We start from the raw sequence: 47,154 nt of genomic DNA on the forward strand, positions 1-47,154 counted from the left end.
CGATCGGCCGCCAATCACGGACACCGAGGATATGGCCACCTTCGGGCCGGCCATGCCCTCACCGGCTTTTCGCATTCCACACGCTTTCTTTACCGCGCTGCGCATAAGGCCCAACGTGCAAACGCGCTTGCGCCGCAACACACAGCGAGGAACCTGTTACCTACATGCCGACACCGGCGATCAGCGTGGCCATGAGCGTCTTCAACGGCGAGCGCTTTCTTGCGTCCGCAATCGAAAGCGTGCTGGCGCAAGATTTCAGCGATTTCGAATTCCTCATCGTCGATGACGGGTCCAGCGACGGGTCGGCCACCATGCTGCGGGAATACGCCGGGAAAGATTCGCGCATCCGGCCGATCGTTCGGGAAAATCGCGGTCTCGTGACCAGCCTCAACGAGATGATCGAGACTGCCCGGGCGCCGATCATCGCCCGCATGGACGCCGACGACATTTGCAGGCCGGATCGCTTCGGCAGACAAATCGCCTTCCTGGCGAACCATCCGGACTATGGCGTCGTTGGCAGCTGGAGCGAAGACATCGGCGAGGATAGTGAGAAACTTGTCCGCTCCGGTGCCGATCATCCCGAAACCCATGAGGAACTGCTCGGCGCCATCGAGGTCGGAGGGCAACTGATTTGCCACCCGGCCGCGATGTATCGCCGCGACGTCGTGCGCTCGGTCGGCGGATATCACGCCGCATTCAGGCATTGCGAGGACCTAGACCTGTGGCTGCGGCTTTCGAGCGTGACCAGGCTGGGCAATATCCCCGAGCGCCTGCTTCGGTATCGGCGCTATCCCGGACAGGTTTCGTCCCGTCACGCCACCGAACAGCAGATAGGTACCGCCGTGGCGCAAGTCGCCTGGCGCGAACGCAGGGCCGGACGCCCGGACCCGACGGCCGCCCTCGACCGACTGCCGCCAATCGACGAACTGGACTCGCTGTTCGGCCGGCCGGGTATTTCCCGGCAGGTCCGCGAGCAGGTTGCGCTGGGCCTGCTCTATTCGGCAAGCGCGATGCGCGACGAAGGCTTCGATCTTCTGGTGAGCCATTTGCGCGATGGCGGACGCCGTGACGGCATGTGGCGTACCGTGGCCCGGCTGGTGCGTTTCGGGGAGCCGGTGCGTGCACTGCGCCTCGCCGCCACGCTGACCACCTCGACCTCGGCCTGATCGTCGCTCATGTCGATCGATATCGAAACGCAGCCCGCCGAAACCAGCGCGATTGACGCAGGCCGGGGAACTGGCAGCGTCAAGTCAGCGGCGCTCTGGGCGGCGGCAAGCCAGTACACGCAATTCGTGCTCCAGTTCGCAACCTCGGTCATCGTCTCGCGCTTCTTCCTGAAGCCCGAGGAGATCGGGCTGTTCTCGGTGGCGTTGGCAGCTGCGATGATCCTGTCGGTAATCCAGGACTTCGGCCTCACCCGCTATCTCGGTCGCCATCCCACTGCGGACGAGGATACCGTACGGCATTGCACCGTGATCGCGGCAGGCTTCTCGTTCCTGCTCGCCGCCCTGATCATGGCGATCGCATGGCCGGTTTCGCGCTTCTATGCAGAGCCGAAGCTGTTTCCCATACTTGGGCTGATCGCGGCGTCCTACCTGCTCAATCCCTGGAGCATCGTTCCGGTGGCACTGCTGTCGCGGCGGCTCGACTTCAGGGGCACGTTCATCGTCAACGCGACCGGATCGGTGACGAACAGCGCCTGCGCATTGACGTTGGCGGCGCTGGGATTTTCGGCGACCTCGCTGGCCTGGGCGATGATCGCACAGGCCGGCGCCCGAGCCGTCGCCGCTCAGTTCCTGCGCCCGACCCCGCCGAGCCTTCGCGTGCGGCGCGAGCGGGCGCGCGAGATCATCGGCTTCGGCTCCGGCAGCGCGCTGCTCTACCTCTCCGGAGGGATCGGCATGCGCACGCCCGACCTCATCGTCGGGCGGATGCAGGGGATGACGGCGGCGGGCCTGTTCAGCCGGGGTGTCGCGCTGGCCACGCAGCTCCATTACCTCGTCGCGGGAGCGGTAAGTTCGATCTATTATCCCACGTTCGCGCGGCTGCGGGACGAGGGCAAGGACCTTGGCCCCTACTACGAGCGCGTAGTCGCGGCACATGGCGCGATCGTCTGGCCCGCGATGGCGCTGCTCGCGGTCCTGAGTGAGCCGGTTATCCTTTTGCTCTATGGCCCGGGCTGGGCCGAGGCGGCGCCACTGCTCGCCCTGGTCGCGCTGGCCGAGTGCTGTTTCGTTGCCCTGCCGCTGCATATGGACCTGCCGATCCTGCTGGGACGCTTGAGGAGCCTGCTCTGGTTCAATCTGGCCGATACGGCGCTTTCGGTCGCCACCCTGGCGGCCGGTGCGGCGATCGGCGTGGAGGCCGCCGCCGCCTCGCGGCTCGTCTACGGGCTCGGGTGGTTCTTCCTCTACGCGTTCTGGCTGCAGAGGCTGATCGGCTTCCGGTGGCGCGCCACCCTGCGGGTCTATGTATCGAGCGCCCTCGTCGCGGTAGTGACGATGGCTCCAGCTATTTATGCCGTCACCGTGTGGAGATCGCCGGCAACGCTCGGCTTCGTCGGCCTGGTGATCGCGGGCACGGCGTCGGTGCTCGCGTGGGCCGCCGCCATCGCGCTGGTGCGGCACCCCGCACGCGACGATATCGCGGGCATGGTCGGCCACGTGCTCGGACCAATCCGCATGCGACTGCGACCAAGCCAAGGCTGAAACACATTACTGTTTCACATAGAGTTCCACGCAATATCATGATAGATTGATCGGCAAGCAAGGAAACGCGGAGCATGTACTCCGCGGGGAGGATGCGATGTCGGGAATGAGCATGGCGCTGGCGATGCTGATCGCCAATCCCGTTATCCTCGGGGCGACCCCTGCCCCGATCTCGCAGGCGGCGCAGCCCGGCGAGGCGCCGCAGGACGACGTGGTGCAAGGCGATGCAGACGCCCACTTGCGCATGACGGTGGCGGTCGCCGTCCACGGGGTCGGCCCCTATCGCTTCCTCATCGACACCGGATCTCAACGCACGGTCGTTTCCACCACGTTGGCGGGAGCGCTTGGGCTGGTGCAGGGACCGCAAGTGCGCGTGGTCGGAATAGCCGGGGCGCACGACGTCGCCACAGCCCGGGTCGAGTCGATCACGGTCGGCCCCCGGGCCTTCTACGACCTGACCGTACCTCTGCTCGAGCGTGCAAACATGGGCGCCGACGGCATTCTCGGCACTGACAGCCTGCAGCACCAGCGTGTCCTGCTCGATTTCGCGCGCAACACCATCGCCATCGGCGACATGGCGGAGACCGGCGGCGCGCGCGGCTTCGAGATTGTCGTGCGCGCCAAGCAACGGTCCGGCCGCCTTATCCTCACCGATGCACTGGTCGATGGCGTCCGCACCGACGTCATCATCGACACCGGTGCCAGCGGAACGATCGGCAACCGCGCCTTGCAGGACGCGCTGACGAAAAAGCGGCGACAGGCGATGCTCAAGGGATCGGTATCGAGTGTTACCGGCCAGGAACTTGCCGTCGATCTCGGCGTGGCTGACAAGCTGGAACTGGGCGGGATCGGCGTCACCAACGTCGTGATCGCCTATGCCGACGCCCCCGCTTTCGGCGAACTGAAGCTCGGGCGCAAGCCTGCGATGTTCCTCGGAATGCGCGAGTTGCGGGCCTTCAAGCGGGTCGCCATCGACTTCACGAAGCGCAAGGTGTCGTTCGATCTGGTCGGGACGCCCTGATCCGCTCCCGCACTTTCAGCCAAGCCGCAGCGCATTGCCGGATTGTTTCATGCCATCGAACCCCTAAATAGCGCCCATGCCTCCCGATACCGCCGTCCGCGATTCCAATGCCCGCCACGATGGCTGGCGCACCCTCCTGCGCTTCATGCCGTACCTGTGGCCACGCGACAATCCGGCACTGCGCTGGCGGATCGTCTGGGCCTGTGTATTCATCGTGCTGTCCACCGCGACGCAGCTGGCGCTGCCTTACATGATGAAGTGGGCGGTCGACCTGATGGGCACGACCGGGCCAAAGCTGGTCCAACTGACCATGCTTATGGTGCTTGGCTATTCGGCTGGACGGCTGGCGCAGACCGGCTTCGACAACTTGCGCAACATCGTGTTCGAGAAGGTCGGGCAGGACGCGACGCGCGAACTGGCGGAGAACGTGTTCGGCCAGCTTCACCGCCTGTCGCTGCGCTTCCACCTCGCCCGTCGCACCGGCGAGGTGACCAAGACCATCGAGCGCGGGACCAAGAGCATCGACACGATGCTCTATTTCATGCTGTTCAACATTGCCCCCACGATCCTGCAATTGCTGGTGGTGGGCGTGATCTTCTGGGTCAATTTCGGCCCCGGCCTGGTCGCTGCGACGGCGCTCGCCATCGCCGCCTACATCTGGGTCACGCGCGTCATCACCGAGTGGCGCACCACCCTGCGCGAGCAGATGAACCGGCTCGACGGACAGGCCCTCGCCCGCGCCGTCGATTCGCTGCTGAACTACGAGACGGTGAAGTACTTTTCCGCCGAGAAGCGCGAGGAGGAGCGCTACGCGCAGGCGACCCGGGCTTATGCCGTTGCTGCCGTGAAGAGCGAAAACTCGCTCGGCATGCTCAACATCGCGCAAGGCGTGGTGGTGAACCTGCTCATGGCGGGCGCTCTTGCGTGGACGGTCTACGGCTGGTGGCGCGGCAATTATACGGCGGGCCAGCTGGTCTTCGTGCAGACCTACCTTACGCAGCTGTTCCGGCCACTCGACATGCTCGGCATGGTCTATCGCACGATCCGGCAGGGCCTTATCGACATGGCGGAGATGTTTCGCCTGCTCGACACCCCGGTCGAAGTGCCCGACGCTCCCGGAGCGCCCGCGCTGGTCATTCGCCGGCCTTCCATCGTTTTCGACGACGTCGTCTTCGGCTACGAACCGGATCGCACCATCCTGCATGGCCTGTCGTTCGAGGTGCCTGCGGGACAGGCGTTCGCCATCGTCGGCCCTTCCGGCGCGGGCAAATCGACGATCGCGCGGCTGCTCTATCGCTTCTACGATCCGCTTTCGGGCCGTATCCTGATCGACGGCCAGGATATCCGGCAAGTCGCACAGACCAGCTTACGGGCCGCGATAGGCATCGTGCCGCAGGACTCGGTGCTGTTCAATGACACGATCGGCTACAACATCGGCTACGGCCGCGATGGCGCAGCGGCTGACGAAATCGAGACGGCAGCACGCGGCGCCGCGCTGATGGGCCTGATCGACCGGCTACCGCAGGGCTTCGAGACCGAAGTCGGCGAACGCGGCCTCAAGCTCTCGGGCGGCGAGAAGCAGCGCGTCGCAATCGCGCGAACACTGGTCAAGAACCCGCCGATCCTGATTCTCGACGAGGCCACGAGCGCGCTCGACACCCGGACCGAGCAGGATATCCTCGCAACCCTGCACCGCGTGGCCGAGCATCGCACTTCGCTATCGATCGCGCATCGTCTCTCGACCATCGCCGATGTCGATCGCATCCTCGTCCTGAACGAAGGGAAGCTCGCCGAGAGCGGCACCCATTCCGAACTGCTGCGCCGCGACGGCCTCTATGCCGAAATGTGGACACGTCAGGCCGCCGAAGCAGAGGCGATGATCGAAGCGGCGGAATAGCCCGGTAACCGGGGGCCTAGCACAGCGCCTTGCGTGTCCCGACCTGCGGATCTGTCGTCGCCATGCTGCCGACGACAGATCGGGCGGCGGTCGCAAGCCAGCTTCTGAAATTCGGGAAGCCCCGGCGCGGAGCGCCCGTCCAACGGCGCATCGCTGGATGGCGTCTGTTCTTCTATGCATGCCTTTCGGCGAGACGAAAGTCTGCGGACATCGCATCGATCACGGTGAACCCGTCGGGGAACCCTTTGAACCGTCAGCAGTTCGTCAGGGATCAGTTGTGCCGGAGACGTGATTCGATGAAGTTCAGCTTTGCGGGTATCGGTGCCATTGCCCTTGCGGCGACGCCGCTCTGCGCCATCCCGCTGGCCCTGCCCTCCACTGCAGCGCAGGCAAAGGTCGAGCGGGCGGCCGAGCGATCCCCGACAACGCAAAGGGCAAACCACAGCCTCGCAACGACCGGCGAAGCCGCGCGCTGAACGTTACTTTACGACGTCTGCTTCGTGCCAGACGACGGCCTGGGCCGCCTTCATGCAATTCTCCGCCGTATCCCACGACAATGACGGCGCGCCGTAGAGCCGCCAGCCCTGCGCCAGCGCTTCCGACACGCGCTCACAGAAAGCGCGGTCGTCCGCTCCCGTGAGCAGGCGGTATACAGGACGATCTTCCGGGGTCTGGTACATGCTGGGCACTCTTGTGATCCGATATCAGATGCCTAGCCACTCCAGACCGGACGGCAAAGCCCCGATCGCATAATCGACCTGCAAAACCCTCCTCCTGCGGCCCGGACGTGCGGCATTCGAGGCATGCAGGATAGGCGTCCGATAGAACCAGACGTCTCCAGCATCTGCCAGACAGACATGCTTCTGCAAACCCTGCGCAATCTGCTCCACGGCTGGCGCGGGTATCCGCCCAAGTCGATGTGAGCTCAGAGCGACAAGCAGAGGCGCGTTTTCATCGCCCACCGGGTCGATATGGATGCGCACAGTCAGCATTTCATCGATTACCGAAAACGGCGGTTCGACATGGACTATGCCTTGTTTGACGGTCCAGGGGCCGAAGCCGGACACATCCATCCTCTGCCGCACCGCGATAGTTCGATCCTGATGCCAGCCAAGTACCCACCCCGCCGCATCGTTCTTATCGAACAGCACTACACGAACCGGCTGGACGTCGGCCCCCAATATCGTCCTGGCCACCGCGCCGACCGGCCCGCCCTCACCGAGCATGAACCCAAGCTCCGGATCATCCGAAATGCGCAGCCCTGCCTGGCCGTCCGGCATTCGCGCGAGGATACGGTGCAAGTCCGCCAGCATCGGCGCAGCAAGCCCCGGATGGCACACCGCGCCATCGCGTTCCAGTTCGAGGTCCACGACAGCACAGGACGCGATCACCCCGGATAACGCTCGAACTCAGGCAGGCTTGCAGCATCCTTCATCCAACCGACGCGTTCGGCTACCTGAATCTGGGCATGCGGCTGCAATGCCCCGGGATCGTCCAGTGTGACCACCTGAATATCCACCAGTCCGGGCAGCACCGCTTTGTTGACGTAATAGAGCCCCGATCCGCACGTCGGGCAGAAGTGGCGGACTGCGTCACCGTTGGAGCTGTATGACGAAGGCTTTCCTGCAGTCACCGCGAACTCACCGGCTGCATAAGCCGCCCACGCGACGGTCGGCGCTCCGGAGGATTTCTGGCAATCGGCGCAGTGACACAGCGCGACATGCTGCGGCTGTCCCTCAACGCTGTAGCGCACGGCGCCGCACTGGCATCCACCTTCGAGCTTCATGGCGATTCTCCTTCGCCGAGCAAGCTACCCCTTTCGCTGGAACATTCAAGGAACAAAAAGGGCGCAGACATGCTGCCCGCGCCCTTTCAGGTCCGTTTCGGCGCTACCGTCAGAGAATGTACTTCGACAGATCCGCGTTGCCCGCGAGGCCGGACAGCTTGTCCTGCACGTAAGTGCGGTCGATCGTCACCGTCTCGCCCTTGCGGTCCTCGGCCTCGAAGCTGAGTTCCTCAAGCAGCTTTTCCATCACCGTCTGCAGGCGGCGGGCGCCGATGTTCTCGACGCTCTCGTTCACTTGCGCGGCGATCTTGGCGATCTCGTCGATGGCGTCGGCAGTGACCTCGACCGTGACCTGCTCGGTGCCGAGCAGCGCCTTGTACTGCGCGATGAGGTTGGCGCGCGTTTCCGACAGGATGCGCACGAAATCCGCCTCGGTCAGGGCCTTCAGTTCGACGCGGATCGGCAGGCGTCCCTGCAGTTCGGGCAGCATGTCGCTCGGCTTGGCGACGTGGAAGGCGCCGCTGGCGATGAACAGGACGTGGTCGGTCTTCATCGGGCCGTACTTGGTGGCGACCGTGGTGCCCTCGATCAGCGGCAGCAGATCGCGCTGCACGCCTTCTCGGCTGACCGAACCGCCGCGCACGTCCGAGACGGCGATCTTGTCGATCTCGTCGAGGAAGACGATGCCGTTGTGCTCGGCATTGGCGAGCGCCACGCGGGCGACGTCATCCTGATCGAGCCGCTTTTCCGATTCCTCGTCGACCAGCTTGTCCCAGGCGTCGGGCACCTTCATCTTGCGGCGCTTCATGCGCTGGCCGCCCAGCTTGCCCATGATGTCGCCGAGATTTATCATGCCGACCGAGCCGCCCATGCCGGGGATCTCCATCGGGCCGGAGGGCGCGTCCTCCACCTCGATCTCCACCTCGGTGTCGTTCATGGCGTTTTCGGTGATGCGCTGGTGGAAGGCGGCGCGCGTCGCCTCCGAGGCGCCATCGCCGACGAGGGCATTGAGCAGCCGGTCCATCGCCGCCTTGCTCGCCGCCTCGCGCACGGATTCGCGGCGGCGCTCCTTCTCGATGCGGATCGCTTCCTCGACGAGATCGCGGGCGATCTGCTCGACGTCGCGGCCGACGTAGCCGACCTCGGTGAACTTGGTGGCTTCCACCTTCACGAAGGGCGCTTCGGCCAGCTTGGCGAGACGGCGGCTGATCTCGGTCTTGCCGCAGCCCGTCGGGCCGATCATCAGGATGTTCTTGGGCGTCACCTCGTCCCGCAGGTCGGCGCCCAGACGCTGGCGGCGCCAGCGGTTGCGCAGCGCGACGGCGACAGCTTTCTTGGCTTCGGTCTGGCCGACGATGTGCGCGTCGAGCGCGGCGACGATCGCCTTGGGGGTCAGGTTGTCGTTCATTTTCTTTCTCCGCCCTTCCGTTTGCGGGAGGGCCAAAATCGTAAACCGGGTGGGTTCATCCGGCGGTGGCAGACGGCCCACCCCCGGCCCCTCCCGCAAGCGGGAGGGGAGAAACAGTCAGATGGCCTCGACCGTCACCCGGTCGTTGGTGAAGACGCAGATGTCGGCGGCGACCTGCATGGCCTTGCGCGCAATCGTCTCGGCGTCGCTTTCATAGGCATCGATCGCACGGGCGGCGGCAAGCGCATAGTTGCCACCCGAGCCGATCGCGGTGATCTGGCTGTCGCCCCCGGCCGCGCCCTCGGGCTCCAGCACGTCGCCATTGCCGGTGAGCACCAGCAGGGTGTCGGCATCGGCGACGATCATCAGCGCCTCGAGGTTGCGCAGGTACTTGTCGGTGCGCCAGTCCTTGGCGAGTTCGACGGCCGCGCGCATCAGCTGGCCGCGATACTGCTCCAGCTTGCGTTCGAGGCGCTCGAAGAGAGTGAATGCGTCGGCAGTGGCGCCCGCGAAGCCGGCGATGACCTTGCCGCCTTCTCCGATGCGCCGGACCTTGCGGGCGTTCGGCTTCATCACCGTGTTGCCCATGGAAACCTGACCATCGCCAGCGATGACGGTCTTGCCGCCCTTGCGTACGCCGATGATGGTCGTTCCGTGCCACTGAATGAGGCCGTGGCTCGCCCCGTCGTTGTTCATGAGCGCGGATATATGCCGCGCTCCGGATGGTTCAAGACGGTAGATTAACTGCCGTTCGGGCCGGGGCCTTGCGGCGTCTGGCCCATGCCGCCCGCACCGACCGCGCCGATGTTGCCGAACAGGTCCTCGAACAGGTTGCGATGACGGCCAAGCGTGGGCGTGACGTGACCGTCCGGATCGATCCGCGCAACCTGCTCCGCGCCGCGCTTGTCGACGCCGACGACGTTGTTCGCCGCATCGAAGCGCACCCGCAGCACCGTCTGGCTGTCGGTGCGCGGCTTGCGGAACGGCGGGGTCTTCACTTGCTGCGACACATAGTACCAGTCCTTGCTCCCGAACTGGCTCTCGAAGGTCGGGCGGCCGAGCGTCTTTTCCACCGACATGCGGTTGTCGATGCCGGGCTGCACCGAATCGAGCAGCGACTGGTCGATCATGTAACCGCGATGGTCGCGGATCGACGTGCAGCCGCCGACCAGAGTGGCGACCGCCAGCGCAATGCCTGCCGCTGCCACCTTGAGACCCACCTTGCGCATTTCAACACTCCAAACCGCAGGAACGGAAACCACAGGCATTGCCAGCAGCGTCCATACCCATATATCGCCAGACGGCCTTAAGGCCCCACAAGCGCCCGCGCAATGGGCGTTGGGGCAGACCGGTTGAATTGCCCCTTAACGGATATCCTCGAAGAAAGGCCCGTAGCCATCGTGTCCCTGATCTCCCGCCTCCTCGGCAAAGGCCCCGATTCGCGCGAAGCCGTGCGGCCGCTGTGGCATCGCGTGGTCGAAATCGCGCGCGAAAAGGCTTGGTATGCCGAGTGCGGCGTCGCCGACACCGTGCCCGGCCGTTTCGATGCGGTGACGCTGGTGATGGCGCTCGTCATGTTGCGTGCCGAGCGGGACAAGGAAACCGACGATACGCTGATCAACCCCTCGGTGCGGCTGACCGAGCTGTTCGTGGACGACATGGACGGCCAGCTGCGCCAGTCGGGCGTCGGCGATCTCGTCGTCGGCAAGCGCATGGGCAAGCTGATGAGCGTGCTGGGCGGCCGGATCGGTGCCCTGCGCGATGCGCTCCCACAGGACGACGCCGCGCTCGCCGCCGCGCTGGAGCGCAACGTCACGCTGGTGGAAGGCGCCGACACCGCGCGCCTCGCCGCCCGCGTTCGCGCGCTTCACGCGCAGATCGATGCCCTCTCCAACGAAGACCTGCTTGCTGCTAGGATCGCGCGATGACCCCTGAATTCTCCCGCCTGCTGGACGTGCGCCAGATCGAAGGCAAACACGTCCGCCTCTCGCCCAACGAAGCCGAGCGGGCCGCGCTCACCGAACGCTTTCTGCTTGTGCGGATCGACGAACTCGTCGCCGAACTCGACCTCTCGACTTCGGAGCGCGAAGGCGGCTTCCGCATCGAGGCGCGTGGCACCCTCAAGGCCGAGATCGTGCAGCCCTGCGCCGTCTCCGCCGAGGATATCCCCGTATCGATCGACGAGGCGCTGTTCTTCCGCTTCGTGCCGATGGCGACAGGTTATGCGCCCGACGAGGAAATCGAACTGACCGCCGACGAACTCGACGAAATCGAGTATGAAGGCGCCCACATCGACATCGGCGAGGCGGTTGCACAGAGCCTTGCCCTCGCCATAGATCCGTTCCTGACCGGACCGCAGGCCGACGCGGCACGCAAGGCGGCGGGCATCGGCACGCCCGAGGACAGCGGCCCTTTCGCAGCGCTCAAGGGCCTGAAGCTGGGCGGCGACTAGAACGCGACAGCCTCTGCTGCGGTCAATTCGTGATTACGATCGAGGGTCGCAGCGTCCCACTCTGAATCCCACCGTCACGCAGCCTTCACCGAACCGCAACGCCAGTTTCACACGGCGCGCCTAGTGGCGCCGTCAGGACCACGTTGCGAAAAGTTCGGGGGGAACGCGTCGCATGAAGAGCCTGACGAAGATGTCGCTTGCGACGGCCGCTGCGGTCGTCGTGCTCAACTTGTCTAAGCCGTCTCCGGCGGCGGCGCCCGAACGCCCATTCGCCAGCTCGGTGCGGGACGACGGAACGCTTTCGGTAATGACCTATAACGTGAAGGGCCTGCCCTTCCCGCTCGCCTATGGCCGGGCCGAGGCGCTCGGTGAAATCGGCAACCGGCTCCGCAAGCTGCGCCGCGAAGGACGCCAGCCGGACGTCATCCTGTTGCAGGAGGCCTTCATCCCGGAGGCCAAGGCCATCGCCCGGCGGGCGGGCTATGCCCATGTTCTGCTCGGCCCCGGCGTCAAGGATGCGCCCCGCGATGTCGCACAGCCCGATACCTTCGTGCAGAACGCTTCCTGGAGCCGGGGCGAGGCGGTCGGCCCGCAGGTCGATAGCGGGCTGGTCATCCTGTCCGACCATCCGATCGTGAAGGCCAGCCGCATGGTCTTCCCCGAGGCGATGTGCGCCGGGTTCGACTGCCTGGCCAGCAAAGGCGTCGTCATCGCGTGGATCGCGGTGCCAGGGCGCGCCGAGCCGGTCGCCGTCGCCGACACGCATCTCAATTCCCGCAAGGCATCCGGCGTGCCGGTCGCCCGCGCCAACGTTGCCTTCACGCGCCAGGTCGAAGCCATGCGCACCTTCCTGCGCAGGCAGGTGGACCCGCACGCGGACCTCATACTGGGCGGCGACTTCAACATCGGCGGCGATGCGGAGCGAATCGCCGCCACCCGCGAGCTGATCGCGGGCGGGCAGGACGCAGCGGAGACCGCCGACGGCCCGCCGGATCAGCAGCGCGACCTTGCCGCCATTCGCGAACGCAATAAGGACAAGCTCTATCATCGCGGACTGCTGCGCCTGCGCAGCCTGGAGGTCCCGCTGGGCGAGGGCACGGGCAAGGACGCGTTTTCCGACCACCTCGGCTACGTGGCGCACTACAAGCTCTCGTAAGCGCGTCACTGCGAAAGAAATGCATCCATACGCGTCATTTGCCGAGCAGGGTGACAGGTCCGATCAATCCCGAGCGTCGCAGCGGTGCATCGGGGCGGTACGTCGGCATTGCCGTCCAGGTGATCGGCTTCGCGCCGGGCTGCTGGTCGCCGATCAGGCGGTTGACCCACAAGTTCGCGACCTTGACCTCGATCGTGTTCGCACCTTTCCTGAGCGCACTGCCGACATCGATGCGGTAAGGCGCGTGCCACACCGACCCTACGTCGCGCCCATTGATGGTGACTTGCGCCAGATCGCCGACCTCCCCGAGGTCTAGTAGCAGCGGACGCCCCGGCCTGGCGCCCTTGGGCAGCACGAAGCTGCGCGTATAGGTCGCCTCGCCCGAGAAATACCGGATCGACGGATCGGCATTGCGGTCCAGCGGCGCGAGTGTCGCCAGTCGGATCGAGGCAGGTGCGCCGCGATCTTGCTGGAAGCGCACGGTCCATCCGTCGTCGAACGTGGCCAGCGTCGTCGCAGTAGTGGCCGGCACGTCCAGCGAGCGCGCGGTCGCATTCTCGTGAAACACCACGAAGACCGCATCGCCCGCCACCAACGAGAGCGGCACTACCGTCTCGCCGCCTTCGATGCGATAGCTGACGGCCTCGCTTTCGCCCGTTTCCGGGTGCCACAGGCGGGGGACCTTGCCGGTCACGCGGAAATGGGCCTCGACGGTTTGGGCGCTGTCCTGCGGGTTGCTGAGATAATAGATGTCACCGGTTCTATCCCGGCGGTGGACGAAGGGGATCTTCACGCCGGCTGCGGCTCCGGTGAACGTAAAGTCCGGCGCGGTGCCGATCGTCTGGAGCGCAGCTTCCACGTCGCTGCCGGGGATGACCCGCCCCTGCCCGACCCGCGCCGCGCCCGCGCCGGGCCACAACCTGGCGACGAGAGCGGACCACTCGGCATCGCTGCCCTGCCCCCGCCCGTCCATGCCCGGCGTCGCGACCGGTGCGTTGCCGATGACGGTTGCTCCGCCCTCGACGAGCGCCACCAGTTTGCGCAGCGCGGCGAGGCTCATGCGCTGCGAGGAGCCGCCGAGGTAGATCGCCTTGTAACGCGCACCGCTGGGCGCGACGAGGTCGGCACCGTCGTTCTTCAGCAGGGTGTCGAGCGCATCGAAGCTGAGGAAGTCATAGGCATGGGCGACCGGGGCGTCGGCCACCGGCTTGTCGCCGTAAAGCCCCGTCAGCGGCGCTTCTTCGCCGTAGAAGTAGGCGATATCGGCGACGTTTCGCCCGGTCTGCAGCAGCAGCGAGGACCGCGCGATGTAGTCGACCCAGGGCTTGGCCATCTCGCCCCAACTTTCCATGCGGTTGAAGTACTGGCCGAAGATGAACAGCGAGAGGCCCGGCTTCTTGTCGTCGACCGGGACATGGACCGAGGTATGGACCACCGGCCGGTTAACGCCATTGACGAATTCCATGTCGATGAAGCGCTTCAGGTCCTTGGGCGCGAAGGCCCAGGGCGCCATCGAGGCGGTCATCGATTCCGCCGCGACAAGGTTCTGCCCATAGAGATGCGCCACCGATGCCGCGCCCTTCATGTCGGCGATCAGCGTCTGGCGCGGGCCGTCGTCCTTGCCGAAAGTCCACATCGCCGCCATCGGCACGTCGGTCGCCTTGCGCATGGTCATGTCGTCGCCCAGCATCGGGCGCTTGTCCTCCAGCGCCTCGCCGTAGACGATCAGGCCGTTCTCGTGGGCGGCCTTGGCGACGGTGCCGTAATGCTCGCTGGCGAGGAGATCGGCCAGGGTGCGGCGATAGTCGTAGAGGAACTTGTCCGACTGCGCACGCGTGCCCACCAGCGTGCCGGTGAGCGCGGGCAGCCAGGGACGCGGATCGTAGCCGCGCAGGTTCTGGAACTGCTCGATCATCCGGGGCGTCCAGTTCGCCTCGCCGACTTCGATGGAGTCCGTCAGCAGCGCCCGTACCCCGCGCTTGCCGACCATGTCGGCACCGGCGGCGTCCTTGTACATGCCGAGGTAGTGGTCGAGATACCGGCGCACCGCCGCGCCGTCGAACTTGTCCACCTCCAGCCCGGTTGCTTCAGGCGGGGCGGGATGGTTGGTGGTGCCGAGCAGCGAATAGCCCATGCGCAGGACGCGCCAGTGCTGCCCCTTGGGGAGCGCCGGGGCCTGCCAGTCGAGGGAGCCGTCGGGCCGCAGCCTGCCGGTAAGGTCGACGATCCTGGCAGGCGCCACGCCGCTTGCCGCGTCGGCCGGTGCACCGAGCGCGTAGTAGTCGCGGCTCATTATGAAGCCGGACTTGGTCTCGAAGCGGTCGACCTTGCTCCCGGCGCCCAGTGCGAAAGTGCCGACGACGAGCGGCTTCTTTGCCATCATCGCGCCGACGCCGTCGAACAGGCCTGCCATCGCCGTGCCCGGAGCCGGTGAGCCAAGCCCGCCATCAGGCTTGCGCGGATTGAGCACCACGCGGAAATGCGCGGCGGTGACAGCCGGGAAGCTCGCCGTGGTCGGCACCGCGCCGAGCGTCAACGTGGTGATCGGGGTCCAGACGGCGCCGTCCGTGCTGGCCTCGAGCGCCGCCATGAAGGCCGCCCCGGCAAAGGGCACGACCACATCGGGGATATAGAGTGTCGCCGAACGCACTTCGGTCGGCCGGGCGTAGTCCAGCCGCAGTTCGGGCACCGTGCCCTCCTTGCGCACCAGCGTGACGCCTGTGGCGATGTCCGCATCACCAAGGACCGCAGCATCCAGCGCATTGCCGAGCCCATCCGAGGCGCGCGCCAGCGCAGGGGCAGCCGGCGTCGCCTCCGGGAATGCGAAGACGCCGACCTCACCGTAGAACTTCGGGCCGGGAGGCGCGGGATGGCCGGAGATCATCTCCTCGATCGACAGCGGCGGGGTCAGGTTCTGGTACGGCCCGGTCGTCTGCGGCGGCGCCGCCAGCTTGCCGGTGAAGCGCTTGCCCGGCGCTATGGACGTCTCCGACCAGACCAGCTTCTTCAGGCCATCGCGCGGCTGTACCCATGGCCCGCCGGTTTCCGACCAGCCGGGCGAGGAAGCGATGGCCAGTTCCAGCCCCTGCCGGTCCGCCTCATGCGCGGCGAAGCGGAAGGCGTCCTTCCATTCGGGCGTCATGTAGACGAGGCGATGGTCCACAACTTGCGGCGTCTGCAGGTTGGCGTCGAAAGTCTGGGCGCCGCCGATGCCGACGCGCTTCATCCATGCAAGGTCCTTGGCGATGCCGTCCTTGGTGATGTTGCCGTTCATCCAGTGCCACCAGACGCGCGGCCGGGCCGAGTTCGGCGGATCGCGGAACGCTTCGAGCAGAGGATCGCCTGCCTCGACCGGCGCGGCCGCCTGCACCGGCGCTTCCTCCTTCGCCACCGCATGCGGTGCGGCCAGAGCCGAAGCGAGCATCAGCATCACGCGAAAACGGCGACCCGGCATTCCATACTCCCCATCTCTATCCTGGCGGAGCCGCATCGGGGCCCAGCAGGATCTATATCTTGATTTCAATTTGTGACGGCCGCCTGCGTTACAAGGCATTTCGCCGCGCGATCGCGCCGAGCACCGAAGCACTTGGCTTGGGCGTGCGGGCAAAGGTGGCGGGATCGACGCTGCACAGGCCGAAGCGAGGCTTGTAGCCGAAGATCCACTCGAAGTTATCGAGCAGCGACCAGTGCATGTAGCCCAGCACCGGCACTCCGTCGTCGATCGCCTGCTTGAGCCCCTCCAGCGCGGCGGGGATGAAGCGCGCGCGCAAGGTGTCGTCCCCTGTGCCGACGCCGTGCTCGGACACCAGCACCGGCACCCGCGTCGCCTCATGGACGTAGCGCACCGCACCCGCGAGCGAGGGCGCCCATACCTCGGTGCCCGACCAGTTGACGTCCGCACCATCGGGATGCGGCAGCCGCCCCTTGTCGTTCCACACCGCGCGTTCGTAGTTCTGCACGCCGATGAAATCGTCGGCTTTAGCCACTTCCAGCCAGGCCCCGTAGGTTTCCGCGCGCACTTTGTCGCGGATCGAGTTGCGGCCCGCCGCCTGGTCGTCCAGCACCGAGAGAGTGAAGCCGACCGGCAGGTCCGAACGCACCGCCTTGATCGCCGCGCGCGCCGCCTTGTGTCCGGCCAGCAGCCCGGTCTGGATCGCGTCGAGGTCCTCGAGCGCGGCGACGTTGGCGCAGACGTACTTCTCCACGCCGAAGCGCTTGGCGGCGGCGGCAAGGGTCTGGCGCTGCATGTCCCATACCGGCGGGGGCAGCATCGGCTTGAGGATCAACAGCAGGTTGGGCTCGTTCAGTGTCATGGCCATGGCGATGTCGGCGCCGATCGCGCGGGCCACCTTGTCGCAGTAGCGCGCGAAGAGCTGCGCCGATTCCGGGTTGGTCCAGCCGCCCTGCGCACTGAACCAGCGCGGCGCGGTGAAGTGGTTGAAGGTCACCAGCGGCTTCAGTCCGCGCGCGTGGCAACCCGCGACGATCGCCTTGTAGTGATCGAGCATCGCCTGCGAGAACAGGCCCTTCTCCGGCTCGATCCGCGCCCACTCCACGCCGAAGCGATAGGACGTGAGGCCGAGCGACTTCACGATGTCGAGGTCGCTGGCCCACAGTTCCAGGCTGTTGCAGGCATCGCCCGAAGGCTGGGCGAAGATCGTCGGCTGCTGGTTCTCCAGCGGCCACAGGTCGGAGGCGACATTGTTGCCCTCGATCTGGTGCGGCGCGGTGGCCGCCCCCCACAGAAAGCCTGCGGGAAATGCCGGGCTCGGGCGCTTCGCGGCGGCGCGCGACACGGCGGGAGCAGCCGCGATCATGGCGGCGGCGGCGAGCATGCTGCGGCGGTCTATCTGGGTCATCAGGATTTCCTCACGAATGCGCGGAGATGAAGGTCAGAATTTCGTCGGAAAGCCGCCGGTCGGCGGTGCCGAGGTGCATGGCCATCGAGTAATGGTTGTGGCCGCTGGCATAGTGCGTGCGCGGCAGGCAGCCGTGGCGGTCCAGCCGGGCCTGCAGAAGCCCGGCCCACTCGGCTTGGAAGCGCGGCGGATCGAACTCGGCGCAAGCGAGCAGCAAGGGGAGCGCAGTCTCGACCACTGCCTTGCGCGGCATACGTCCGGCGTAGGCGTCCTGCGGCCCGTAGTAGAGCATGTCGCGCTCATCGAGCGGGGTGAAGCCGTAGAGGCCCGAGAGCAGGACGGCTGCGCGCACCATCCCGGCATGGTCGCTCCGCAGCTTCAGGAACCCGGCGATGTGAACCGAACCGGCGGAGGTGCCCAGTAGCACGATCCGCTCGGGATCGCCGCCATGCTCGGCCGCGTGCTCCTGCAGCCATGTGACGGCGGCGGCGACATCCTCGGCCCCGGCGGGCCAGGTCTCGCCGGGCGCGAGGCGGTAGTTCATCACCGCGCCCAGCATCCCGTTCACGGCGGCCCAGCGGCCCAGATGGGCGTTGACCCAGCCCCCGTTGCCGTTCCCGTCACCGCCCTTGTCGCCGACAAGGAAGCCCCCGCCGTGGACGAACAGCAGCACCGGGCGCGGCCCCCCGCCTTCCCCCTCACGATAGAGGTCCAACCGGTTGCGCGGATGCGGGCCATAGGCGCAGTCGATCGCCACCGACGCAAGCGCGGCGGCGCGGGGCTCCTGCTCGGGCGCATAGAGCGCCCTCACCGCGCCCACAACATCGGGGCCGAGGCGGGTTCCGAGTTCGGCGATCGTATCGGTCACGCAGCCTGCTCCTTCAGCGTCCGGTCGAACAGGAAGGACACCGCCAGCCGCGTACAGGCAAGTCCCAACAGCGCGCCGTACACGACCTTGAAAGCCAGTGCCGGATGGCTGGGCACTTCGTGGAGCGGCCCGAACAGTGCCAGCCCCGCGAGGACGAGCGCGGAGGCGACGCCGCAAGCCACGCCGCGCAGGACGATCCCCGCAACGCTTGCGGGCGTCGCCAGCCCTATCCCGCGCAGCTTCGCCCGCACCAGCAGGGTCGGCACCAGCGAAGCCATGAGTGAAACCATCACCCCTTGCGGCACGAAATCGAGCGCGAAGCGATCCGGCGACGCCATCGTCAACGGCCTTGCGGAAAGACCGAAGACAATGGCGAAGAACACCGCGCTCAGCACCGCGTTGATGACCGCGCTGAGCCCCTGTTCGCGGCGACGCAGCGCCCGAAAGTCCAGACCTGACGGCCCTGACGGCACAGCCATCGTCAGAACTTCGCGTCCAGGCTGATGCCGACGTTGCGGAACGACTGCGGCCCGTAGATCGCGCCGATGTTGCCTTCGCTCGCCCCCGCAGTCGTCGTGCTGGTGTAGGGGAAGTCGCTTTGCATCAGCGAGGGTTCGTGCACGTTGAACAGGTTGCGCACGAACAGCGCAACCGAATAGCGCTGGTCCTGCGTGCGCAGGCCGACCCGCCCGCCGACCATCCAGTGGGCGCGGAAGGTCGTGTCCGCCACCGAGTTCGCTTCGTACCGCACGCGCGACTTCCAAACGGTGTCCACCGCCAGGAACCCGGCCAGGGTATCGCCGAAGTCCTGCTCGTACTCGCCCGAGAGCGTGAACTTGTAGCGCGGCGAATTAGCCAGCTGCGTGCCGCCGATGTCAGTCCCGTCTGTGCCGACGAAGCCGCCGGGATAAGTCGCCTTGGCGTAGATGAAGCCGGTGTTGAGCGATAGGTTGGGCGTCACCTTGCCGAAGAAGTTCAGCTCGGCGCCGCGCGTCTTCACGCCGTTGATGTTGGTCTGGACGCACGAGATGATGCCGTTGCCATCGACCGTGCACTGCTGCGCCTGGAAGTTGCGGATCTTCATGTAGAACACGCTGAGGTCGGCCACCCAGCCGCCGAACAGCGTGGCCTTGAGGCCCGCTTCGTAGGAAGTCGGGATCTCGGGCTGGACAACGGAGGGATCGCCCACCGCCGGAACCGCGATCTGACCGCCCTTGAACCCGCGCGATACGGTGGCGTAGCTCATCATCGTCGGCGTCAGATCGTACTGCGCGCCCGCACGCCAGGACCACTTGGCAACGTCGAGGAAGGTTTCGGTCTCGGACGTCGCGGTGTTCAGCGAAAGGCGATCGGTCGTGTAGCGCACGCCGCCGATCAGGCGGAAGCTGTCCGAAACGTGGCCGGTCGCCTGCCCGAAGAAGGCCAGCGATTCGTCCCGGATAGTCAGCGCGGGCGTGGTCGATGTGACGATCGGGATCACGACGCCCGGAACCGGGACCAGCGTGACCCGAACGATCTCGGGAATGCGGGTCTGCTTCTGGCTCGAATAGAACGCGCCGGCCGTATACTCGATAGGCGAGCCCGCGGCCGAGCTGACGCGGAACTCCTGCGTGAACAGGCCGAGGTCGCGGTCAACCGGGTCGTTGGCCACCTGCAGTTCCAGCGGCGAGCCACGGAAGACGTCGGACGCCGCGCCGTACCCGGTCTCGGTCGCCTTGCGCCAGGCGGTGATCGAGGTCAGTGTGAACGGATCCGCCGCATAGTCCACCTGCAGCGAACCGCCATAGCTGGTCGCCTTGCCGACCTGGTCGTTGTTGCTGCAGTAGTCAAGGTTGCCCTCCCGCACGGTCACGCCGCAACTGGCGAGGCGATCGGTGATGCCCACCGCGTCAAAGCCCGCACCACCGAGGAAAGAGCCGGGACCGCTGGTCTTGACGAAAGTGAAGAAATCGCCGCCGTTCTCGTAGCGGGTCTGCGAATAGTCGCCGATGAGGTTGACGGTGAGGCGGTCGGTCGGTTCCCACAGCAAGCGGCCGCGCACGCCGTAGCGGTCGTTGTTGTTAAAATCACCGGTCGTCGCGTTGCGGTTGACGCCCTGGCGCAAGTTGGCGACGCCCGAGACGCGCATCGCGGCATTGGATGCGAGCGGCACGTTGATGACGCCTTGCACGACCTGGTTGCCGTATTTGGCGCCGGCCGTCCCGGCGTTCGACAGCTCGGTCCGCACGCGGCCGGAGAACTCGCCGAATTCGGGCGCATTGGTGGTGATGTTGATGACGCCCGCAGAGGTCGTCAGGCCGAACAGCGTGCCTTGCGGGCCCTTCAGCACCTCGACGCGGGAGATGTCGAACAGGTCCGAGATATTGGCGTTGCCCTGGCTCACCTGATCGACCACGACGCCCACCGAGGCGACCGCACCGGGAGAGAACGTCAGGGTGCCGATGCCGCGGATCGATCCGCCGCCGCCGGTGTTCTGGCCCGGTGCCGACTGGATTTCGAGGCTCGGCGCGATGCGGGCGAGGTCGTTGACGGTGTTCACCTGCTGACGCTCGAGCTGGGCCGCGCTGGCGACGGTGATCGAGATCGGCACCTCGGTCACCTTCTCCGCGCGGCGCTGGGCGGTGACGATGATGTCGTTGCCCGAGGCGTCGGCGGTCGAAGTGGCGGCGGGCGCACCGGCGTCCTGCGCAAGGGCAGGAGCGCCGATGGTGCTCAGAGCGATGCCCGAAAGCAGCGCAATCTTGCGAATGGTCATGTCTGTCTCTCCCTTGAACTTGTTATCTGGTTGGTCGAAGCGGCTCAGGCTTCATCTATGACGGGGTTGGAAAGGGTGCCAATCACGCCGACCGAGACTTCGACGGTGTCTCCAGCCTTGAGGTAGAGCGGGGGCTTGCGCTTGTCGCCGACGCCGCCCGGGGTGCCGCTGGCGATGACGTCGCCGGGGTGCAGTTCGGTGAAGGTCGAGCAATAAGCGATGACCGTGGGAATATCCCAGATCATGTCGGAGACCGGCTGGTCCTGTACCAGTTCGCCGTTCACGCGGGTCTGTACGCGCTGCGCGGCAAGGTCCTCGACTTCACCCGCCGGGACCATGTGCGGACCGAAGGCGCCGGTGCCGGGCCAGGTCTTGCCGGGGGTGAACTGGATGTTGTGACGCTGCCAGTCGCGGATCGAGCCATCGTTGAACGGCGCGTAACCGGCCACGTGGTCCCACGCATCATCGGGCGCGATGCGGCGTCCGCCCTTGCCGATGATCACCGCAAGCTCGCCCTCGTAGTCGAAGCGTTCGCTTTCGAGCGGGCGGACCATGGCGTCGCCGTCGGCGATCAGGCTGTCGGCCCAGCGGGTGAAGATCGCCGGGTGCTCCTTCTGCTCGCGCCCGGTCTCGGCGACGTGGGTGGCGTAATTGAGCCCAACGCACAGGATCTTGCCGGGGTTCGGCACCACCGGCAGCAGCCTGACGGCGGCGCGGGCAAACTCGCCGGTAACGACAAGCACCGAGAGATCGCCCGCGAGCGCGTCCTTCAGCCACGCATCACCGCCGGGTGCGCCGAGATCGAGCACCGTCTCGCCATCGAGACGGCCAAAGCTGCTGGTGCCGTCGGGGCGCTGGAAACTGATATACTGGGTCATGTCCGTTTTCTCCTGACCTGCCGGAACTGCGGCAGCGGTGTTCATTGTCCTTGCGCTTCGTCCTGCCAGTCGCGGCGGAAGCGGAAGCGTTCCTCGGCGCGGCGCAGTCCGGCGAAATCCTTGTCCGAGATGCCCCACTGGTCGATGCGGTTCTCCGGCCAGGTCCAGTCCTCCGGCGCGCCGACACGGTAGTCGTCGGGCACTTTCTCGACGGCGGTGGAGAACTCGATCACCGGCCCGAACGGCGCGATGTAGTAGGCGTAGACGTTGGCCCCTGGCCCATGCCGCCCCGGCCCCCAGGCAGGCGCCAGCGCATGGTCGCGCAGCCTCCCAATGCCGCGCATCACCGCATCGAGGTCCTCCATTTCGAAGGCGATGTGATTAAGCGAACTGATCCCCGCCCGCGCGAAAGCGGTCGAGTGGTGGCTGTCGTTGCAGCGCACGAAGACCATGCCCTTGGTCCGGTCGGAAACGCGAAAGCCCAGCACTTCCTCCACCGCCAGCCCGGACGCCTCGGCATCGGCCGAGTTGAACACGACGTGGGTGAGCTTGACCGGCAGGTCGCGGCCCGCGATCGGCTCTACTTCGCCTGCATCGACGAGGAAGCGCAGCAGTTCGCCTTCGGGCAGTTCGACGAGCAGGCCGTGCCCGCCGCCGGGGTCCTCGCTGACCGTGGCGCGGTGCGGCCAGCCTGCGGCGGCGGCGCGGCCCGAGATACCGTCAAGCTCCTCCGCCGAGCACAGGAAGGTCGTGGAGCGGACGAACTCGTCCGCCGATTGCTCGAAGGCGACGAGGTAGGGGTAGGAACCGGAACCGCGCAGGTAATGGGTCGTGCCGATCACGTCGGCGGGCGCCATGCCCCACACATCGGTCATGAAGGCGGCAGCAGCGGCCGGATCGGGCAGCGCCAGTTCGATGCTTCGCAGTTTCATGCCTCGGTCTCCTCGACAAGTCCGGCCGCCCTGATCCCTGCGAGCGCACAGTCGGCATCGCACTCGCCCGTATCGCCGCTGACACCCACCGCGCCGATCAGGGCGCCGTTCGCATCACGGATCACCACGCCCCCGGGAGAGAAGGCGATGCCTCCCCCCACGGCCGCGCTGACGCTATGGAAGAACACCGGATTGCCCTTTGCACGCTCGGCGAGGACGGCGGTGTCGGCGTCCATGCCCACGGCCCCTTCGGCCTTGGCGCGGGCGATGTCGAAGCGGTAGAGACTCGCCCCGTCCTCACGCGCGAAGGCGACCGGGTGGGCTCCGGCGTCGAGCACGATCACCGCCAAAGCCTTCGCGCCCTGCGAACGCGCTTCGGCCAGCGTGGCGGTCACGATGGTCTGCGCCTGCAAGAGCGTCAGGGTCATGCGGTCAGTTCCTTGTGATCGAAAAGCTGGGCCGCGCGGGCGGCCAGCAGGTCCTCAGCGCTGTCCGCGGCGGTTCCGAAGACGTAGTGGTCCGGGCGCACCAGCACGGCATCGACGCCGTGCTGGTCAAGCCACGACGCGATCGCCTCATTGTCCGCCAGCGCCGCCGCGACGACGCGGGTGACGCCCCCGGCCTCGCCCGGCACGGTGTCGTCGCGGACGAAAAGGCGCCAGCCGTCGCCGGTGCACTCGTCCAGCTTGCTGCCGTCGGCGAGTACCGGCTGGACGAAGCGCGCGCCTGCACCCGAAGTGCCGGAAAGCACCAGCCCTTCGCGGATCGCGGGGATCAGGTCATGCGCGGTCTCACCCTGCTTGCCGCGTGCTTCCTCACGGATACGGGTATCGCGGGTGGCGGCAAGGTGGGGGTCGAGTTCGCAGATGTAGCGCCCGGCCGCCACCGCCGCGCCGATCACCGCGCGCACGTGCGGGTCGCGCTCGGGCTGGTAGGTATCGAGAATCGCAGGCGAGGCGCCCGCATTGATCACCGCGTCCATCTTCCAGGCCAGATTGGCGACGTCGCGCAGGCCATGGCACATGCCCTGCCCGAAGAACGGCGGCGTCTGATGTGCGGCGTCCCCCGCGAGGAAGACATTGCCGACCTGCCAGCGATGGGCGACGAGGCCGTGAAAGCGATAGGTCGCGGCGCGCACGATCTCGTGCGGTACGTCGGCCATCCACGCGCCGACCAGTTCGGCGACCTTGTCCGGCGCAGACATCGCCTTGTCGTCCTCGCCGGGGAGCAGCATGAATTCCCAGCGGCGATGATCGCGGCGGCCGGGCACCACGGTCGCGGGGCGCACCGGATCGCACATCATCACCGACAGCCGCTGCAGGTCTGCCCCTTCGGGCACGCCCGCGATCGGCGGGAAGCTGACCGGCCCCTGCACTTCGGCATCGACGACCAGCCAGGGCTCCTCGAAATCGAGATCGTCGAGGTCCACGCCCAGCGCCTTGCGCACGGTGCTCCGCGCGCCGTCGCAGGCGATCACCCAGCGGGCCGAGGCGGTCTGCCGTTCACCGCCCTCGTCGTGGGATACGGTAACGCCGCCTGCGTCCTGCTCCAGACCGGTGAACGTCGCGCCCAGCTTCAGCGTGACGTTCGCCATGCCGGCGAAGCCTTCGCGCAAGTGGGCCTCCAACTCGGGCTGGTAGAAGAAGTAGTCGTTCGCCCAGCCGAACGGGCGCGGCTTGCCCACCGTGCCCATATAGCGGATGACGCCGTGATCCGCGCCGACATGGAGGTGCCCGTCAGTGGCGATCATGTCGCCCTCGACCCGGTCGATCACCCCGGCCGACTGGAACAGGCGCATCATCTCATGGTCGAGATGGACCGCACGCGGCAGGGGATAGTGTTCCAGTTCCCGTTCGAGAACGAGGACTTGCAGCCCTTTCAGGCCGAGAAGGTTCGCGGCCAACGCGCCCACAGGGCCGCAGCCTACGACAACGACGTCGTACGACATGATTTTCGTCCCTGTTAAAACTCAGTTCGCGGCGGCGGCGACCCCTGCCCCGGCCCCGGCCCCAGCCAAGATGTCACTTGGAGCCTTGTGCAGCTTGCCGCCCTTCATGATCATCTTCAGGCGATCCTTGTCCTGCAGGATCGCAACGTCCTGCGTCGGGTCGCCGTCTACCAGCAGCAGATCGGCCAGCCAGCCCTCGCGGATCACGCCGGTCTCGATGCCCATAAGTTCGCCGCCATGCTGGGTCGCCGCCTGCAGCGCCTCGGCGGGAGTGAAGCCGAAGTAATCGACGAAGTGCTGCAGGTCGCGCGCGTTGCGGCCATGCGGGTTGAACGGGAAGCCATAGTCGCCGCCGACCAGCACGCGCACGCCGCGCGCCTTCAGTTGCGGGATCAGCTTCGCCTCAAGGTCCATGCGAACCTTTGCGCTCGCCTTCATGTGCGTCATGTCGACGTGTGGCGGCGGGTTCGCCTCCAGCGCGGCGACCGAGACACCGGGACCGGGGGCATAGAAGAACCTGTCCTTCTCCGCCGCCATCCGCTCCACCGTCGCTTCGTCGGCGAAGGAGCAGTGGTAGACGATTCGCGCGCCCGCATCGAGCGCGAGGCCGATCGCCTCGGGCGAATAAGTATGGCAGGCGATCCACATCCCGGCCTCGCGGGTGGCCTCCCCCGCCGCCAGCATTTCCTCGCGGGTATAGAGCACGTCCATCGCGCTGCCGGGCTTGAGCGCATCTTCGCCCGAGACCACGAGCTTGATCGACTTGACTCCCTCGTCCGCGCAATAAGCCACGAAACGGCGCATCGCATCCGGACCACGGCCGTTGAACACGTCACCGGTATCGTCGCCTTCGGGGCTGCGCTCCAGCGTCGAGGGGACGAGGCGCGGCCCGGGCGTATCGCCCTCCTCGATGGCGCGGGCGAGATCCGGCTCGATCATGTCGCCCAGGGCACCGGCCGAGTAGAGGCTGGTGAAACCGTGGTCTAGCAGCACCCGTGCATTGCGCCAGGCTGCGACCTTCAACTCGTCATGCGGCAGGATGAACTGGTGGTAGACCTTCTCCAGCGAGGAAGCCCAGGTCAGGTGCGTATGCGCATCGACCATACCGGGCATGAGGGTCAGCCCGCGCCCGTCGATCACCAGATCGGCGGCCTCATCGGCAAGTGCGTCCTCACCCGGCGCGACGCGGGCGATACGCTCGCCCTCGACCAGAACAGAGCCTGTCCGGAGCGCCGAGCCGGTGCCGTCGAAAATGGAAACCTGGCGGATCAGTGCCCGCATCCTGCTCTCCTGCGATCATCGTTATCGCTGGATTGTTAAGCTGCGCAGACCCACAAAGTAAAATAATGATTTTTTGCGATGCCATAGCAACAGACTATGGATTTTGTAGCGCCTCCATCATCGCCTGCGCCGGACGAGACAGCGGACGCCCCGCCAGCCACAGCACGCCGACGCTGCGTTCACGCACGGCTTCCTCGATCATCACGGCCCGGATGCTGTCGTCGGTGACCCCGTCGAGCGCCACGGTTCGCGGCAGTACCGTCACCCGGTCGCTCTCCCTTACGATGGCCCTCGTGGTGAGGAGGGAGTCGCAGCGGATCGTCGTGCGCGGCACCGCCACCCCCGCGGCGATGAACAGCGCATCGACCTGCCGCCGGAACGCCCCGCGCGCCTCGGGCAGCACCCAGGGGTAGCTCTCGACCTCGCGCAGCGACACGCGGCCCGGCAGCTTCTCGTGCCGGGGGCCGACGATCAGGACGAATGGGTCGCTGGCGCACGTGACTTCCTTCATGTCCGCCGGAACGCTTTCGATGCCGGTCGTCACGAAGGCCAGTTCGATCGCCCCTTTGCGCACCATCTCCAGCAGTTCCTCGTCGGGCCGCTCGATGGCGCTGAGCGCGAAGTCGCCGATCGCCTCCTCCACCCGCATGATCGCGCCGGGCAGGAGAGTGAGCAGGGCGCCCGGCGTGCCGCCGATGCGCAAGGGTCCGGCGATGCCGTGCCGCGTGTGCTCGATCTCGGTCACGGCATCGCCCAGCAGCGTAGCCATGGCCTCGGCCCGGCGCTGGAGCACTTCGCCTTCCGCCGTCAGCACGATGCCGCCACGCCCGCGTTCGAACAGCACGACGCCCAGCTTGCGCTCCAGCAGCGAGATCGTGTTCGACACCGAGGGCTGCGAGAGGTTGAGCGCCCGGGCGGCGGCGCTGATCGATCCGGTATCGCAGACCGCGCGGAACGTCAGCAGGGCGCGCGGGTCGATCGCCGAACTGCGCCGATATTCGCCTGCTTCCACCATTCCGGTATGCCTTCGCCTGCCTGGGCCTACCCCTGACGGAGATCACCCGCCGACGCAATCCGCGCCGACGGGTGAGTGCCAGTCCATCAGACGATGCCTTAGACGATGCCGGCGCCAAGTCCCACGGCGGCGCGTTCCTGCGCCTTGCGGTCGCGCCAGCGGCTTTCGCGGTAGACGCCCAGCACGTCCGCCGCGCCGCCCGCATCGATGCGGGCCTTCGCCAGGATCGGCGAGACGTCAACGTTGTAGGCCCGGCGCAGGGCCTGGAAGGCCATCATCGTGTCGTTCGCTTCCTGCGCCAGATGCAGCGCCTCGCGGTCGACCAGCAGCGCCTTGGCGTAGCACGATCCGATCGCCTCGGCCGAAGACAACATGGATTCGATCGGGTCGGTGACGTTGTGCGACTGGTCGATCATGTAGCTGGGATTGAAGCCATCGCGCGGGGCCAGTTCGGCCTCGACCAGTTCGTTGAACACCAGGAACAGCTGGTGCGGATTGATCGAGCCGGAATCGAGGTCGTCGTCGCCGTACTTGCTGTCGTTGAAGTGGAAGCCGCCGAGCTTGCCGAACCGGTGCAGGCGCGCCACGATCTGCTCGATGTTGACGTTGGGCGCATGGTGGCCAAGATCGACGAGGCACTTGGCCTTGGGGCCAAGCTCCTGCGCGGCAAGGATCGAGGAACCCCAGTCGCTGATGACGGTGGAATAGAACGCGGGCTCGAACATCTTGTGCTCCAGCAACATCCGCCAGTCGTCCGGCAGCGCGGCGTAGACCTCGCTCGCAGCGTCGAGATAGCGGTCGAGGCTGCGGCCGAGGTCCTGCTGGCCGGGGAAGTTGGTGCCGTCGCCCACCCAGACCGTCAGGTCGGTGGAGCCGAGCTGGCGGCCGATCTCGATGCACTCGATGTTGTGCTCCACGGCCTGAGCCCGCGTCGCCTCGATGGTCGAGGAGAGCGAGCCGGTGGCATACGTCTGCGCCTGCCCCTTCTGGTCCTGAAAGGTGTTCGAGTTCACCGCATCGAAGCCGAGGCCGAGGCTCGCCGCCTCCTCGCGCAGACCCTTGTAGTCGCTGACCTTGTCCCACGGGAAATGCGGGCTGACGCGCGGGGTCAGGCGCGAGAGCTGGTTGATGACCGCGCAGTCCTCCAGCTTCTCGTGGATATTGGTGGGCTCGCCGGGGATGGGGAACTTGGCGAAACGGGTGCCGCCGCGCCCCGCGCCCCATGTCGGCACCGCCACGGAAAAGCCCGCAACCTTGTCCCTGATCGCATCGATGGCGATGCCGGAACGCTCCAGCTTGCGGCCCAGCGAGGCGTAGTCGTCTTCCAGCGCCTCGGCGGCCCGGGCATTGGCTTCCGCGATCAGTTCGGCGGAAATCGGCAGGTTCGTCATTGTCTCTTATCCTCTTCCCGTCGCGATCAGCGCGTGAACGCCTGGGCGTTGCCCGCATCGACGTTGATCATGTTGCCGGTGGACTTGGCGGACTGGTCGCCCGCCAGGAAGTACACCGCCTCGGCAATGTCGCCGGGCAGCACGTCGCGCTTGAGCATGGAGCGCTGGCGGTAATGTTCCTCCAGTTCCTTGCCGGTGTCGATACCATGGGCGCCCGCGCGCTCCTTGCGCCAGTCGCCGTCCCAGATACGGCTGCCCTTGATGACGGCATCGGGGTTGACGACGTTGACGCGGATGCCATGCGGCGCCCCCTCCAGCGCCAGACAGCGCGCAAGGTGGTTGGCCGCCGCCTTGGCCGAGGCATAGGCGCTGGCATTGGTGGCGGCGGCGACGCCGTTCTTCGAGCCGATGAACACGACGCTGGTGCCGCCCTGTTCCTTCATCGCCTTCAATAGCGGCCACGCGGCCCGGCTGGTCAGGAAATAGCCCTGCGCCAGAACGTCGTAGTTGCGGTTCCATAGCGCGATGGTGGTCTCCTCGATCGGCGCCGAGGAGGCGATGCCGGCATTGGCGACGAGGATGTCGAGGCCGCCGAACTCGCGCGCGGCGACGGCGAAGGCCTCGGCGACTTGCGCCTCATCCGTCACGTCGCACACCACCGAACGCACCACGTCCTTGCCGAACTGCCTGGCGAAACCGGCGCGCACGTCCTCGACGACGGCGCCGTCGCGGTCGGCGAGAACCACGCAGGCGCCCTCGGCCATCAGCCGCGCCGCGCTCGCCGCGCCGATGCCGCCCGCCCCGCCGGTCACCAGCGCGACGCGGCCGACCAAGGGCTTGGGCGCGGGCATGCGCTGCAGCTTGGCTTCCTCGAGCAGCCAGTACTCGATGTCGAAGGCTTCCTGTTCATCGAGCGCGATATAGTCGCCGATCGCCTCGGCCCCGCGCATGACATTGATGGCGTTGCCGTAGAACTCGCCGGCGAGGCGCGCGGTGGTCTTGTCGGTGGCGAACGTGATGCGCCCGATGCCCGGCACCAGCACCACGACCGGATTGGCATCGCGCATCGCGGGCGAGTTCGGACGCTTGCAGCGCTCGTAATAGGCAGCATAGAGGTCGCGGTAATCGGCGATCTTCTGCGCCAGGTAGGCGTCATCGTGCAACCGCGCCGGGTCGAGCGTCAATGGCGCGATCTTGGTACGCAGGAAGTGATCGGGGCACGAGGTGCCAAGGTCGGCGAGGCGCTGGAAGTCCGCCGAATTCACGAACTCGAGCGCTTCGGCATCGTCGGAATAGTGGCCGACCTTGCGCCGCGCTCCGGTCATCAGGCCGCGCAGGCGGGGCATGAGATCGGCCGCGATTGCCGCGCGGTCCCCGGCGGTTTCATAAGCCGCGCCGCCGAACGCGGGCTTCCCGGCAAGGCCCGCATTGAGGTAGGCGGCAGCGTCGGCGATCAGTTCGACGGTGTGTTCGTAGCAGGCCTTCGCGCTGTCCGCCCAGCAGATGATGCCGTGGCCCGCGAGCATTACGCCTTCGACGCCGGGGTTGGCCGCCACGAAGTCACGCAGTTGCACGCCCAGCGTATAGCCGGGGCGCTTCCACGCCAGCCAGCCGATCCGGCCGCCCCAGATCGCCTGCGTCGCCGCCTCCCCGCCGGAGCTGGCGGCAAGCGCGATGATCGCGTCCGGGTGGACGTGATCGACATGCGCGAAAGGCAGCAGCGAATGGAGCGGCGTGTCGATCGACGCCGCGCGGCCGTTCAGGTTGAAAGTGCAGTGCGGCAGGTAGCCGACCATCTTGTCGTCGTCGTCCGGGCCGCCGTAGTGCTGTTCGAGGCCAAGCAGCTTGTCCTGATAGAGCGTCGCGAATCCATCGAGCTTCATCGAGCCGATGTCGCCGCCCGAGCCCTTCACCCACAGGACTTCCACCGTCTCTCCGGTCAGCGGATCGACCTCTTCCAGCTTGGCGGAGGTGTTGCCGCCGCCGAAGTTGGTGACAGTCAGGTCGGAACCCAGCAGGTTGGAGCGGTAGAGCAGCAGTTGGGCAGGAGAAAGAGACGCCGCGACCGAGTCGTCCCACCGGCTGGTCGGCACGGCGAAAGTGAGCGCGGGGGCGGATTTCAACGGGGCGGCGGGGGCAGTGATTGTTTCCATGGACACCCTCTGACATTTCCTCTTTTCATGTTCAATCTGACTCGATAATAATCGCTCATAGGCAATCAATCAACACCATGTTCAGGCAGATCGCTGCCTGGTTGAAAATGGCGGCGGAGAGAATGGCAGGAACAGGCGCTTACATCGTCGTCGATATCGGCAAGACCCTCAGCAAGGTGTCGCTGTGGTGCCGTTATGGTACCCTTGTGTGCCGCCAGGTGCGCCCCAACCCGACCCATGAAATCGACGGGATTCGCCGCCTCGACGCCGAGGGAATCGGCGAATGGCTGCGCGCAACCTTGCGTGAATGGGCAGGCCATCCCGTCGAGGCGATCATCCCCGTGGCCCATGGCGCCGCCTTCGCCGCGATCGGAGAAGACGGGCTGCTTTTCGCCCCGCTCGACTACGAACAGCCGATCCCGGGCGACGTCATGGCCGCCTACCGGGCCGAGCGCGACGCGCTTGCCGTGACGGGCTCCCCCGCCCTGCCCGACGGTCTCAACATGGGCGCGCAGATCTGGTGGATGGCGCAGCGCCACCCCGAGGCGATGGCGCGGGCGACGCTGGTGCCCTGGGCGCAGTACTGGGCCTGGCTCCTCACCGGCCGGGCGGTCAGCGAAGTGACCAGCCTCGGCTGCCACTCGGACCTCTGGGCACCCGGCGAAGCGCGCTTCTCCCCGATGGCCGAGCGCCTCGGCTGGGCCGAGCGCTTTGCCCCCGTGGTCGGCGCAGGCGAGGTCGTGGGGACCCTGCGCCCCGAACTCGCGGCCGAGACGGGCTTGCCCGCGAGTGCGCAAGTCCTTGCCGGACTTCACGATTCGAACGCCGCGCTGCTCGCCGCGCGCGGCTTCGCGCAGATCGCGCGGCAGGAGGCGACGATCCTTTCCACCGGCACCTGGTTCATCGCCATGCGCCTTGCCGCCGAGCCTTTCGCCATCGCCTCGCTGCCCGAAGGGCGCGACACGCTGGTCAACGTCGATGCCTATGGCGCGCCCGTGCCCTCGGCCCGTTTCATGGGCGGGCGCGAGATCGAGACGGTCATCCAGCTCGACACCCGCCGCATCGACATCAAGCCCGACCAGCCCCGCCTGATGGCCGAAGTCCCGGCGCTGCTGCGCCGCCGTACGATGATGATGCCCACGCTCGCGCCCGGCTTCGGCCCCTATCCCGACGGCGAGGCGCGCTGGGTCAACGCGCCGGTCGAGTGGCAGGGAACCTGGTACGCCCGACGCGCGGCGATCTGCCTTTATGCCGCGCTGGTAGCGGATACCGCGCTCGACCTGATCGGTTCGAAGGACCGGCTGCTGATCGAGGGGCGCTTTTCCGAGGCCGAGGTCTTCGTGCGCGCGCTCGCCGCGCTGCGGCCGGACACCCGGGTCTTCCTCGCCAATGCCCATAACGACGTCTCGTTCGGCGCACTGCGCCTGATCGACCCGTCGCTGGAGGCGGGCGGCGAACTCATCCGCGTCGAACCGCTGGAAGGCGACCTCTTCGGCTACCGCGACGCCTGGCGCGAAGCCGTGGCAAAGGCCCCCGCAGGACTGACCGCATGATCACCGCCTCGATCCCCGACTTTCGCGAAGCCGCACGCCGCACGCTGCCGCGCTTCCTGTTCGAATACATCGACGGCGGCTCCTATGCCGAGGCGACGCTGCGTCGCAACGTCTCCGACCTTGCCGAACTCGCCCTGCGCCAGCGCGTGCTGCGCGACGTCTCGGCGCTGGACCTGTCGACGCAGCTGTTCGGCCAGAAGCTGGCCCTGCCCCTTGCATTGGCGCCGATCGGGCTGGCCGGCCTCTATGCCCGGCGCGGCGAGACGCAGGCGGTGCGGGCGGCGCAGAACGCCGGCGTTCCCTTCACGCTCTCCACGGTTGGTGCCTGCACCATCGGCGAAGTCGCCAGGGCTGCGGACCGCCCGTTCTGGTTCCAGCTCTACATGATCCGCGACCGCGCCTTCATGAAGGACCTGCTGGCGCAGGCGGTCGAGGCCGGCTGCTCCACCCTCGTCTTCACCGTCGACATGCCGGTCCCCGGCAGCCGCTATCGCGATTACCACACCGGCCTTGCCGGGTCCGGCGGCATCAAGGGCGCGCTATGGCGCTTCGCGCAGGCCGCCGCCCGGCCCGGCTGGGCATGGGACGTCGGCATCAACGGACGCCCGCACACGCTGGGCAACGTCGCGCCGGTGCTACAGGGCAGGACCGGGATCGAGGACTTCTTCGCCTGGATGCGAAACAACTTCGACCCCTCGATCAACTGGCGTGACCTCGATTTCATCCGCTCCGAATGGAAGGGGCCACTGATCATCAAGGGCATTCTCGACCCGGACGACGCGCGCGAAGCCGCAGAGCTGGGCGCGGACGGCATCGTCGTCTCCAACCACGGCGGGCGGCAGCTCGACGGCGTGCTTTCCAGCGCCCGCGCCCTGCCCCCGATCGTCGATGCGGTGGGAGACCGCCTGACCGTGCTGGCCGACGGCGGCATCCGCTCCGGCCTCGACGTGGTGCGGATGCTGGCGCTGGGCGCCAAGGGTGTGCTGCTGGGCCGCGCATGGGCCTGGGCGCTCGCAGCCGGAGGAGAAGCGGGCGTCACGAAGATGCTCAAGCTGATCGAGGCCGAAATGCGCGTCGCCATGGCACTCACCGGCACCACCCGCATCGACCAGATCGACCGCAACTGCCTGGCGGCCACCCGATAATATACATCAAGAGAGGATCACGAAAATCATGGGAGGCAATCCGCCGCTGGGCGTCCTGTTTCACTGGCTTGGGGGCTTCGCCTCCGCCAGCTTCTACGTCCCCTACAAGCGCATCAAGTTGTGGTCGTGGGAGATATTCTGGCTTGCGGGCGGCATCTTCTCCTGGGCCATCGCGCCCTGGCTCTTCGCCTCGCTGCGCACCGAGGACCTGCTCGGCGTATTGGCATCCACGCCTTCGCGGACCTTGCTGTGGTGCTGGTTCTGGGGCGCGATGTGGGGGTTCGGCGGCCTGACCTTCGGGCTGACGATGCGCTATCTCGGGCTCTCTCTGGGCATGGCCGTGGCGCTGGGACTGACCACGGTGATCGGCACGATGGGACCGCCGATCTTCCACGGCACCATCGGCGAGATCGCCTCACGCCCCAGCGGGCAACTGACACTGCTGGGCATTCTGGTGACGCTGGCGGGGATCGTCGTCGTCGCGCGGGCGGGGAGCGCCAAGGACAAGGACCTGGGCGGCAAGATTTCCGAGGGCGTGGCCGAGTTCGACCTTCGCAAAGGCCTGCTGATCGCGGTGTTCTCGGGCGTCATGTCGGGCTGTTTCGCCTGGGGCCTCGATGCCGGACAGCCGATCCGCGACCTGACGCTGGCGGCCGGGACCGATCCGTTGAGCCAGGGGCTTCCGGTGCTCTGCGTGGTGCTGGCGGGCGGCCTCACCACCAATGCGATCTGGTGCGCGATCCTCATCCGCCGCAACCGCAGTTTCGGCCAGTTCCTCGGCCGAGTGCCGACCGGGGAAAAGCCTAGGCTTCTGGTCAATTACCTGCTGGCGGCTCTGGGCGGCACCTTGTGGTACTTCCAGTTCTTCTTCTACACGATGGGCGAGAGCCAGATGGGACGCTACGGCTTCTCCTCGTGGACGCTCCACATGGCTTCCATCATCCTGTTCTCGACGCTCTGGGGCTTTGCGCTGAAGGAGTGGAAGGGCGCCAGCCTTCGTACGCGCACGCTGGTCTGGACCGGGATCGGCCTGCTCGTCGGCTCGACGGTGATCATCGGGGCGGGCAACATGATCGAGGCGGGCATGAACCCGTGAGCAGAAATGATGGATCATGATCGAAAACTCGGCCATAGGGCCGTGCAAAGACCGACATAAACCGACATAAGGTAGCCAATGCACTCCACGCAGCGTGAACGCCTGATCCTCGAAGCGGTAGCCGCCACCGGTTTCGTGACGTATCGCGCGCTCGAGGCCCGGCTCGAGGCATCGCCCGCGACGATCCGGCGCGACCTGACGCGGCTGGAGGAAGAGGGCCTGATCGTCCGCGTGCACGGCGGCGCCAAGCTGGCGCAGGAGCAGAAGGAAGAGCGCGAGGACGGCCTTGCCGGGACGCCCTTCGCACAGTCGATCCTGCAGCACCTTCCGGCGAAGCAGGCGATCGGCCGGGCGGCTGCCGCGCTGTGCCGTCCGGGCGAGGGGATAATGATCGACGGCGGCACCACCACCCTGCAGATGTGCCCGCATCTGGCCGGACTGGACTGTCAGGTCCTCACCAATTCGCTGCATATCGTCGATGCCCTGTTGCCGCAGCAGGGCACGCGGGTGCTGCTGCCGTCAGGCACCGTGTTCCGGGAACAGAACATCGTGCTGGCCCCGGCGGGCGAGGAATCGATGCCGCGCTTTCACGCACCCAAGCTGTTCATGGGCGCCGCCGCCGTCGGCCCGCAGGGCGTGATGCAGCAGGACGTCATCCTCGTCGCCGCCGAGCGCCGGTTCATGGAGCGCGCGGAGGAAGTCATCCTCCTCGTCGACAGCAGCAAGTTCACCTCGTCCTCGGGCGCGATCGTGTGCGGGCTGGACGAGATCGGCACGATCGTCACCGACCCCGGCATCCCCCGCGACATGGCCGCCCGGTTGAACGACCTTGGCGTCAGGGTCGTCGTCGCCTGAAGCGGACGGAAGTGCGAAACTCCACATTGAAAGGCTCTTCGTCATCCCCGCGGAGGCGGGGCCCAACTGATGTCCGTGCGACGAGAACCGGCAGGAGACGGGCTCCCGTGCCCTAAGCGCCCGCGAGCTTCCTGCGGATCAGCGCCTTGATCTTCCGGTCCTCGAGAACCCGCCCACCGACGTAGAGCGCGGCGAAGATACCGGCGAAGACATAGGCGGAAGTGGGCGAGTGCTTGTCGTCCTTCTTCTCTTCCTTCTTGTCCTTGCCTTCTTTTTTTGGGCTGTCCTTCTTGGGCTTTTCCGGAGCCGGTGCGCCGAGGAACTTGTCGATCGGGTTCATCGCCGGCGCGGCCTTGTCCTTTTTCTCGTCCTTCTTTTCCGAGGCTTCGGCCGCGGGCTTTTCCAGTTTGCCGAGGGCGATCGTCAATTGCCCGAAGGCGAGGAACAGCAGCGGCGCCAGGAAGCAGAACAGCAAGGCCCGGCTGGTCATATGCCAGCGCAGTACCGACCCGCCCGCGCCGTTCTCGATCCGGAGCGTGCCGCCGTCGAAGACCGACATCCTGTCCTGCGCGGCCTGGTCGCGCTTGGTAAAGGTCAGCGTGTCGCCGCCGCGTTCGTGGCTGGTGCCGCTCTCGAAGAACAGGGGTGTGAGGCGGTCGAAGGCATCCTCGCGCGACTGTCCGGGCGCGAGCGGCAGGCTGCCCCTGACATGCCAGATCCAGTCGATGAAACGCGCGTTCATGGTATCCCTTTCGGCACGGCCACAAGGGCCGCCCAAGTCCGTGGACTGCATTTGCATGGGAGGAGAGCCGCGCCCGATGCGGGCGGTCACTCGGCCAGAACCGCAGTGGCGCGGGTGCCGCCGAAGCGTTCCTTCAGGGTCTTCCAGCCTTCGGTGAAGGGGAAGGTCATCTGCTCACGGATGCCCATGCGGCGGCCGCCTTCCATGCCCAGAAGCTCCGCCTCGCCGTCGACGCACGTACCGAAGATGCGGTCGATGAAGATGTAGGTGTTGGTGAAGTTGCTGCGGCTCGCCTCGAAGTCCTGCGAGTGGTGGAGGCTGTGATGCTCGGTCGTGTGGAACAGGAAGCGCCACCAGCGGGGCGAATTGAAGCGCACGTTGATGTGCTGGTAGCTGCCGACCGCCATGCCGATCGCCCCGGCCAGCAGGAACGCGCGCGGCAGGAAGTCGAAGAACCCGCCGACGCCCAGCCCGATCAGGAACAGCTCCACCGGGTTGCCGACCGCGCCCTTGTTGATGTTCAACTGGGTGATGTAGTGATGGACCGAGTGCGGCAGCCACAGCGGATACCAGTTGTGCATCCCGCGATGCATCCAGTACTGCCCGAAGTCGAAGATGAACGAGATCAGGAACGCCTGCAGCAGCAGCGGCAGTCCGGTGAACCAGGCGAACTTTTCCCAGTGGAACGCGCCCTGGATCGCCTCGATCATCACGCCGTCGCCGATGTAGCCGTCGATGATGCGCAGGATCGTATAGCCGAGGCCGACGTAGAACAGGTCGGTCGCCAGTTCCTTCCACGTGAGGTTCCAGCTTTCGTAGCGCGGGAAGGCCCATTCGAGGCCGAGGAGAAACAGACGGAAACCGATGCCGATGCCGATCGCTGTCGATGCCTTGGCGATGGAATTGGGGGCGTAGTACCAGAACGCGATCAGCGCGAAGAGCACCGTTGGCTGGAACCAGGTGAAGACGAACTGCTTCACCGGACCGCCTTCGACCCTGCCGATATTCTCCCAGCCGACAGTGACTGGTGCCTGTGTTCCGATCAATCTCTTACCTACGCGAACCCCGTCCATGCGCCTGCCCTCGTAATATTTGACCACCCATGTCAGTAATACTTATTTCAAACATGGTAATACGGGATAGCGGCGTCGTCTACGCCCTTTCTGCAATGCAGCACGAAATCTGCGCTACTGTCCGAAAAAGCGTCGGCCGGACCTTCCGCATGGTCAATTACTCCGGGTCCGCAATATAGCCTTGACCTTATCGGCCATCAAAGAGATTTCTCCGAGAAACAGGCAAATCCTGTATTCCCGAAGCAATTAGAGCAATCGAATAATGACTTGGGAGATCGGCACTCGTGTAATGTTCCGGCCTCTGGAGAACATGCGATCCGCCTCATCTCGTCGTTACGAACCACGTGCGGCACCGGGAAGCAGCATGGCGCCGCCTCCGGGTGACCGGCTCTTTCAACATGCCGATTCGCTGCCGGGCAGCCATTCGAGAGAGCCCCGGACCGGCACCACGGCGCCGAAACGCCAAGTGCGCGGCTGCGTCACTGCGCGGCCAGCATGTCCTCGCCCAGATCGAAGCGGTTGCCGGGATGCTCCAGTCCGAGGTGGTCCCGGAGGGTCGTACCCGCGTACTCGCTGCGAAACAGCCCGCGCCGCTGCAGTTCCGGCACGACGCCTGAAAGGAACCGCTCCGCCCCTCCCGGCATGTAGGGCGGCATGACGACGAAGCCGTCGGCGCCCTTCTCGCGAACCCATTGCTCCATCCTGTCCGCCACCGTCGCGGGCGAGCCGACGAACTTCGCGAAGGCGAGGCCCTTGGCATAGCTTCGCCCGAGATCGCCCAGCGTCATGCCCTGCTCCATCGCGCTCTTGAGCACGACTTCGAAGCGGCCCTTGCTGCCACGTATGCGATCGCGGATATCGGGCACGGGCGCATCGGCCGGGTGGAAGGACAAATCGTAGTTCATGCTCCCCGACATGAAGCTGAGCCCTGCCTCGGGATGGATCAGCGCGTCGAGTTCGGCTTCGAGTTCGAACGCGTCCTCGTCGGTGTCCGCGATGATCGGAACCACCCCCGGCAGCACCTTGACCGCATCGGGAGACCGGCCGGCGGCGACGACTTGGGCCTTGAAGTCGGCGTAGAACGCCTGCGCCTTGGCCAGCGTCGACTGCACCGGGAAGATCACTTCGGCATTGCGCGCGGCCAGCGACTGGAACGCCCCGGAGACACCGGCCTGGATCAGCACCGGATGCCCCTGCGGCGGCCGCACCGCGCCGAGCGGCCCTTTGACCTGGAACCACGTGCCGCGATGATCGGCGTAGTGGATCCGCGACGGATCGGCATAGCGCGCGCTCGCCTTGTCGGCGGTGATCGCGTCTTCCTGCCATGTGTCCCACAGCAGGCGCACGACGTCGATGAACTCGGCGGCGCGTTCGTAGCGCTCGGCGTGCCCCAGATGCTCCGCCCGGCTGAAGTTGCGCGCCTCGCCGTCATTGACGGAGGTGACCGCGTTCCAGGCCGCGCGCCCCTTGCTGAAGTGGTCGATCGACGCGAACATGCGCGCGGCGTGATAAGGCTCGGAATAGCTGGTCGAGATCGTCGCCCCCAGCCCGATCCGGTCCGTCGTCATGGCCAGTGCCGAAAGCAGGGTCAGCGGCTCGACGTGGATCGCGGGCCGCAGCCTGACGGCGGCCTCGAACGAACTGCCGTAGATGTCGTCGATCGACAGCTTGTCGGCCACGAACACCATGTCGAGCTTCGCCTGTTCCGCCGCCTGCGCGATCCGTGCGTAGTTGGCGACGTCGAAGGGATCGCCATGCTCGGCCAGCGGATGGCGCCAGCCGGCAAGATGTGAGCCCGACAGCGAAAGGAACAGGGCGAGATGCACGGATCGACTCCTCAGATTGCCGGGATGACCTGCGGACCGAAGCCGCACGGGACAATCGAGTTGGTCGCCGCGACCTATGAGTTGTTCTGAACGGTGGTGCCGACAGGCAGGGAGCGGGTGACCTGCCGCCGGATCGTCATGGCAAGCGCAGCGACTCAATCCTGCGCGGAGTGACGCGGCAAAGCGCCACGCTTTACCGCATGCAAAACCCGCAACGACAGTCGAAATGCAGGAAAAGACAATCCGATCAAATAGAAGCAATACTACATGATGTTAACCAATATCAGTTGATCTACGTAATAAGTCATTTCGCCGCACACCGACAAACATACTCTAACATAGATCGTCATGTGCCCCGAACTTCCCCCGGTGCTATTGATTCGCCGCAAGCAGATCCGGTCGCCAAGCAGCTATACGTAGCGATAATCATTCAAGGTCGATTTCCCATCAACATCGATCCACCATCCGCATGTGCGGACAAGGGGGAGGAGGGGCCTCATGCCTATCGTACCGACCTATCCCGGCGTCTACGTCGAGGAACTGGGCAGCGGCGTGCGTCCGCTGGCCGGCGTACCCACCGCGATCGCCGCCTTCGTCGGCTATACCGCGCGCGGGCTCGACAACCGGGCGACGACGATCTTCAGCTACGCCGACTACGAGCGCGAATTCGGCGGCCTCGCCGCCAACAGCGAGCTGAGCTATTCGGTCCAGCAGTTCTTCCAGAACGGCGGCGGCCAGGCGATCGTCGTGCGCGTGCCCAAGAGCGACGGGGTCGCCGCGCAGGTCAACCTCAAGGAAGGCGTCGCCAACGCCGCCAAGGTCAGCTTCACCCTCACCGCGACCAGCAAGGGCGACTGGGGCAACGGGATCGTCGCCGACGTCGATTACGACGGGGCATCGGCCAGCAACTTCAACCTCACCCTGACCGATCTCGGCAGCGGCGCCGTCGAGCGCTGGGCAGACCTCAGCGTATCGACCGCCTCGCCCCGCTTCGTGGAGGCGGTGCTCAACGACCCGGCCAACGGCTCGCGCCTCGCCACGGCGAAAGTCCCCGCCGCGAGCCCCGGCGCGCGCCCGGCCGAGAGCGGGATCGTCGGCACCGACTTCGCCGTCACCTCCACCGGGATCACCGGCCTCGCCAACGACAAGGCGTACAAGGTCCGGGTCACCGCCAACCGGCCCAGCGGCCCCATCACCGCGCTCGAAGTCACGCTGATCAAGCAGGCCGAGACACTGCCCACCTCGGTCGTGGCGCTGGCCCGGCTGCTGGAGCGGCGCTTCAACGAGGCGCTGGCCGCCGCACTGCCCGGCGCGGCCGTCGCCGTCGGCGTCACCGGATCGGGTAAGGCCTTGCGCATCGCTCCGATGTTCGACCCGGCCTTGCTCCCCGCGGCCGTGGACACCACGCTTTCGCTGGCGGACAGCGCCCCGGCAGGCGCCCTCGCTATGCTCAAGCTGCCTGCGGCGAACTTCAACGTCGGTCGCTACCGCCTCGGCACCGGCACGGCCGAAGCCGCCCAGCGCAACCCCGTCCCCGGCGCCGACGGCACCCAGCTGCCGCAGAGCGCCGACGTGATCGGCAGTCCGTCCGCCTTCACCGGCATCCATGCGCTTGAAAAGGCGGACATCTTCAACATCCTCGTCCTGCCCGACGCCACGCGCGCCAGCCCCGGCGATCCCAACGCGCTCGATACCGGGCTGGACCCGAACGCCATCTATCAGGCCGCGCTCGACTATTGCACCAAGCGCCGCGCCTTCCTGCTGATCGACCCGTCGCCGACCGTGAACACCGTCGACCGCGCGTTCGAGTGGATTTCCTCGGGCCTGACCGTCAAGGGCGCCAACGCGGCCACGTATTTCCCGCGCGTCCGCATGGCCGATCCGCTGAACGACTTCCAGCTGCGCACCTTCGGCCCGTCCGGCGCGATCGCCGGGCTCTATGCCCGCACCGACGCCGAGCGCGGCGTGTGGAAGGCCCCCGCCGGAACCGATGCGCAGCTGCGCGGGGTGCGCGGGCTCGTCTACAAGCTGTCCGATTCCGAGAACGGGCTGCTCAACCCGCTGGGCCTCAACTGCATCCGCGCGCTGCCGGTCTACGGCACGCTCTCGTGGGGGACGCGCACCCGCGTCGGCTCCGATGTGGAAGCGAGCCAGTGGAAGTACGTACCCGTCCGGCGCCTTGCCCTCATGATCGAGGAAAGCCTGTTCCGGGGCACCCAGTGGGTCGTCTTCGAACCCAACGACGAACCGCTGTGGGCGCAGATCCGGCTGAACCTCACCACCTACATGCACGGCCTGTTCCGCCAGGGCGCGTTCCAGGGCCAGACCCCGCGCGACGCCTACCTCGTCAAGTGCGACAAGGAGACGACCACGCAGGCCGACATCGACCGGGGCATCGTCAACATCCTGGTCGGGTTCGCGCCGCTCAAGCCCGCGGAATTCGTCATGATCCGCATCCAGCAGCTGGCCGGTCAGGCCGCTTCGTAATCGGCAAGGGAGGAGTTGCCCGATGGCCCAGTTCAACGTCAACGCCCAGCGCTTCGACCCGTACAAGAACTTCAAGTTCCGGGTGAAGTGGGACGGCCGCTATGTCGCGGGCGTCAGCAAGGTCAGCGCGCTCAAGCGCACTACCGAGGTAGTCAAACACCGCGAGGGGGGCGATCCTTCCTCCAGCCGCAAGTCCCCCGGCCGCAGCGAGTTCGAGGCCGTCACCCTCGAACGCGGCGTCACCCACGACGTCGAGTTCGAGCGGTGGGCCAACAAGGTCTGGAACTTCGGTTCCGCCCTCGGCGCCGAAGTCTCGCTCGCAGACTTCCGCAAGGACATCACCATCGAACTCTACAACGAGGCTGGGCAACCGGCGATCGTCTATCGCCTGTTCCGCTGCTGGATCAGCGAGTTCCAGTCGATGCCCGATCTCGACGCCAACGCCAACGCGGTGGCCATCCAGCACATCAAGATCGAGAACGAAGGCTGGGAGCGCGACTACGCGGTAACCGAGCCTTCCGAACCGAGCTTCGTCGAACCGCAGTAAGGCCATGTCCACGAACCCGGTCGAGGGACTGCTCGCACTTTGGGAGGCGGGCACGAACCCGCTCGCCCTGCTGAGGGCCGCCGAGCCCGGTGCCGGGGATGATGCCCTTGCACGCCTTCCCGTCGGCGCGCGTGACGGGAAGCTGATCGCGCACCAGCGGCGACTGTTCGGCCCGGCCATCGAGGCGACCTTGCCCTGCCACGCATGTGGCGAGACGGCGGAAGTCACGCTCGATGCCGACAGCCTGCTGGCGATGGCGCCGGAGGAGGTCGCGCCGATCTCGGTGACGACCGGTGCGTGGCGGATCGAGGCCCGCCCCGCCGACAGCCACGACATGGCGGCGCTGGCGATGAAGGAGCCCGAAGCGGCCGAGCGCGCCCTCCTCGCCCGCGTGGTGACGCTCTGCACCCGCGATGGTGCGCCCGCCGATCCCGCGAACCTCCCGCCTGAGGCCGTCGCCGCGATCGAGGATGCGCTGGAAGCTGCAGATCCGCTGGCGGCGATCACGCTGCTCGTCGCCTGCCCCCATTGCGGCGCGAGCATTCCGGCGCTGCACGATCCCGCGCATCACTTCGCCCGTTCGGTCGCCGCCGAGGCGCGGCGGCTGCTGGCGGAAGTCGCCGCGCTCGCCCGTGCCTATGGCTGGCGAGAGGCGGACATCCTGGCGATGACCCCGCAGCGCCGCGCGGCCTATCTGGAGCTGGCAGCGTGAGCCGCTATCTCGCCACCCTCGCAGCCCGAGCCTCGGGCCGCGTGGCGCTGCTCTCCCCGCGCCCGCGCACGCTTTACGAGGGCGGCGGGGAAGATATGGCCTTCGAGGAACCGGCGCAGCCGATCGCCGGGAGCGTGCAGCCTATACCGCGCACGGTCATGGACGCGCCCTCCGCCCCAAGGGAAAGCACGGCGCCGCGCCCGGGCACCACGGCCCCCGCCGCCGCGCCGACAATCCGGCAGGGTTCGGTGGTGCAGGTTACGCAAGTGCTTACGTCCGCTGAGAATCCGGAACCGCGCTTCCGTTCTCAGGCCGTGCCGCCAATCCAGACGGCGATACCGAGTGGCGAACGTCCTGCGATACCGCAGCCCCCTGCCGATCCCGGCCATACGCCTGCGCTCACGCACCCCCCGGCCCAAGCGCCTGACCGCCCGGCTCCCCGCCTCGTGCCCAACTCGCCCTTCTCGAACCTCCAGACCTCCGAACGCACGGTGCTGCAGGAGATCATGCGCCACGTCGAAGTCCACGCACGCGCCGGCACAACGCCCGGCCCGGACGTTCAGGCACCCCCGCCGCGCCGCGCTGAACCCGCTCCTCGGCCGGTCGCGCATGCGATACCCCGGCCCACGCCCGCCGCTCCGCAACCTCGCCAACGCTCCGTTTCGGCGCCCCGAGGCGAGCCGCCGGTCGTCATCCGGATCGAGCGCATAGACGTCCATGCGGTGCCCCCGCCCCCCGTTCCGCCGCCCGCACGGCGCCAGCCCGCCTCGCCTGCGCCGTCGCCCGGCCCCTCGCTCGCAGAGTTCCTTTCGGGCGGGGAGCGCGCACGATGAGCACGCCTTTCGCCATCGCCGGAGTCACCGCCGTGCTGCGCCAGCTCGTGGTGGAGGGCCTTGCGCTCGACAAGGCAGGCGACGCGGTCGGCACCATCGGCGTCAGTGCCGGGCCGCCCGACCTCGTCGCCAAGCCCGGCCAGCCCGAGCCGACGCGGGTGAACCTCTATCTCCATCAGGTCACGCCCAACGCGGCCTGGCGCAATCTCGGGCTGCCTGGGCGAGACAGCGGCGGCGACCTCGTCTCCGCACCGCCGCTGGCGTTCACGCTGCACTACCTCGTCACGACCTTCGCGGCGGAGATGTTCGTCGCCGAAGTCCTGCTCGGCCACACCTTGCGCATCCTCGGCGAGAACGCGGTCCTGACGCGCGAGGCGGTACGCCGCGCACTGGTGCCCACGGCCGCGAGCCCGCTCGCCACGGCGCTGGAGAACTGCGGCCTCGCCGACCAGATCGAACTGGTCAAGCTGACCCCCACCGCCGTCGCGCTGGAGGACATGTCGCGGATCTGGTCGGCATTCCAAGCGCATTACCGCACCACCGTCGCCTACGAAGCGAGCGTCGTGCTCATCGATCCGCGCGCGAAGGGCCGCACCGCCCTGCCCGCCACTGCCCGCGCCGTCTTCGGCGAGACGCTGGCGCTGCCCGAGATCGCGCGGGTCGGCCTCGCCGATGATCCGAGCGCGGCGGTGACCACCGAGGACACGCTGGCGATCGCCGGCCTGCGCCTGCTCGCCGCCAGCGGCACCGTGGTCCGCATCGGCGCCACCGACCACGCGCCCGCCTCCGATTCCCGCGCCCACATCCTGAACGTGGACCTTGCCGCCGCCCCTCGCCCGCGCGCCGGAGTGCAGAGCGTCACCGTCATCCACCCGCGCCAGATGGGCGATCCGGCCACCGCGCACGAAGGCGTGTTCTCCAACGCCGCCGCGCTGATCCTGCGCCCGGTGGTGAACACCGTCTCCGCCGCCAATTCCGCGACGCGGACCATCGACGGCATCGTTTACGCCGACGGCACCCTGACGGTCACCGCCGCCCGCGCCATCGGCCGTGACCAGCGGGTCGAAGTGCTGCTCAACGAACGCGGCGCGCCCGCCTCGCGGCCTCCACGCGGCTATGCCATCGCCGCTCCCGCCGCCAATGGCCTAGCCGAAAGCGTGGACGAGGCTGCGCAGATCGCAATCCCCTATCGCGCCATCGCGCGCGGCGACTACCTCGTGCGCCTGCGCATCGACGGCGCCGAAAGCCTGCTCACCCCCGGCGGCGACGGCCGCTTCGCCACCCCGCTGGTGACGATATGAGCGCGCCGTCTCTCGCCGGCGAGATCGCCGTGATCGAAGCGCACCTCGCGCTTGCCGCCGCGCGAACAGGCGAGCAAATCGCGGCCGCCGAAGCGACATTGCACGCAGCGCAGGAGGCCGCCCAATCCGGTGGGCCGGCAAGGCGTCTCGCCGAGCGCCTTGGCCTCATCGCATTCGCCCGTGATTGCCTGCTGCTGGCCGCTCTGCCGCACTTGAGTGCACGCTCCGTAGCGCTCTGTGCCGCCGTGACCGGCGACCCGCAAGGCCGCATCACCGCCGCCCTCGCCATGGCGGTACTGCCGGAGGCGGCATGGTCGGCGCTGCGTCCCGACGCCCCGCTGCGCGCGTTGCGGTGCCTGCGCCTCGCCGATCCCGACCGACCGACCCTTTCCGAACTCCTGATCGACGAACGCATCCTCCTCGCGCTGCTGGGAGAGGACGCGCTTGACGAACGCCTCGCCCCGCTCGTCCGCCCGGTGGCGGCAGGCGCGGAAATCGGCCCCTACGGCCGCACCCAGGCGGAGCGGCTGGTCGAGCGCTGGTGGTCGATGCGCGCGGACGGAGAGGCACCCGCGATCCACCTGCATCACGGCGAGCCCGCCGACGCCCGGCTCATCGCCCAGACTGCGGCGACCCGGCTGGGGCGCCGCCTCCATGTTCTTGGCGCGGCGAACCTACCGCCCACTCCCGCCGAGCGCCACGGTTTCGCAGCCCTGTGGCGGCGAGAGGCGCTGCTGGGCGGCCTCGCGCTGCTGATCGAGCTGCCCGATGACATCGCCCCCGAACAGGCCGCGCTCGCCGCCGATCTCGTCGATCGACTGGACGATTGCATCATCATCAGCGGCGGCGCGGGGGCGCTGCCATGCCGCCGCCCCTTTGTCTCCGCGACACTGCAAGTGCCTGAAGCGTCCGAGCGCCATGCCCTCTGGACGCGGGCGCTGGGGCAGGCTCAGGCCGCCAAGCTCAACGGCGCGAGCGAAGCCCTGGCCAGCCAGTTCGCCATCGGCCCGACCGCGATCGCGCGCCTCGGCCCGCTGGCCGAAGGGCTGGACCGCGAGGCGGCGCGCGACCTGCTCCACCGCGAGGCCCGCGCCCATGCGCAGGCGCATATCGCCGCCATCGCCGAAGTCATCCACCCCGTCGCCACGTGGGATGACCTCATCGTTCCCGCGGAACTCAAGACCGCGCTGCACGCCATCGCCGCGCAAGTGCGGTACCGCCGCCACGTCCACGAGGACTGGGGCTTCGCCGCGCGCGGCGGGCGCGGCCTCGGCATCGCCGCGCTGTTCGCGGGCTCCAGCGGCACCGGCAAGACGATGGCCGCCGAAGTCATCGCCGCCGACCTCGGCACCGACGTGGTTCGCGTCGATCTGGCGGGAGTCGTCAGCAAGTACATCGGCGAGACCGAGAAGAACCTGTCCCGCGTCTTCGCCGCCGCCGAGGGCAGCGGCGCGGTGCTGCTGTTCGACGAGGCCGACGCGCTGTTCGGCAAACGCAGCGAAGTCGGCAACGCGCACGACCGCTACGCCAACATCGAAGTCAGCTACCTCCTGCAGCGCATGGAGAGCTACACCGGCCTCGCCATCCTCACCACCAACCAGCGCGAATCGCTGGATGCCGCGTTCTTCCGCCGCCTGCGCTTCGTGGTGGCGTTCCCCTTCCCGGACGAAGCGCTGCGCCGGACCGTCTGGGAACGCGCCTTCCCGCAAGCCACGCCGACCGAGGGGCTGGACTTCGAGCGCCTCGCGCGCCTCAACGTCGCGCCCGGCAACATCCGCAGCATCGCCGTCAACGCCGCGTTCCTCGCCGCTGCGCAAGGGGGTGCCGTGGAGATGCGCCACCTGCACGAAGCCGCCGTGCTCGAATGCCGCAAGCTGGAGCGCCCGGTCACTTCGGCCGAACTGGGAGGCTGGCTGTGAGCCGCGTGGCGATCGAGGTCGGCCAGTTGGTCTTCCACGGTCTCGACGCCGATGAGGCAGGGCGCGCCGGGGCGGCCTTTTCCTCCGAGCTGGAGCGTCTCGTCGGCCAGCGCGGCCTGTCGCGCGCCGCAGCGCCGCCGCGTCTTCCCGCCCGGCCCCGCCCCGAGGACATCGGCCGCGCCGCCGCCGCCCGCGTCCATGCGGGGATCGCGGGCCAAGGCCGCGCGCCATGAGCGAACGCGCCGCCCCTTCCCCGACCGAGAGCGTGAGCGCCCCGCGCGAGGCCGCGCAAGACGCGCTCGCCTGCCTCGCCCCGGCTCTCGGCCTTGCGGCGAGCGAGGTTGATCTCCGGCTCGATCGCGAGGGCGACCGCCTGCTGGCCGATGCCGGGGCGCGGGGCGCGGCGCGGGGCAACGTGGTGTGGCTGCGCGGCTACGATCCGGCATCCGAGGCGAGCCGCCTGACGCTGGCGCACGAACTCGTCCATGTCGCGCAAGGCCGCCTGCATTCCGCGACACCGCCCTCGCCGCTTGCCGCCGAGCGCGAGGCCGAGCGCT

The 47,154-nt window shown here is 67.2% G+C and carries 42 protein-coding genes; 20 read left to right on the top strand and 22 right to left on the bottom strand.

The genetic code is table 11. The features are described from left to right. Positions 1–164 precede the first annotated feature (164 nt). The 5 genes from HWN72_RS17010 to HWN72_RS17030 all read left to right on the top strand — a co-directional run bounded on the left by HWN72_RS17010 (position 165) and on the right by HWN72_RS17030 (position 6,102). On the top strand, positions 165–1,166 hold the full coding sequence (locus HWN72_RS17010; protein WP_211150800.1) for a glycosyltransferase: 1,002 nt from the start codon (positions 165–167) through the stop codon (positions 1,164–1,166). A 9-nt stretch (positions 1,167–1,175) separates the two neighbouring features. Beyond that, on the top strand, positions 1,176–2,708 hold the full coding sequence (locus tag HWN72_RS17015; RefSeq protein ID WP_211150801.1) for an oligosaccharide flippase family protein: 1,533 nt from the start codon (positions 1,176–1,178) through the stop codon (positions 2,706–2,708). Positions 2,709–2,805: 97 nt separating this feature from the next. Then, complete coding sequence (locus HWN72_RS17020) at positions 2,806–3,729, top strand: retroviral-like aspartic protease family protein (protein ID WP_248006078.1); 924 nt, start codon at positions 2,806–2,808, stop codon at positions 3,727–3,729. A 76-nt stretch (positions 3,730–3,805) separates the two neighbouring features. Then, the gene (locus HWN72_RS17025; RefSeq protein WP_211150802.1) at positions 3,806–5,626 is read left to right on the top strand and encodes an ABC transporter ATP-binding protein/permease; all 1,821 of its coding nucleotides are present in this window, start codon (positions 3,806–3,808) and stop codon (positions 5,624–5,626) included. A gap of 62 nt (positions 5,627–5,688) precedes the next feature. Continuing rightward, the gene (locus HWN72_RS17030) at positions 5,689–6,102 is read left to right on the top strand and encodes a hypothetical protein (protein ID WP_211150803.1); all 414 of its coding nucleotides are present in this window, start codon (positions 5,689–5,691) and stop codon (positions 6,100–6,102) included. Between the two features lie 3 nt (positions 6,103–6,105). Here HWN72_RS17030 and HWN72_RS17035 read toward each other — a convergent pair whose 3' ends face one another. From HWN72_RS17035 to HWN72_RS17060, 6 genes are all read right to left on the bottom strand, one after another. After that, complete coding sequence (locus HWN72_RS17035; protein ID WP_211150804.1) at positions 6,106–6,306, bottom strand: DUF1737 domain-containing protein; 201 nt, start codon at positions 6,304–6,306, stop codon at positions 6,106–6,108. A 24-nt stretch (positions 6,307–6,330) separates the two neighbouring features. After that, the gene (locus HWN72_RS17040) at positions 6,331–6,996 is read right to left on the bottom strand and encodes a phytanoyl-CoA dioxygenase family protein (protein ID WP_289357158.1); all 666 of its coding nucleotides are present in this window, start codon (positions 6,994–6,996) and stop codon (positions 6,331–6,333) included. A gap of 17 nt (positions 6,997–7,013) precedes the next feature. Further along, positions 7,014–7,412, bottom strand: a complete 399-nt coding sequence (locus tag HWN72_RS17045) for a GFA family protein (protein ID WP_211150805.1) — start codon at positions 7,410–7,412, stop codon at positions 7,014–7,016. Between the two features lie 109 nt (positions 7,413–7,521). Then, positions 7,522–8,820, bottom strand: coding sequence for an ATP-dependent protease ATPase subunit HslU (gene hslU, locus HWN72_RS17050; protein ID WP_036529831.1), 1,299 nt, complete (start codon positions 8,818–8,820; stop codon positions 7,522–7,524). Positions 8,821–8,937: 117 nt separating this feature from the next. Then, positions 8,938–9,516 carry an ATP-dependent protease subunit HslV gene (gene hslV / locus HWN72_RS17055; protein ID WP_211150806.1) on the bottom strand — a complete coding sequence of 193 codons (579 nt, stop codon included), beginning with the start codon at positions 9,514–9,516 and terminating at the stop codon, positions 8,938–8,940. Positions 9,517–9,560: 44 nt separating this feature from the next. After that, positions 9,561–10,049, bottom strand: a complete 489-nt coding sequence (locus tag HWN72_RS17060) for an outer membrane protein assembly factor BamE (protein WP_008832064.1) — start codon at positions 10,047–10,049, stop codon at positions 9,561–9,563. A gap of 171 nt (positions 10,050–10,220) precedes the next feature. On the opposite strand from HWN72_RS17060, the gene HWN72_RS17065 reads away from it, so the two are divergent. From HWN72_RS17065 to HWN72_RS17075, 3 genes are all read left to right on the top strand, one after another. Further along, a complete protein-coding gene (locus HWN72_RS17065) occupies positions 10,221–10,748 on the top strand; it encodes a ubiquinol-cytochrome C chaperone family protein (protein WP_008832065.1) in 528 nt (175 codons plus the stop codon). Next, positions 10,745–11,272, top strand: coding sequence for a DUF177 domain-containing protein (locus tag HWN72_RS17070; protein WP_008832066.1), 528 nt, complete (start codon positions 10,745–10,747; stop codon positions 11,270–11,272). Before HWN72_RS17065 ends, HWN72_RS17070 begins: the two co-directional genes overlap by 4 nt. Before the next feature lie 172 nt (positions 11,273–11,444). Next, positions 11,445–12,428, top strand: coding sequence for an endonuclease/exonuclease/phosphatase family protein (locus HWN72_RS17075; protein WP_036529828.1), 984 nt, complete (start codon positions 11,445–11,447; stop codon positions 12,426–12,428). Between the two features lie 34 nt (positions 12,429–12,462). On the opposite strand, the gene HWN72_RS17080 is transcribed toward HWN72_RS17075, so the two are convergent. The 13 genes from HWN72_RS17080 to HWN72_RS17140 all read right to left on the bottom strand — a co-directional run bounded on the left by HWN72_RS17080 (position 12,463) and on the right by HWN72_RS17140 (position 30,508). Beyond that, a complete protein-coding gene (locus tag HWN72_RS17080; RefSeq protein ID WP_211150807.1) occupies positions 12,463–15,882 on the bottom strand; it encodes a glycosyl hydrolase in 3,420 nt (1,139 codons plus the stop codon). Between the two features lie 88 nt (positions 15,883–15,970). Beyond that, a complete protein-coding gene (locus HWN72_RS17085; RefSeq protein WP_036529825.1) occupies positions 15,971–17,287 on the bottom strand; it encodes a family 1 glycosylhydrolase in 1,317 nt (438 codons plus the stop codon). 10 nt (positions 17,288–17,297) lie between these two features. Continuing rightward, complete coding sequence (locus HWN72_RS17090; RefSeq protein ID WP_036529824.1) at positions 17,298–18,155, bottom strand: alpha/beta hydrolase; 858 nt, start codon at positions 18,153–18,155, stop codon at positions 17,298–17,300. Continuing rightward, entirely contained in the window at positions 18,152–18,634 is a 483-nt protein-coding gene (locus tag HWN72_RS17095) for a hypothetical protein (protein WP_051587178.1), read from the bottom strand. The genes HWN72_RS17090 and HWN72_RS17095 overlap by 4 nt, the downstream gene beginning before the upstream one ends. Before the next feature lie 2 nt (positions 18,635–18,636). After that, a complete protein-coding gene (locus HWN72_RS17100; RefSeq protein ID WP_211150808.1) occupies positions 18,637–20,910 on the bottom strand; it encodes a TonB-dependent receptor in 2,274 nt (757 codons plus the stop codon). Between the two features lie 44 nt (positions 20,911–20,954). Beyond that, complete coding sequence (locus HWN72_RS17105; protein ID WP_036529847.1) at positions 20,955–21,788, bottom strand: fumarylacetoacetate hydrolase family protein; 834 nt, start codon at positions 21,786–21,788, stop codon at positions 20,955–20,957. Between the two features lie 41 nt (positions 21,789–21,829). After that, the gene (locus tag HWN72_RS17110; protein ID WP_036529820.1) at positions 21,830–22,720 is read right to left on the bottom strand and encodes a VOC family protein; all 891 of its coding nucleotides are present in this window, start codon (positions 22,718–22,720) and stop codon (positions 21,830–21,832) included. Further along, positions 22,717–23,148, bottom strand: coding sequence for a heme-binding protein (locus HWN72_RS17115; RefSeq protein WP_036529819.1), 432 nt, complete (start codon positions 23,146–23,148; stop codon positions 22,717–22,719). The genes HWN72_RS17110 and HWN72_RS17115 overlap by 4 nt, the downstream gene beginning before the upstream one ends. After that, positions 23,145–24,668: a bifunctional 3-(3-hydroxy-phenyl)propionate/3-hydroxycinnamic acid hydroxylase gene (locus HWN72_RS17120; protein WP_036529818.1), complete on the bottom strand. Its 1,524-nt coding sequence runs from the start codon at positions 24,666–24,668 to the stop codon at positions 23,145–23,147. Before HWN72_RS17120 ends, HWN72_RS17115 begins: the two co-directional genes overlap by 4 nt. Before the next feature lie 21 nt (positions 24,669–24,689). Further along, entirely contained in the window at positions 24,690–25,949 is a 1,260-nt protein-coding gene (locus HWN72_RS17125; protein WP_036529816.1) for an amidohydrolase family protein, read from the bottom strand. Positions 25,950–26,043: 94 nt separating this feature from the next. Further along, positions 26,044–26,964 (bottom strand): LysR family transcriptional regulator, encoded by a 921-nt coding sequence (locus HWN72_RS17130; protein ID WP_008832078.1) that lies wholly within the window; start codon positions 26,962–26,964, stop codon positions 26,044–26,046. A gap of 98 nt (positions 26,965–27,062) precedes the next feature. Continuing rightward, complete coding sequence (locus HWN72_RS17135; protein WP_008832079.1) at positions 27,063–28,355, bottom strand: TIM barrel protein; 1,293 nt, start codon at positions 28,353–28,355, stop codon at positions 27,063–27,065. 26 nt (positions 28,356–28,381) lie between these two features. After that, positions 28,382–30,508 (bottom strand): bifunctional rhamnulose-1-phosphate aldolase/short-chain dehydrogenase, encoded by a 2,127-nt coding sequence (locus tag HWN72_RS17140; protein WP_036529815.1) that lies wholly within the window; start codon positions 30,506–30,508, stop codon positions 28,382–28,384. Between the two features lie 122 nt (positions 30,509–30,630). Here HWN72_RS17140 and HWN72_RS17145 point away from each other — a divergent pair, with 122 nt between their 5' ends. The 4 genes from HWN72_RS17145 (at position 30,631) to HWN72_RS17160 (ending at position 35,157) form a co-directional block, all read left to right on the top strand. Then, entirely contained in the window at positions 30,631–32,061 is a 1,431-nt protein-coding gene (locus HWN72_RS17145; RefSeq protein ID WP_211150809.1) for an FGGY-family carbohydrate kinase, read from the top strand. Next, the gene (gene lldD / locus HWN72_RS17150) at positions 32,058–33,206 is read left to right on the top strand and encodes an FMN-dependent L-lactate dehydrogenase LldD (RefSeq protein ID WP_211150810.1); all 1,149 of its coding nucleotides are present in this window, start codon (positions 32,058–32,060) and stop codon (positions 33,204–33,206) included. Before HWN72_RS17145 ends, lldD begins: the two co-directional genes overlap by 4 nt. A gap of 28 nt (positions 33,207–33,234) precedes the next feature. Continuing rightward, the gene (gene rhaT / locus HWN72_RS17155) at positions 33,235–34,302 is read left to right on the top strand and encodes an L-rhamnose/proton symporter RhaT (RefSeq protein WP_211150811.1); all 1,068 of its coding nucleotides are present in this window, start codon (positions 33,235–33,237) and stop codon (positions 34,300–34,302) included. Between the two features lie 78 nt (positions 34,303–34,380). After that, positions 34,381–35,157 (top strand): DeoR/GlpR family DNA-binding transcription regulator, encoded by a 777-nt coding sequence (locus HWN72_RS17160; RefSeq protein ID WP_036529808.1) that lies wholly within the window; start codon positions 34,381–34,383, stop codon positions 35,155–35,157. 112 nt (positions 35,158–35,269) lie between these two features. Here HWN72_RS17160 and HWN72_RS17165 read toward each other — a convergent pair whose 3' ends face one another. From HWN72_RS17165 to HWN72_RS17175, 3 genes are all read right to left on the bottom strand, one after another. Continuing rightward, positions 35,270–35,899 (bottom strand): hypothetical protein, encoded by a 630-nt coding sequence (locus tag HWN72_RS17165; protein WP_211150812.1) that lies wholly within the window; start codon positions 35,897–35,899, stop codon positions 35,270–35,272. 86 nt (positions 35,900–35,985) lie between these two features. Continuing rightward, positions 35,986–36,972: a sterol desaturase family protein gene (locus tag HWN72_RS17170; protein ID WP_211150813.1), complete on the bottom strand. Its 987-nt coding sequence runs from the start codon at positions 36,970–36,972 to the stop codon at positions 35,986–35,988. Between the two features lie 479 nt (positions 36,973–37,451). Beyond that, a complete protein-coding gene (locus HWN72_RS17175) occupies positions 37,452–38,798 on the bottom strand; it encodes an LLM class flavin-dependent oxidoreductase (protein ID WP_211150814.1) in 1,347 nt (448 codons plus the stop codon). A gap of 498 nt (positions 38,799–39,296) precedes the next feature. Between HWN72_RS17175 and HWN72_RS17180 the strand changes: the two genes are divergently transcribed. The 8 genes from HWN72_RS17180 to HWN72_RS17215 all read left to right on the top strand — a co-directional run. Next, positions 39,297–41,285, top strand: coding sequence for a phage tail sheath C-terminal domain-containing protein (locus HWN72_RS17180; protein ID WP_211150815.1), 1,989 nt, complete (start codon positions 39,297–39,299; stop codon positions 41,283–41,285). 22 nt (positions 41,286–41,307) lie between these two features. Next, the gene (locus HWN72_RS17185; protein WP_008831688.1) at positions 41,308–41,832 is read left to right on the top strand and encodes a phage tail protein; all 525 of its coding nucleotides are present in this window, start codon (positions 41,308–41,310) and stop codon (positions 41,830–41,832) included. Positions 41,833–41,836: 4 nt separating this feature from the next. Next, entirely contained in the window at positions 41,837–42,544 is a 708-nt protein-coding gene (locus HWN72_RS17190) for a hypothetical protein (protein WP_008831689.1), read from the top strand. After that, a complete protein-coding gene (locus tag HWN72_RS17195; protein ID WP_211150816.1) occupies positions 42,541–43,377 on the top strand; it encodes a hypothetical protein in 837 nt (278 codons plus the stop codon). The genes HWN72_RS17190 and HWN72_RS17195 overlap by 4 nt, the downstream gene beginning before the upstream one ends. After that, complete coding sequence (locus HWN72_RS17200; protein WP_008831690.1) at positions 43,374–44,678, top strand: DUF4255 domain-containing protein; 1,305 nt, start codon at positions 43,374–43,376, stop codon at positions 44,676–44,678. Before HWN72_RS17195 ends, HWN72_RS17200 begins: the two co-directional genes overlap by 4 nt. Further along, positions 44,675–46,597, top strand: coding sequence for an ATP-binding protein (locus HWN72_RS17205; protein WP_211150817.1), 1,923 nt, complete (start codon positions 44,675–44,677; stop codon positions 46,595–46,597). The genes HWN72_RS17200 and HWN72_RS17205 overlap by 4 nt, the downstream gene beginning before the upstream one ends. After that, positions 46,594–46,830 carry a hypothetical protein gene (locus tag HWN72_RS17210; RefSeq protein WP_069709499.1) on the top strand — a complete coding sequence of 79 codons (237 nt, stop codon included), beginning with the start codon at positions 46,594–46,596 and terminating at the stop codon, positions 46,828–46,830. Before HWN72_RS17205 ends, HWN72_RS17210 begins: the two co-directional genes overlap by 4 nt. After that, a partial coding sequence (locus HWN72_RS17215; RefSeq protein ID WP_211150818.1) for a DUF4157 domain-containing protein occupies positions 46,827–47,154 on the top strand: 328 nt, incomplete at its 3' end. The genes HWN72_RS17210 and HWN72_RS17215, both read left to right, overlap by 4 nt.

This window comes from Novosphingobium sp. HR1a, assembly GCF_015594425.1.
GTDB lineage: Bacteria > Pseudomonadota > Alphaproteobacteria > Sphingomonadales > Sphingomonadaceae > Novosphingobium > Novosphingobium resinovorum_A.

Excerpts from the sequence above, each read along its gene's own strand:
- hslU (WP_036529831.1), bottom strand. The coding sequence starts at position 8,820 with ATGAACGACAACCTGACCCCCAAGGCGATCGTCGCCGCGCTCGACGCG.
- HWN72_RS17115 (WP_036529819.1), bottom strand. The coding sequence starts at position 23,148 with ATGACCCTGACGCTCTTGCAGGCGCAGACCATCGTGACCGCCACGCTG.
- HWN72_RS17170 (WP_211150813.1), bottom strand. The coding sequence starts at position 36,972 with ATGGACGGGGTTCGCGTAGGTAAGAGATTGATCGGAACACAGGCACCA.
- HWN72_RS17145 (WP_211150809.1), top strand. The coding sequence starts at position 30,631 with ATGGCAGGAACAGGCGCTTACATCGTCGTCGATATCGGCAAGACCCTC.
- HWN72_RS17015 (WP_211150801.1), top strand. The coding sequence starts at position 1,176 with ATGTCGATCGATATCGAAACGCAGCCCGCCGAAACCAGCGCGATTGAC.
- lldD (WP_211150810.1), top strand. The coding sequence starts at position 32,058 with ATGATCACCGCCTCGATCCCCGACTTTCGCGAAGCCGCACGCCGCACG.
- HWN72_RS17080 (WP_211150807.1), bottom strand. The coding sequence starts at position 15,882 with ATGCCGGGTCGCCGTTTTCGCGTGATGCTGATGCTCGCTTCGGCTCTG.
- HWN72_RS17095 (WP_051587178.1), bottom strand. The coding sequence starts at position 18,634 with ATGGCTGTGCCGTCAGGGCCGTCAGGTCTGGACTTTCGGGCGCTGCGT.
- HWN72_RS17205 (WP_211150817.1), top strand. The coding sequence starts at position 44,675 with ATGAGCGCGCCGTCTCTCGCCGGCGAGATCGCCGTGATCGAAGCGCAC.
- HWN72_RS17180 (WP_211150815.1), top strand. The coding sequence starts at position 39,297 with ATGCCTATCGTACCGACCTATCCCGGCGTCTACGTCGAGGAACTGGGC.
- HWN72_RS17200 (WP_008831690.1), top strand. The coding sequence starts at position 43,374 with ATGAGCACGCCTTTCGCCATCGCCGGAGTCACCGCCGTGCTGCGCCAG.
- HWN72_RS17190 (WP_008831689.1), top strand. The coding sequence starts at position 41,837 with ATGTCCACGAACCCGGTCGAGGGACTGCTCGCACTTTGGGAGGCGGGC.
- HWN72_RS17110 (WP_036529820.1), bottom strand. The coding sequence starts at position 22,720 with ATGAAACTGCGAAGCATCGAACTGGCGCTGCCCGATCCGGCCGCTGCT.
- HWN72_RS17045 (WP_211150805.1), bottom strand. The coding sequence starts at position 7,412 with ATGAAGCTCGAAGGTGGATGCCAGTGCGGCGCCGTGCGCTACAGCGTT.
- HWN72_RS17160 (WP_036529808.1), top strand. The coding sequence starts at position 34,381 with ATGCACTCCACGCAGCGTGAACGCCTGATCCTCGAAGCGGTAGCCGCC.
- HWN72_RS17030 (WP_211150803.1), top strand. The coding sequence starts at position 5,689 with ATGCTGCCGACGACAGATCGGGCGGCGGTCGCAAGCCAGCTTCTGAAA.
- HWN72_RS17130 (WP_008832078.1), bottom strand. The coding sequence starts at position 26,964 with ATGGTGGAAGCAGGCGAATATCGGCGCAGTTCGGCGATCGACCCGCGC.
- HWN72_RS17075 (WP_036529828.1), top strand. The coding sequence starts at position 11,445 with ATGAAGAGCCTGACGAAGATGTCGCTTGCGACGGCCGCTGCGGTCGTC.
- HWN72_RS17085 (WP_036529825.1), bottom strand. The coding sequence starts at position 17,287 with ATGACCCAGATAGACCGCCGCAGCATGCTCGCCGCCGCCGCCATGATC.
- HWN72_RS17010 (WP_211150800.1), top strand. The coding sequence starts at position 165 with ATGCCGACACCGGCGATCAGCGTGGCCATGAGCGTCTTCAACGGCGAG.
- HWN72_RS17135 (WP_008832079.1), bottom strand. The coding sequence starts at position 28,355 with ATGACGAACCTGCCGATTTCCGCCGAACTGATCGCGGAAGCCAATGCC.
- HWN72_RS17125 (WP_036529816.1), bottom strand. The coding sequence starts at position 25,949 with ATGCGGGCACTGATCCGCCAGGTTTCCATTTTCGACGGCACCGGCTCG.
- HWN72_RS17120 (WP_036529818.1), bottom strand. The coding sequence starts at position 24,668 with ATGTCGTACGACGTCGTTGTCGTAGGCTGCGGCCCTGTGGGCGCGTTG.
- HWN72_RS17070 (WP_008832066.1), top strand. The coding sequence starts at position 10,745 with ATGACCCCTGAATTCTCCCGCCTGCTGGACGTGCGCCAGATCGAAGGC.
- HWN72_RS17035 (WP_211150804.1), bottom strand. The coding sequence starts at position 6,306 with ATGTACCAGACCCCGGAAGATCGTCCTGTATACCGCCTGCTCACGGGA.
- HWN72_RS17140 (WP_036529815.1), bottom strand. The coding sequence starts at position 30,508 with ATGGAAACAATCACTGCCCCCGCCGCCCCGTTGAAATCCGCCCCCGCG.
- HWN72_RS17105 (WP_036529847.1), bottom strand. The coding sequence starts at position 21,788 with ATGACCCAGTATATCAGTTTCCAGCGCCCCGACGGCACCAGCAGCTTT.
- rhaT (WP_211150811.1), top strand. The coding sequence starts at position 33,235 with ATGGGAGGCAATCCGCCGCTGGGCGTCCTGTTTCACTGGCTTGGGGGC.
- HWN72_RS17185 (WP_008831688.1), top strand. The coding sequence starts at position 41,308 with ATGGCCCAGTTCAACGTCAACGCCCAGCGCTTCGACCCGTACAAGAAC.
- HWN72_RS17025 (WP_211150802.1), top strand. The coding sequence starts at position 3,806 with ATGCCTCCCGATACCGCCGTCCGCGATTCCAATGCCCGCCACGATGGC.
- HWN72_RS17100 (WP_211150808.1), bottom strand. The coding sequence starts at position 20,910 with ATGACCATTCGCAAGATTGCGCTGCTTTCGGGCATCGCTCTGAGCACC.
- hslV (WP_211150806.1), bottom strand. The coding sequence starts at position 9,516 with ATGAACAACGACGGGGCGAGCCACGGCCTCATTCAGTGGCACGGAACG.
- HWN72_RS17020 (WP_248006078.1), top strand. The coding sequence starts at position 2,806 with ATGTCGGGAATGAGCATGGCGCTGGCGATGCTGATCGCCAATCCCGTT.
- HWN72_RS17165 (WP_211150812.1), bottom strand. The coding sequence starts at position 35,899 with ATGAACGCGCGTTTCATCGACTGGATCTGGCATGTCAGGGGCAGCCTG.
- HWN72_RS17060 (WP_008832064.1), bottom strand. The coding sequence starts at position 10,049 with ATGCGCAAGGTGGGTCTCAAGGTGGCAGCGGCAGGCATTGCGCTGGCG.